Annotated in this window: 51 protein-coding genes and 2 pseudogenes (1 of these 53 running past the window's edge); 23 read left to right on the forward strand and 30 right to left on the reverse strand. The window is 72.3% G+C overall.

The features are described from left to right. Positions 1-58: 58 nt before the first annotated feature. The 8 genes from AB0I15_RS36375 to AB0I15_RS36410 form a co-directional block, all read right to left on the reverse strand. Complete coding sequence (locus AB0I15_RS36375) at positions 59-322, reverse strand: hypothetical protein (protein ID WP_358105870.1); 264 nt, start codon at positions 320-322, stop codon at positions 59-61. A 76-nt stretch (positions 323-398) separates the two neighbouring features. Beyond that, positions 399-2,978, reverse strand: a complete 2,580-nt coding sequence (acnA, locus tag AB0I15_RS36380) for an aconitate hydratase AcnA (RefSeq protein WP_358105874.1) — start codon at positions 2,976-2,978, stop codon at positions 399-401. A 61-nt stretch (positions 2,979-3,039) separates the two neighbouring features. Then, positions 3,040-4,095, reverse strand: coding sequence for an Ldh family oxidoreductase (locus AB0I15_RS36385; protein WP_358105877.1), 1,056 nt, complete (start codon positions 4,093-4,095; stop codon positions 3,040-3,042). A gap of 70 nt (positions 4,096-4,165) precedes the next feature. Beyond that, positions 4,166-4,813, reverse strand: coding sequence for an aspartate/glutamate racemase family protein (locus AB0I15_RS36390; protein ID WP_358105880.1), 648 nt, complete (start codon positions 4,811-4,813; stop codon positions 4,166-4,168). Further along, positions 4,810-5,859: an isocitrate/isopropylmalate family dehydrogenase gene (locus AB0I15_RS36395; protein WP_358105883.1), complete on the reverse strand. Its 1,050-nt coding sequence runs from the start codon at positions 5,857-5,859 to the stop codon at positions 4,810-4,812. Before AB0I15_RS36395 ends, AB0I15_RS36390 begins: the two co-directional genes overlap by 4 nt. Positions 5,860-5,891: 32 nt before the next feature. Beyond that, positions 5,892-7,001: an ABC transporter ATP-binding protein gene (locus tag AB0I15_RS36400; RefSeq protein WP_358105886.1), complete on the reverse strand. Its 1,110-nt coding sequence runs from the start codon at positions 6,999-7,001 to the stop codon at positions 5,892-5,894. Further along, positions 6,994-8,760, reverse strand: coding sequence for an iron ABC transporter permease (locus AB0I15_RS36405; RefSeq protein WP_358105889.1), 1,767 nt, complete (start codon positions 8,758-8,760; stop codon positions 6,994-6,996). Before AB0I15_RS36405 ends, AB0I15_RS36400 begins: the two co-directional genes overlap by 8 nt. A 10-nt stretch (positions 8,761-8,770) precedes the next feature. After that, positions 8,771-9,922, reverse strand: a complete 1,152-nt coding sequence (locus AB0I15_RS36410; protein ID WP_358105892.1) for an extracellular solute-binding protein — start codon at positions 9,920-9,922, stop codon at positions 8,771-8,773. A 239-nt stretch (positions 9,923-10,161) separates the two neighbouring features. On the opposite strand from AB0I15_RS36410, the gene AB0I15_RS36415 reads away from it, so the two are divergent. Further along, positions 10,162-10,869, forward strand: coding sequence for a GntR family transcriptional regulator (locus AB0I15_RS36415; RefSeq protein WP_358105895.1), 708 nt, complete (start codon positions 10,162-10,164; stop codon positions 10,867-10,869). A gap of 50 nt (positions 10,870-10,919) precedes the next feature. Then, positions 10,920-11,063 carry a hypothetical protein gene (locus AB0I15_RS36420; RefSeq protein WP_358105898.1) on the forward strand — a complete coding sequence of 48 codons (144 nt, stop codon included), beginning with the start codon at positions 10,920-10,922 and terminating at the stop codon, positions 11,061-11,063. A gap of 27 nt (positions 11,064-11,090) precedes the next feature. Here the strand turns inward: AB0I15_RS36420 and AB0I15_RS36425 are convergent, their stop codons facing one another. From AB0I15_RS36425 to AB0I15_RS36455, 7 genes are all read right to left on the reverse strand, one after another. Beyond that, positions 11,091-12,218 carry an enolase C-terminal domain-like protein gene (locus AB0I15_RS36425; RefSeq protein WP_358105901.1) on the reverse strand — a complete coding sequence of 376 codons (1,128 nt, stop codon included), beginning with the start codon at positions 12,216-12,218 and terminating at the stop codon, positions 11,091-11,093. Between the two features lie 54 nt (positions 12,219-12,272). Further along, positions 12,273-13,241, reverse strand: coding sequence for a D-2-hydroxyacid dehydrogenase (locus AB0I15_RS36430; RefSeq protein ID WP_358105904.1), 969 nt, complete (start codon positions 13,239-13,241; stop codon positions 12,273-12,275). Beyond that, positions 13,238-14,224 (reverse strand): hydroxyacid dehydrogenase, encoded by a 987-nt coding sequence (locus AB0I15_RS36435; protein WP_358105907.1) that lies wholly within the window; start codon positions 14,222-14,224, stop codon positions 13,238-13,240. Before AB0I15_RS36435 ends, AB0I15_RS36430 begins: the two co-directional genes overlap by 4 nt. Next, entirely contained in the window at positions 14,218-15,402 is a 1,185-nt protein-coding gene (locus AB0I15_RS36440; protein ID WP_358105910.1) for a hypothetical protein, read from the reverse strand. The genes AB0I15_RS36435 and AB0I15_RS36440 overlap by 7 nt, the downstream gene beginning before the upstream one ends. 82 nt (positions 15,403-15,484) lie before the next feature. Further along, positions 15,485-16,339, reverse strand: a complete 855-nt coding sequence (locus AB0I15_RS36445; protein ID WP_358105913.1) for a carbohydrate ABC transporter permease — start codon at positions 16,337-16,339, stop codon at positions 15,485-15,487. Beyond that, on the reverse strand, positions 16,339-17,349 hold the full coding sequence (locus tag AB0I15_RS36450) for a sugar ABC transporter permease (protein ID WP_358105916.1): 1,011 nt from the start codon (positions 17,347-17,349) through the stop codon (positions 16,339-16,341). Before AB0I15_RS36450 ends, AB0I15_RS36445 begins: the two co-directional genes overlap by 1 nt. An 18-nt stretch (positions 17,350-17,367) precedes the next feature. Next, a complete protein-coding gene (locus AB0I15_RS36455; protein WP_358105919.1) occupies positions 17,368-18,798 on the reverse strand; it encodes an extracellular solute-binding protein in 1,431 nt (476 codons plus the stop codon). 309 nt (positions 18,799-19,107) lie between these two features. On the opposite strand from AB0I15_RS36455, the gene AB0I15_RS36460 reads away from it, so the two are divergent. The 3 genes and pseudogenes from AB0I15_RS36460 to AB0I15_RS36470 all read left to right on the forward strand — a co-directional run. Continuing rightward, on the forward strand, positions 19,108-19,884 hold the full coding sequence (locus AB0I15_RS36460; protein ID WP_358105922.1) for a sugar phosphate isomerase/epimerase: 777 nt from the start codon (positions 19,108-19,110) through the stop codon (positions 19,882-19,884). A 30-nt stretch (positions 19,885-19,914) separates the two neighbouring features. Beyond that, complete coding sequence (locus AB0I15_RS36465) at positions 19,915-20,928, forward strand: LacI family DNA-binding transcriptional regulator (RefSeq protein WP_358105924.1); 1,014 nt, start codon at positions 19,915-19,917, stop codon at positions 20,926-20,928. Between the two features lie 75 nt (positions 20,929-21,003). Continuing rightward, positions 21,004-22,716 (forward strand): annotated as a pseudogene (locus AB0I15_RS36470) (DUF2264 domain-containing protein); the annotation flags it as partial. Positions 22,717-22,772: 56 nt separating this feature from the next. Here the strand turns inward: AB0I15_RS36470 and AB0I15_RS36475 are convergent. Continuing rightward, positions 22,773-22,940: pseudogene (locus AB0I15_RS36475) on the reverse strand (hypothetical protein); the annotation flags it as partial. 101 nt (positions 22,941-23,041) lie between these two features. Between AB0I15_RS36475 and AB0I15_RS36480 the strand changes: the two are divergent. From AB0I15_RS36480 to AB0I15_RS36505, 6 genes are all read left to right on the forward strand, one after another. Beyond that, complete coding sequence (locus AB0I15_RS36480) at positions 23,042-24,433, forward strand: MFS transporter (protein ID WP_358105926.1); 1,392 nt, start codon at positions 23,042-23,044, stop codon at positions 24,431-24,433. Then, positions 24,430-25,260, forward strand: coding sequence for a ChbG/HpnK family deacetylase (locus AB0I15_RS36485; protein ID WP_358105928.1), 831 nt, complete (start codon positions 24,430-24,432; stop codon positions 25,258-25,260). The genes AB0I15_RS36480 and AB0I15_RS36485 overlap by 4 nt, the downstream gene beginning before the upstream one ends. A gap of 212 nt (positions 25,261-25,472) precedes the next feature. Next, entirely contained in the window at positions 25,473-25,619 is a 147-nt protein-coding gene (locus AB0I15_RS36490) for a hypothetical protein (RefSeq protein WP_358105931.1), read from the forward strand. Between the two features lie 247 nt (positions 25,620-25,866). Beyond that, positions 25,867-26,340, forward strand: coding sequence for a hypothetical protein (locus AB0I15_RS36495; RefSeq protein WP_358105934.1), 474 nt, complete (start codon positions 25,867-25,869; stop codon positions 26,338-26,340). Next, a complete protein-coding gene (locus AB0I15_RS36500; RefSeq protein ID WP_358105937.1) occupies positions 26,337-27,386 on the forward strand; it encodes a membrane dipeptidase in 1,050 nt (349 codons plus the stop codon). The genes AB0I15_RS36495 and AB0I15_RS36500 overlap by 4 nt, the downstream gene beginning before the upstream one ends. 41 nt (positions 27,387-27,427) lie before the next feature. Further along, entirely contained in the window at positions 27,428-30,175 is a 2,748-nt protein-coding gene (locus AB0I15_RS36505) for a LuxR C-terminal-related transcriptional regulator (RefSeq protein ID WP_358105940.1), read from the forward strand. A gap of 68 nt (positions 30,176-30,243) precedes the next feature. Here AB0I15_RS36505 and AB0I15_RS36510 read toward each other — a convergent pair whose 3' ends face one another. Beyond that, entirely contained in the window at positions 30,244-30,936 is a 693-nt protein-coding gene (locus AB0I15_RS36510; protein ID WP_358105943.1) for a hypothetical protein, read from the reverse strand. 201 nt (positions 30,937-31,137) lie between these two features. Then, entirely contained in the window at positions 31,138-32,490 is a 1,353-nt protein-coding gene (locus AB0I15_RS36515; protein WP_358105946.1) for an FAD/NAD(P)-binding protein, read from the reverse strand. Between the two features lie 180 nt (positions 32,491-32,670). Between AB0I15_RS36515 and AB0I15_RS36520 the strand changes: the two genes are divergently transcribed. Further along, complete coding sequence (locus AB0I15_RS36520; protein WP_358105949.1) at positions 32,671-33,852, forward strand: molybdopterin-binding protein; 1,182 nt, start codon at positions 32,671-32,673, stop codon at positions 33,850-33,852. Between the two features lie 76 nt (positions 33,853-33,928). On the opposite strand, the gene AB0I15_RS36525 is transcribed toward AB0I15_RS36520, so the two are convergent. The 4 genes from AB0I15_RS36525 to AB0I15_RS36540 form a co-directional block, all read right to left on the reverse strand. After that, complete coding sequence (locus AB0I15_RS36525; protein ID WP_358105952.1) at positions 33,929-34,840, reverse strand: M56 family metallopeptidase; 912 nt, start codon at positions 34,838-34,840, stop codon at positions 33,929-33,931. After that, positions 34,837-35,202 (reverse strand): BlaI/MecI/CopY family transcriptional regulator, encoded by a 366-nt coding sequence (locus tag AB0I15_RS36530; protein WP_358105955.1) that lies wholly within the window; start codon positions 35,200-35,202, stop codon positions 34,837-34,839. Before AB0I15_RS36530 ends, AB0I15_RS36525 begins: the two co-directional genes overlap by 4 nt. Continuing rightward, positions 35,199-36,380: an MFS transporter gene (locus AB0I15_RS36535; protein ID WP_358105958.1), complete on the reverse strand. Its 1,182-nt coding sequence runs from the start codon at positions 36,378-36,380 to the stop codon at positions 35,199-35,201. The genes AB0I15_RS36530 and AB0I15_RS36535 overlap by 4 nt, the downstream gene beginning before the upstream one ends. Before the next feature lie 116 nt (positions 36,381-36,496). Then, positions 36,497-37,213, reverse strand: a complete 717-nt coding sequence (locus tag AB0I15_RS36540; RefSeq protein ID WP_358105961.1) for a helix-turn-helix domain-containing protein — start codon at positions 37,211-37,213, stop codon at positions 36,497-36,499. Positions 37,214-37,458: 245 nt separating this feature from the next. On the opposite strand from AB0I15_RS36540, the gene AB0I15_RS36545 reads away from it, so the two are divergent. The 7 genes from AB0I15_RS36545 to AB0I15_RS36575 all read left to right on the forward strand — a co-directional run bounded on the left by AB0I15_RS36545 (position 37,459) and on the right by AB0I15_RS36575 (position 46,755). Beyond that, a complete protein-coding gene (locus AB0I15_RS36545) occupies positions 37,459-38,634 on the forward strand; it encodes a serine hydrolase domain-containing protein (protein ID WP_358105964.1) in 1,176 nt (391 codons plus the stop codon). Between the two features lie 240 nt (positions 38,635-38,874). After that, positions 38,875-38,964 (forward strand): K(+)-transporting ATPase subunit F, encoded by a 90-nt coding sequence (gene kdpF, locus AB0I15_RS36550; RefSeq protein ID WP_185108026.1) that lies wholly within the window; start codon positions 38,875-38,877, stop codon positions 38,962-38,964. Next, positions 38,964-40,625: a potassium-transporting ATPase subunit KdpA gene (gene kdpA / locus AB0I15_RS36555; protein WP_358105967.1), complete on the forward strand. Its 1,662-nt coding sequence runs from the start codon at positions 38,964-38,966 to the stop codon at positions 40,623-40,625. The genes kdpF and kdpA overlap by 1 nt, the downstream gene beginning before the upstream one ends. A gap of 1 nt (position 40,626) precedes the next feature. After that, on the forward strand, positions 40,627-42,705 hold the full coding sequence (gene kdpB / locus AB0I15_RS36560; protein ID WP_358105969.1) for a potassium-transporting ATPase subunit KdpB: 2,079 nt from the start codon (positions 40,627-40,629) through the stop codon (positions 42,703-42,705). Further along, complete coding sequence (locus AB0I15_RS36565; RefSeq protein ID WP_358105971.1) at positions 42,705-43,553, forward strand: potassium-transporting ATPase subunit C; 849 nt, start codon at positions 42,705-42,707, stop codon at positions 43,551-43,553. Before kdpB ends, AB0I15_RS36565 begins: the two co-directional genes overlap by 1 nt. Next, positions 43,550-46,090 (forward strand): DUF4118 domain-containing protein, encoded by a 2,541-nt coding sequence (locus AB0I15_RS36570; protein WP_358105974.1) that lies wholly within the window; start codon positions 43,550-43,552, stop codon positions 46,088-46,090. Before AB0I15_RS36565 ends, AB0I15_RS36570 begins: the two co-directional genes overlap by 4 nt. Continuing rightward, complete coding sequence (locus tag AB0I15_RS36575) at positions 46,087-46,755, forward strand: response regulator (RefSeq protein WP_358105977.1); 669 nt, start codon at positions 46,087-46,089, stop codon at positions 46,753-46,755. The genes AB0I15_RS36570 and AB0I15_RS36575 overlap by 4 nt, the downstream gene beginning before the upstream one ends. A 12-nt stretch (positions 46,756-46,767) precedes the next feature. On the opposite strand, the gene AB0I15_RS36580 is transcribed toward AB0I15_RS36575, so the two are convergent. Then, positions 46,768-47,220, reverse strand: coding sequence for a Clp protease N-terminal domain-containing protein (locus AB0I15_RS36580; RefSeq protein WP_358105980.1), 453 nt, complete (start codon positions 47,218-47,220; stop codon positions 46,768-46,770). A 110-nt stretch (positions 47,221-47,330) separates the two neighbouring features. Between AB0I15_RS36580 and AB0I15_RS36585 the strand changes: the two genes are divergently transcribed. Continuing rightward, on the forward strand, positions 47,331-48,638 hold the full coding sequence (locus tag AB0I15_RS36585) for an alpha/beta fold hydrolase (protein WP_358105983.1): 1,308 nt from the start codon (positions 47,331-47,333) through the stop codon (positions 48,636-48,638). A 14-nt stretch (positions 48,639-48,652) separates the two neighbouring features. On the opposite strand, the gene AB0I15_RS36590 is transcribed toward AB0I15_RS36585, so the two are convergent. Continuing rightward, positions 48,653-48,925: a hypothetical protein gene (locus tag AB0I15_RS36590; protein ID WP_358105986.1), complete on the reverse strand. Its 273-nt coding sequence runs from the start codon at positions 48,923-48,925 to the stop codon at positions 48,653-48,655. A gap of 87 nt (positions 48,926-49,012) precedes the next feature. Between AB0I15_RS36590 and AB0I15_RS36595 the strand changes: the two genes are divergently transcribed. The 3 genes from AB0I15_RS36595 to AB0I15_RS36605 all read left to right on the forward strand — a co-directional run bounded on the left by AB0I15_RS36595 (position 49,013) and on the right by AB0I15_RS36605 (position 51,650). Next, positions 49,013-49,462, forward strand: a complete 450-nt coding sequence (locus tag AB0I15_RS36595) for a hypothetical protein (protein WP_358105989.1) — start codon at positions 49,013-49,015, stop codon at positions 49,460-49,462. A 92-nt stretch (positions 49,463-49,554) separates the two neighbouring features. Further along, positions 49,555-50,733: a cytochrome P450 gene (locus AB0I15_RS36600; protein WP_358105992.1), complete on the forward strand. Its 1,179-nt coding sequence runs from the start codon at positions 49,555-49,557 to the stop codon at positions 50,731-50,733. 128 nt (positions 50,734-50,861) lie between these two features. Then, positions 50,862-51,650 (forward strand): sporulation protein, encoded by a 789-nt coding sequence (locus tag AB0I15_RS36605; RefSeq protein WP_358105995.1) that lies wholly within the window; start codon positions 50,862-50,864, stop codon positions 51,648-51,650. A gap of 132 nt (positions 51,651-51,782) precedes the next feature. Here the strand turns inward: AB0I15_RS36605 and AB0I15_RS36610 are convergent, their stop codons facing one another. The 6 genes from AB0I15_RS36610 to AB0I15_RS36635 all read right to left on the reverse strand — a co-directional run. Then, a complete protein-coding gene (locus AB0I15_RS36610; RefSeq protein WP_358105998.1) occupies positions 51,783-52,145 on the reverse strand; it encodes a hypothetical protein in 363 nt (120 codons plus the stop codon). 108 nt (positions 52,146-52,253) lie between these two features. Then, positions 52,254-52,934, reverse strand: coding sequence for an HD domain-containing protein (locus tag AB0I15_RS36615; protein WP_358106001.1), 681 nt, complete (start codon positions 52,932-52,934; stop codon positions 52,254-52,256). 70 nt (positions 52,935-53,004) lie between these two features. Continuing rightward, a complete protein-coding gene (locus tag AB0I15_RS36620) occupies positions 53,005-53,766 on the reverse strand; it encodes a hypothetical protein (RefSeq protein WP_358106003.1) in 762 nt (253 codons plus the stop codon). A 24-nt stretch (positions 53,767-53,790) separates the two neighbouring features. Continuing rightward, positions 53,791-54,744 (reverse strand): DJ-1/PfpI family protein, encoded by a 954-nt coding sequence (locus AB0I15_RS36625; RefSeq protein WP_358106006.1) that lies wholly within the window; start codon positions 54,742-54,744, stop codon positions 53,791-53,793. A gap of 96 nt (positions 54,745-54,840) precedes the next feature. Continuing rightward, the gene (locus tag AB0I15_RS36630; protein WP_358106009.1) at positions 54,841-55,791 is read right to left on the reverse strand and encodes a GNAT family N-acetyltransferase; all 951 of its coding nucleotides are present in this window, start codon (positions 55,789-55,791) and stop codon (positions 54,841-54,843) included. Positions 55,792-56,004: 213 nt separating this feature from the next. After that, positions 56,005-57,308: the 3' portion of an amino acid transporter gene (locus AB0I15_RS36635; protein ID WP_358106011.1), read on the reverse strand. 625 nt of this gene lie beyond the right edge of the window; only the last 1,304 of its 1,929 coding nucleotides appear in the window; its start codon lies off the right edge, out of view — the gene reads right to left on this strand; it ends in the stop codon at positions 56,005-56,007.

Genomic DNA, 57,308 nt, shown 5'->3' on the forward strand with positions numbered 1-57,308 from the left:
GACCGGCCGACCAGCACCTGGTGGCCGGCGCTGGTGGTGATGGTCGCGCTCATCGCGATCACGCTGATAGCACGTCGGCGCCGTCGCCGACGCACGCCGAGTCGTGCCCGACGGCCGCCGCGGGGATCTGCTCACCCTCCAGGTACCTCAGCCCGGCGACGCCCGCGCCGTCGAGCCCGACGCCCGCGTCATGGAAGATCGCCGCCCGGACGCCGAGCCACGCGGCGAGCTCGGCCGGGTAGAGCCCGCCGTGCGAACCGGTCACGACCACCTCGCCCGCCGCCTCGCCGCCGAGCGACGTCACGCTGTCCGCCACGAGCACGGCGACTCCCTCTTGTATCGGATCGCGGAACCTGGTCCCAGAATCACGCGCGACGGGGAGGATTGTCCAGAGGGCCTCAGCGGGCGAGCAGGTGGCGCAGGACGTAGGGCATGATGCCGCCGTGCCGGTAGTAGGCGGCCTCGCGCGCGGTGTCGAGGCGGAGGCGGGCGTGGAAGGTGCGGTCGCCGGCCGTCACGGTCAGCGTCGGCGGCAGGTCCGGCCCGTCGAGCGCGGTGAGCCCGGCGATGGTGACGGCCTCGCGGCCGGTGAGGCCGAGTTCGTCGGGGCCCTGGCCGGGGAGGAACTGCAGCGGCAGGACGCCCATGCCGACGAGGTTCGAGCGGTGGATGCGTTCGAACGACCGGGCGATGACGGCCTTCACGCCGAGCAGCGCCGGGCCCTTGGCGGCCCAGTCGCGGGAGGAGCCCGCGCCGTAGCCCTCGCCGGCCAGGACCACGGCGGGCACCGAGGCGGCCTGGTAGGCGCGGGCGGCCTCGTACACGCTGGTGAGGCGCTCGCCGTCCAGGAAGTTCGGGGTGAGGCCGCCCTCGGTGCCGGGGGCGAGCAGGTTGCGCAGGCGGACGTTGGCGAACGCGCCGCGCATCATGACCTCGTGGTTGCCCCGCCGGGAGGCGTAGGTGTTGAGCTGGTGACGGGGCACGCCGAGCTCGGACAGATAGCGCCCGGCCGGGCTGGACGGGAGGATGGCGCCGGCCGGTGAGATGTGGTCGGTGGTGATGAAGTCGCCCAGCCTGACCAGGACGCGGGCCCCGGTGATGTCGGCGACGGGCGGTGGCTCGGGTGCCATGCCGTCGAGGTAGGGGGCGCGGCGCACGTAGGTGGAGGCGGGGTCCCAGGGATAGGTGGCCGAGCCCGCGACGTCCAGGCGCTGCCATCGTTCGTCGCCGTCGAAGACGCCGGCGTAGGCGCGGGTGAACATCTCCGGCCGGATCACCTCGTCGATGACGGCGCGCACCTCGCCCGGGGTGGGCCAGAGGTCGCGCAGGTAGACGGGCCGCCCGCCGGGGTCGGTCCCGAGGGGCTCGGTGGTGAGGTCGAGGTCCATGGTGCCGGCGAGGGCGTAGGCGACGACGAGCGGCGGGGAGGCGAGGTAGTTGGAGCGGACCTCGGGCTGGATCCGGCCGTCGAAGTTGCGGTTGCCGGACAGGACGGCGGCGACGTCCAGATCGTGCTCGGCCACGGCCTCGGACACCTCGTCGATGAGCGGGCCGGAGGCGCCGATGCAGGTCATGCAGCCGAACCCGGCCAGGGTGAAGCCGAGGAGCTCCAGCGAGGAGGTCAGGCCGGCCGCGGCGTAGTAGTCCATGACGACGCGGGAGCCGGGCGACAGGGTCGTCTTCACCCAGGGCCTGGCGCGCAGGCCCAGGCCGGCGGCCTTCTTGGCGAGCAGCCCGGCGGCGACCATGACGGAGGGGTTGGAGGTGTTGGTGCAGGAGGTGATGGCGGCGATGGCGACGGCGCCGTGCCCGATCTCCTGACCGCTGCCGGCCAGCCGCGCCCGCGCGGGCGGACGGGCCTGCGCGCGGAAGGCGGCCTTGGCCGCGTCGAGGGGGACGCGGTCCTGCGGCCTGCGGGGGCCGGCGATGGACGGGACGACGGTGGCCAGGTCGAGGTCGAGGTCGGCGGTGTAGGAGGGCGGCGCGCCGGGGTCGTGCCACAGGCCCTGGGCCTTGGCGTAGGCCTCGACCAGGCCGGCGTGCTCGTCGGAGCGGCCGGTGAAGCGCAGATAGCGGACGGTCTCGGCGTCGATGGGGAACAGGGCGGCTGTGGAGCCGAACTCGGGGCTCATGTTGGACAACGTCACCCGGTCGGTGACGGGCAGCGCGGTGACGCCCGGCCCGTGGAACTCGACGATCTTGCCGACCACGCCGTGGGCGCGCAGCAGCTCGGTGAGGGTCAGCACGAGGTCGGTCGCGGTGGTGGCGACGGGGAGCTCGCCGTGCAGGCGCACCCCCACCACGTCGGGGACCAGGATGGACACCGACTGCCCGAGCATGGCAGCCTCCGCCTCGATGCCGCCGATGCCCCACCCGAGCGTGCCGAGCCCGTTGACCATGGTGGTGTGCGAGTCGGTGCCCAGGCACAGGTCCGGGTACGCCTCCCCGTCGCGGCACATGACCACGCGGGCCAGGTGCTCCACGTTGATCTGGTGCATGATGCCCTTGCCCGGCGGCACCACGGTGAAGTCGCGCAGCGACGCCTGGCCCCAGCGCAGGAAGCGGTAGCGCTCGGCGTTGCGCTCGTACTCCAGCTCGGCGTTGCGCGCCAGGGCGTCGGGACGGCCGAAGAAGTCGGCGATGATGGAGTGGTCGACGACCAGCTCGGCCGGGATGGCCGGGTTGACCCGCTCGGGGTCGCCGCCGAGCGCGGCCATGGCGTCGCGCATGGCGGCCAGGTCGGCGAGCGCGGGCACGCCGTTGGTGTCGTGCAGGAACACGCGGGCGGGGCGCAGGTCCACGGCCGCGGTGCGGCCGGCGCGCGGCCGCCATCCCGTGAGCGCCCGCACCTGCTCGGCGGGCGCGCGGTGGCGCAGCAGGTTCTCCAGCATGATGCGCAGGCTGTACGGCAGCCTCCGCGGAGCGTCCACCGGGTGGAAGCGATAACGGCGGGTTCCCACCGTGAGGTGATCGGTCACGAGTCCTGACCTTGCAGCGAGACGGGGTGACAGAAGGTGTTGCGGCACACGAGGCGGACGATCACGACGCCCATGTGGTCATCCATCCGGGCCGCGGGAGCCCGCACGCCTGAGCGAGCCGTTCGAGGCCGTGCACGGTCCTGTCCGGCAGGCGCACGCCGGTGAGGGCGGTTTCGGCGGCGTTGCGGTCCTCGATCTCGCCGGGGTAGTAGATCTCGTCGAAGCCGGGCGCGAGCGGGACGGCCTTGGTGCGGTCGATGAGGTCGTCGAGCCGCCGGGCGTACTCGGCCGGGTCGGCCACGGCGTCCAGGCGCAGCGCGAGCAGCAGGTGACCGCAGCCGCTGCGGCGGTCGGGGACGTACGGGCCGGCCACGTCGGTGGCGTAGGAGCCGCCGGTCAGCACGCCGGACAGCACGTCCATCATGAACGAGATGCCGTACCCCTTGTGGCCGGCCATGGGCAGGATGAGTCCGTCGATGGCCTGCCGGGGGTCGGTGGTGGGGCTGCCGTCCGGCGCCTGGGCCCAGCCCTCCGGGATGGGCCGCCCGCGCTCCAGGGCGGCGTAGACCTTGCCGCGCGCGACCGTCGTGTTCGCGATGTCGAGCACGACCGGGCCGCGCCGCCCGCCGGGCACCGCGACCGACCAGGGGTTGGCGCCCACGCTCTTCTCCCTGCCGCCCCAGGGGGCCATGGCGGGGCTGCCGTTGGTGGTGAGCAGGGCGACGCAGCCCTCGGCGGCGATCATGCGGGTGAAGTAGGCGGCGGTGCCGAAATGGTTGCCGTTGCGGACGGCCACCATGCCGACGCCGTGCTCGCCCGCCCGGCGTACGGCGTCGCGGGCCGCGTACGCGGTGACGACCTGGCCCACGCCGTCGCGGCCGTCGAGCACGGCGACCGCGCCGCCGTCGATCACCGTGGCCACGTCGGTCACCGCCCGCATGACGCCGGAGCGCAGCCGGGCGGCGTACCACTCCAGGCGGAGCATGCCGTGCGAAGGGTGCCCCTGCATGTCGGCCGTGACCAGGCTGTCGGCCACCAGCCGGGCGTCCGGCTCGGGCACGCCGAGCGAGGTCAGGACCGCGGCGCCGAAGGAGACCAGCTCGGAGGGTGGGATCACGACAGGCTCCTGACCTGGTCGGCGGCGGGCGGCCGGGCAAAGCGGTCGCGCGACGCCGTGCGCGGCGGGCTCATGTCAGGACCTCGCGCAGCGCCGTGGCCGCCGCGAGGGGCGGGCTCAGCACCGGGACGCCGAGCCGATCGCCCAGCTCGGCGCGTACCGGGCTGATCGAGTACTGGCCGAGCAGGACCAGGTCGGCGGTGCCGAGGGCGGGGCCGGCGGCCCGCGCGAGCGCGTCTGTCAGGGCCGGCCAGTCCTGCGCGGCGGCCGCGGCGGCGGCTCCCGGGGCCGATGCCGCGCGTACCTCGACGCCGTCCGCCACCGCCCTGAGCCGCCGCGCCGAGTCGGCCGCCGCCGAGTCGAGTGAGCCGAGCAGCAGGACCGTGCCGGGCCGGCGCCGGCCGACCTCGGCGAACATCGCCTCGTCCGAGCCCGTCACCGGCACGTCGTGCAACCGCCGCGCCAGCGCGGCGGCGGGGCCGTACATGGAGCAGGACAGGAGCACGGCGTCGGCGCCACCGCGGACCGCGTAGTCGACGAGGGTGAGCATGCGGCGCATCAGCGCGGGCGTCATGCCGCCGGCCGCGTCCGCGTCGGTGACGAGCCGGTCGTCCAGGAGGTGCCACGCGGTGGCCTCCGGGAACCCTTCGCCGAGCCCGTCGCCGGCGGGCCGCATGGAGGCGAGGGTGGCGTTGACGACCGCGACCGTCGCGCTCATCGCCTCACGCCGGTGGCGACGGCCTCGGCGAAGGCGCGCGTGCCCGCCGTGCCGCCCATGTCCCTGGTACGCTTCCCGCCCCGGACGGCGCCGGCCACCGCCGACTCGATCAGCGCGGCGGCCCGGGCCAGGGCGGGGTCCTGGCGACGGGCGCCGAGCCAGTCGAGCAGCATGGCGCTGGACAGGATCATCGCGATGGGGTTGGCGAGGTCGCGCCCGGCGATGTCGGGGGCGGAGCCGTGGGCGGCCTGGGCCATGGCGCGCTCGTGGGAGGCGTTGATGGACGGCGCGATGCCGAGCGACCCGGCGATCTCGCCGGTCAGGTCGGACAGGATGTCGCCGAACATGTTCTCGGTGACGATGACGTCGAACTCGTCCGCCCGCCGCAGCAGGTGCACGGTCATCGCGTCGATGTGGAAGTCGTCCACGCTCACCTGCGGGTAGCGGGCGGCCACCTCGCGGCAGACGTCGCGGAACAGGCCGGTGGTGAGCCTGAGCACGTTCGCCTTGTGCACGATGGTGACCCTGCCGCGTCGGCGGGCGGCCAGCTCGAACGCCTCCACGGCGATCCGCTCCACGGCGGGCCGGGTGATGATGCCCATGGCGATGGCCACGTCGGGGGTCGGCATGAACTCGCCGGTCCCCTTGTAGGTGCTGCGGTCGGCGTAGAAGCCCTGCGTGTTCTCCCGGACGATGACCAGGTCGGTCCCGGGGACGACGGCGGCGGCGCCCTCGAAGGACCTGGCCGGCCGGATGTTGGCGAACAGGTCGAAGTGCTTGCGGATGGTGCCGCTGGGGTTGAGCTTGGAGCGGTGCGGCTCGGGGTAGGCGGCGCTGTCGTGCGGGCCGAGCAGCCAGGCGTCCAGCCCTTCCAGAGCGGCCAGCGTCGATTCCGGTACGGCGTCGCCGTGCGTGTCGATGGCCGAGGCGCCCAGGGGCAGGTCGACCCAGTCGGCAGGCGGCGCGCCGGCCGCGGCGAGCGCGGCGTCCACGACCAGGACGGCCGCGGGGACGACCTCGGGGCCGATGCCGTCGCCTTCGAGCACGCCAAGACGGTAACCAGGGGTCACGGGATTCCTCACTGTGCGATGGTGGTGAGCGCTTCGGCGTCCTGGGGCAGGGCGCCGGTGGCCGGGTAGAGCAGGCAGGCGGCGGGTTCGACGACGAGCGTGACCTCACCGGTCAGCCCGGGACGGGTGGTCTCGGCCTGGATGACGTGGTCGCCCAGGCGCAGGCCGTACTCGTGGCGGGAACCGACGTAGGAGTTGGTGAGCACCTGGGTGATGAGCACGTTGACGTCGGCGGGCGCGGTGCGGCCGGCCGGGAGAGGCTCCAGCCGCTCGGGGCGGATCGCCACGGTGACGTGTGCGCCGGCGGGGGCGGCTCCGGCGGGGACGGTGATGGTCTGCCCGGTGCAGTCCAGCCGCACCTCGCGAGGGCCGGTCACCGTGCCGGTGAGGAAGTTGCACCGGCCGACGAAGGCGGCCACCTCGGCGGTCGCGGGCGTCTCGTAGATCTCTTCGGGGGTGCCGATCTGCACCATGTCCCCCTGGGACATCACCGCGACGCGGTCGCTGAGGGCCAGCGCCTCCTCCTGGTCGTGGGTGACGTACACGGTGGTGATGCCGAGCTCCTCCTGCAGCCGCTTGAGCCAGGCGCGGGCCTGCTCGCGCAGTTGGGCGTCCAGGTTGGACAGCGGCTCGTCGAGCAGGAGCACGCTGGGGGAGTAGACCAGGGCGCGGGCGAGGGCGACGCGCTGCTGCTGGCCGCCGGAAAGCTGGTGCGGGTAGCGGTCCGTCAGCTCGGCCAGGCCCACCTTGGCCAGCGCCTCGGCGATGAGCGTGTGCTGCTCGCGGCGATCCACCTTGCGGATCTTGAGCGGCATGGCGAGGTTCTGGGCGACGGTCATGTGCGGCCACAGCGCGTACGACTGGAACACCATGCCGAGGTTGCGGCCCTCGGGCGGCACGAACGTGCCCGCGCCGACGAACGTGGCGGCCCCGACCGTGATGCCGCCGCTGGTCGGCCGCTCCAGGCCGGCGATGCAGGCCAGCGTGGTGGACTTGCCGCAGCCGCTCGGGCCGAGCAGGGTGAAGAACTCGCCGTCGGCGATGGTGAAGGTGATGTCGCGCAGCACGGCGTTGTCCCCGAACCGCTTGGACAGGTTGGCGACCTTGACCTCAGGCATCGTTGTTGCGTCCCTTGAGAAGTAGTCCGGCGAGCCCGACGAAGGCCGCCGTGATGGCGATCTGCAGGCCGGCCAGCGCGGCCACGGAACCGGTGTTGCCCTGCACCCACAGTTCGAGCATGGTCGTGCCGATGACGTTGGAGTCGGCCGAGGCCAGGAAGACCGCGGGCGAATACTCCTTGAGCAGCGTCACGAACGTCAGGATCAGCGCCCCGGCGAAGGCCGGCCGCAGCAGCGCGGCCAGGATGCGGGTGAACGTGCGCAGCCAGTCGGCGCCGGACACCCGGGCGGCGTCGTCGAGCTCCCGCCCGATCTGCATGACCGACGGTGAGATGGAGCCGAACCCGCTCGGCAGCGCGCGCAGCCCGAAGCCGATGATCAGCGCCCACAGCGTGCCCTGGATGAGGCTCCCGAGGCCGGCGAAGGCCAGCGCCCAGAACAGGCCGATGCCGACGATGATGCCGGGCATGGCCTGCGGGGCGAGCGCCAGATATTCCACCGCGCGGGCGAAGCGGAAGGTCGAGCGCCGGGCCACCATCACCGCCAGCAGCGACAGCACGCTCACCAGGACGGCGCCGATCGCGGCGACCAGCAGGCTGTTGACGATGGACTGCACGTACACCGGATAGGTGAAGACGCGCTCGTAGTTGTCGCCGGTGAGGGTCCTGAACGGCGACTGCAGCGGCGTGAACACCTGGGTGAAGGAGCGGAACACCAGCCCGCCGATCGGGATCAGGGCCCCCATCACCACGTAGAAGGCGAGGGCGGCCACGCTCACCCACCTCAGCCATCCCAGGTCCAGCGGACGCGGCCGGGTGGCCTTGCCGCGCACCGACACGAACCGCTGGGCGTTCTTCAGCAGCCTGGCCTGCAGCGCGACCAGGCTGACGGTCACCACCAGGATGATCGCCGAGGCCGCGCCGAGCACGCCGTAGTCGGGATTGATGGACTGCAGGCCGTTGCGGTACAGGAACGTGGAGAAGACGTTGATGCCGACCGGCTGGCCGAACAGCAGCGGCACGCTCAGCGTCTCCACCGACATGCTGATCACCAGGATCGAGCTGTAGACGACGGGCGGGCGCAGCAGCGGCAGGACCACCGAGCGCAGGATGCGCAGCGGGCCGGCCCCGCACACCTGGGCGGCGGCCTCCAGCGAGGCGTCGCTCTGGCGCAGCGCGTTCGCGCAGAAGGTGTAGACGATCGGGGCCAGCGCCACGGCCTCGGTGAGGGCCATGCCGGGGATGGAGTACAGGTTCCACGGCAGGAAGCCGAGGGCCTGGCGTACCTCGACGCTGACGAAGCCGGCGGGGCCGTACATGGTGATCCAGCCGAAGCCGAGGATGAGCGAGGAGATGAAGAACGGCCACTGCATGGCGGCGGCGAAGACGCGGCCGCCGGGCAGCCTCGTGCGCACCACGACCACCGCCATCGGCACCGCGATGAGCAGGCTGAGCACGGTGGTCAGCCCCGCGAACAGCGCCGTGTTGAGCACGACCTGGCCGAATCCCGCCTCGGTGAACAGCCGCACGTAGTTGCCGGCGCCGAGGACGCCGCCCGCCTCGTACAGGGGGCGGTCGAGGAACGACTGGTACAGCGTCGGCACGACCGGCGCCAGCACCAGGACGGCCAGCAGGAGCAGGACGCCGTACTGCAGCCAGCCCTCCCGGGCCAGCCCCAGCGGCCGGCGGTAGCGCGGTGACGGATGCGGTGGATGCTGGGGCGGACGCGCCGGTGGACGCGGTGGGGACAGGGTGGTCATCGCGTTCCTCTCAGCGGCCGAGCAGGCCGTTCCACTTGTCGGTGAAGGACTTGACCTCGGCGTCGGGGACCTTCGTGTACGCGGCGAGGATCACGTTGGCCTGGCCGACCGCCGTCACCAGCTCCTGATAGGTGTGCAGGCCGTCGCCGGACGGGATGCCGTCGCGGTAGGAGGTGAGCCCGCCCTCGGCCACCGCCCGCTGTCCCTCCTGCGACAGGACGAAGTCCACGAACAGCTTCGAGGTGGCGGGGTGCGGCGCCTTGGCGGTCACGCCGATGCCGCGCGGCAGCGCCACGGTGCCGTCGTCGAGGAAGGAGATCTCCAGCAGGCCGCCGCTCTTGGCCACGACCGGGTAGGCGGGGGCGGCGCTGACGAAGAAGCCGGCCACGTACTCGCCCGAGACGATCTTCTCGAGCTGGGTGCCGGACGAGGTCTCCGGCCTGGCCAGGGGCAGCACCGACTGCAAGGAGGCCCAGGAGTCCGGGCGGGCGTCGGCGAAGGCGTGGGAGACGGTGAAGCCGAACGCGCCGCTCACGTCCCGGGTGGTGATCTTGCTCTTGTACCGGGCGGGGTCCTTGGCCAGGATCGCGGCCAGGCTCTTCAGCCCGGTCGGCTTCTCGGGCAGCAGCGAGGTGTTGTACGCGATCGAGAGCGGGTCGATCGACATCGCGTGCACGTTGGGCAGCAGTTCGCCGAAGTCCGGCAGCTTGTCCTGCTCCGGTGAGGCGTACTCCAGCAGTGTGCCCGGCCGGGCGGCGAAGTCGGCCCACGCCTGGGCGGCGTTCGACACGACCAGGTCGGCCGGTGAGGTGCCGGTGGCCTGCTCGCTGAGCACGCGCTGGAACACCTCGTCGCTGTCGAGGTTGTTGGCCGCGATCTTCGTCACCCAGGGGTACTTCTTCTGGAAGTCACGGAAGATCGGCGCCCAGTTCTCCTGGTCGGTGTTGGAGTAGATGGCGAGGGTGCCGCCCTCCTTCCTGGACGCGTCCATGAGCCGGGCGTACTCGGCCGGGTAGTACGACGGGGCCTGACCCGTCACGATCTGGTTCGGCGGCGGCACCGGCGCCCCGCCGCCGGTGCCGCCACCGCCGCACGCCGTGAGCAGGGCGAACGCGAGCACGGCGGCGCCGAGGGCGCGGAAAGGGGGGTGGAAGGTGGTCATGTGCTTCCTCCTAGGCCAGGCGAGGCCGGCCAGCCGCCGCCTGTGATGCCGCACACTCTGCGTCGTTATAACCTATGACGTCAACCCCCTGTTGTCGGAACGTAACGCGACAAGCCCCGTTGATGTCTTATAGCTGCCCTATGACGAACGGGGAGTAAGGGCGTATCCGGGCCGGACACTTGCCGACGGGTCGGGACGACGCGGTAGGTTATAACGGTCACCGACGAGACAGGACAGCGATGAGCGAATCAGCGGCTGAGCTCTACACCACCAAGGCGGACTTCGCTTATCTCCGCGTCAAGGAGCTGATCCTGTCCGGGACGCTGCTCCCCGGCTCCGTCATCGCGCAGGCCCAGCTCGCCCGTGACATCGGCATCAGCACCACGCCGCTGCGCGAGGCGCTGCGCCGGCTCAAGAGCGAGGGGCTGGTCGAGCTCGACGCCCACCGCGACGCCCGGGTGGCGCCGCTGGCCGCGGAGGAGGCCCGCGACCTGCTGGAGCTGCGCCGCAGCCTCGACCCGCTGGCGGTCGCGCTGGCCGCCGAACGGCGCACCAAGGGCGACATCGCCGCGATGCGCGCCGCCCACGAGGGCCTCAAGCCGCTGCCCGGCAACCCCGCCTACGAGCAGCTCGTCGCGCACCGCAAGTTCCACACGGCCCTCTACTCCGCCTCGCACAACGACCTGCTCATCCAGACCCTCGACGGCCTGTGGGACAAGGCCGACCGCTACCGCCGCCTCGCCCTGGAGGTCGAGCGCGGCCAGGCGGCCCGCGACCGCAAGGCCACCGAGCACGAGGCGCTCCTGGAGTACGTGATCGCGGGCGACGCCGACTCGGCCGCGGCCGTCATGCGCGAGCACATCGACACCAGCCTCGGCGCCCAGGCCGCCTGGCGCCTGCGCAAGCACCCCACCGGATCGGATCAGGCCGACGAAACCGACGCCTGACCCCCGGCCCCCGGGCCTGGGGTCACGCTTCTCGGGTAGGGGCACCCGCCATGGACGCGCTCACCATCCTCGCCCTCATCGCGCTTCTCGCCGGCATCCTGATCGCGATCACGCAGAAGGCGTGGCCCGTCGCGCTCCTGTGCTTCAGCCTCTACTTCTCCGTCCTGGCCGACGCCGGGCTCATCAAGGGTTAGACCCGCGGGCGGGCCAGGGGACGCCGGTCAACGGGAGAGTTCGCGGACGACCTCCTCGTTCACGCCGATCCCCAGGCCGGGGCCGGTGGGCACATGGGCGACCCCGTCGGTGACCGTGATGACCGGATCCGTGGCGTAGGGGCTGGTGATGAACTGCCGGCCGTTGAGGTCGACCGGCGTGTCCACGCCGAACGCGGCGAACAGGTGGAGCGAGGCGGCCAGCCCGATGTCGGACTCGGTGAGGCCGGAGCCCATGATCTCCAGGCCGCAGTCCTCGGCGAGCTGGCACTGGCGCAGGGCCAGGGTCAGCCCGCCGCAGCGCTGCACCTTGGCGACGGCGACGTCGATGGCGTCCAGCCGGACGAAGGTGGCCAGGTCGCTCGGGTGGCGCAGGCTCTCGTCCACGGCGACGGGGACGGGGCTGGCGTCACGCAGGCGGCGCAGGCCGGCGATGTCGTTGGACGGCAGCGGCTGCTCGAAGACGGCGATGTCCAGGTCGGCCATGCGCCTGGCCACCCGGAGCGCGGCGGCGGCCGTGTAGCCCTGGTTGGCGTCCACCCAGAGCACGGCGTCGGGGGCGGCGGCGCGTACGGCGGCCACGATGGCCACGTCCTCGTCCTCGTCGTGCAGGCCGACCTTGACCTTGACGTGGCGGTAGCCGTGCGCGCGGCCCTCGGCCACCGAGTCGGCCGCCGCGCCCGCCGACTCGGTGGCCACGATCCAGGCCAGCTCGATGGTGTCGCGCCTGCGCCGGCCCCACAGCTCGCCGAGGGACAGACCCAGGCTGCGGGCGAAGGCGTCGTGGCAGGCCACGTCGACCGCCGCGCGCGCCAGCGGCATGCCGATCGAGAAGCCCTTGCTGATGGTGCGGTCGAAGGTGCGGCAGAGCCCGTCGAGATCCCACAGCGGGCGCCCGACGGCCGCCGGGGCCAGGTAGCCCTCGATGGTGGAGACGATGGACTCGGTGGTCTCGTACGTCCAGGAGGGGATCGGGGTGGCCTCGCCCCACCCGGTCGCGCCGTCGTCGGCCGTGACCTTCACCAGCACCCGCACGGCCGGCCGGCCGCCGCGGACGACGGAGCCGCCCGCCACGGCGAAGTCGCGCAGCGAGGGCAGGGCCACGGTGAAGGTCTCGACCCGTGCTATCCGGTTCACGTGGCAGGCACCCCGGGGACGGAGGCCACGAAGCCGTTCAGTTGTTTCCACATGTCAGTACCATTCGGATTTGTCGACCAGATTGATCAGTTCCTGCCCGGCCACGAAGCGCTGGGCGTTCTCCAGCAGCACGGCGAAGCGCCGCTCCTCGGCATGTGGCCCCACACCGGCCACGTGCGGGGTGATGAGCACGTCCGGACGCCGCCAGAGCGGATGGCCGGCGGGCAGCGGCTCGGCCTCGAAGACGTCCAGCGCCGCCCCGGCCAGGCGCCCCGCGGACAGGGCGGCGGCCAGGTCGTCGAGCCGGACGGTGGGACCGCGGCCGATGTTGACGAGGTAGGCCCCCGGTTTGACCAGCGCCAGCCGCCGCGCGTCCAGCAGGCCCTCCGTGGCGGGGGTGTGCGGAACCGTCAGGATGATCAGGTCCGCGCCGGGAAGCTGCCGGTCGAGGGCGGCGGCCGGCAGCACCTCGGCGAAGCCGGGCACGGGGCCGTCACGCCGGGCGTCCACGCCCACGACCCTCGTGCCGAACGCCGCCAGCAGCCTGCCGACCTCGGCCCCGATCGCGCCCACCCCCACCACCAGGGCGGTGGCCTCGCCCAGGGGCAGCACGGCACCGGGGTCCCAGTCGGGCGCCCAGTCCGCGCGGGCCTGCGCGCGGACGTACCGGGGCAGTTCCCTGGCCAGTGCGAGCACCAGCGCCAGCGTGTGCGCGGCCACGTGGTCGGTGTACGTGTCACGCATGTTCGTGACCCGTACGGGGTGCGCGACCAGGGCCGGATGGTAGAACCCCGGAGGCGGCCCGGCCTGCGGGGCCTGCAGCCAGCGCAGCCGCCCGGCGTGCGCCAGCAGGTCCGCGGGCAGCGTGCCGTAGGCGGCGTCGGCGTCCGCCAGCGCCAGCGTCACCTCCTCCCGGGTGTGCGGTTCGAGCACGACGAGCCCCGGCACCGCCCGCTCCAGCCGTTCCCGCCAGCCCGCGGTGGCCGGTTCGTGCGGTGGCAGCAGGACCAGGGTGGTGCTCATGCCCTTCTCGCGAGGGCGGACTCGGTGATCTCGTACAGCAGCGGCTCGCCGGCGACGTAGCGGGCCAGCTCCTCGGCCATCGCCTGCCCGTGGCGGCGCCGCTCGTGGCCCAGGCTGCCCGCCACGTGCGGGGTGACGACGATGTTGTGCATCGTGAACAGCGGCGACCCCGCGACGGCCGGTTCCGGGTCGGTGACGTCGAGGACGGCGAACAGGTCGGTCCGGCGGCTCAGCACGTCCACGAGCGCGGCCTCGTCCACGAGGGCGCCGCGTGCCGTGTTGATCAGGGTGGCGTCGGGCTTCATGGACTCCAGCAGCCGGGCGCCGACCAGGCCGCCCGTCTCAGGGGTCAGCGGCGCGTGCAGGCTCACCACGTCGGAGGTGGCGAACAACTCCTCCAGCTCCACCAGGCGCACCCCGTGCCGCTCGGCCTGGGCCGGGTCGGCGTACGGGTCGTAGGCCTGCACCACGAGGTCGTGGTGGGCGAGCAGCCGCGCGGTGGCCAGGCCCGTGGCGCCGAGCGAGACCAGCCCCACCACGCCGCCGTACGCACCGAGCTCGCTCCCGCGTACGGCGGGGCCGGCGGCGGCGCGCGCGGCCAGCACGTAGCGCCAGCCGTGCTTGAGCGCGTACAGGATCTGCGAGAGGGCGAACTCGGCGACCGGGGTGGCGTTGACGGTGGCCGCCGAGGTGACCCGCACGCCTCTCGCCCACATCTCCGGGGTGACCAGCGGGCGGATGGAGCCCGCGCCGTACAGCACCAGCGAGAGCTTGGGCGCGGCGGCGAGCAGCTCGGCGTCCAGCCGGGGAGCCCCCCACCCGGTCACCAGCACGTCGAGGCCTGCCAGCACCTCGGGGGTGAGCCGGCCGGCGGTGAGCGGGGGTGAGGTGATGGCCAGATGCCGCTCTATCGCGGCCCGGGCCTGCGGGCCGTAGACGTCGTCGAAGCGGTTCGGATCCATCACGTACAGGCCGTTCAGCATTGCCTCTCCTTCACTTGCCTCTCCATCGTTCGCCCGTTGACGCGGGCCGCCGCCCGCACACTGGCCAGGCGGGCGGGCGAGCCGAGCCCGGCGTGGTAGTAACGCAGTTGCCGCGCGCCCGCGGCGACGAGGTCGCCGGCCAGGGCCGGGACCCGCGCGTGGCCGTCCTCCAGGACGGTGACGTTGGCGACGAGCGGCACCCCGGTACGGCTCGCCGCGGCCTTCACCTGCGCCAGGGCCGCCTCCTCCTGGCCCCAGCACTTGAGCACGTACGCGTCGGCGGGCGCGTCGAAGGAGGCCAGGTCGATCCCCACGTCGGGACCGGTGACCTGCGGGTCGTCGGTGGCCATGAGCAGCAACTCGCGGCCGCCGGCCAGCGCCGCGACGGCACGGACCAGGCCGGCGATGATCCGGCCGCGGTGATCGTACAGGGCCTGGGCGCGCTCGTGGCCGAGCGCGTCGTCCAGGGTCGCCCCCGCCGGGACGCCGCGCTGGAGCTCCCCGTCCACCGCGGCGCGCACGTCGCGCGCCAGCTCCTCGACGTCCAGGCCGTCCCCGGCCAGCCGGGTGCGGCAGGCCGGGCACAGGCACAGCGACAGCAGCGCTCGGCCGCAGGCGGACAGGTGGGCGCCGGAGGTCTTCTCGTGGTGGCCGCCGTGCTCCAGGCCCAGCCAGCCGCACGCCTCCAGCATCAGCGCCGGCACGTCGTACTGCTCGCAGACCTCGCGGACGAGGGTGAGCGCGTAGTCGTGGACGGCGGAGTGGGCCGGGCAGAGCGCGTAGGGATAGGACTCGCCGTAGGCGTTCCTGACCGTCAGGTCGGGCGCCTCGCGGCCCAGCACCGACGAGTGCGTGAGCACCAGCCAGGCCTCGGTCCGCAGCCCGGCCTCCGTCAGCGCGGCCAGCGCCGCGCCGAACCTGTCCGCGTCGGGCACTCCCCAGCTCGGCGGGTACGGCCGCAGCCGCCCGCGCCAGCGCTCGGGGCGCAGCCGGAAGTAGGCCGCCGCGTGCTCGGCCTGCACGATGCGGTGGTGCGGATGCCACGGGGTGGTGGCCCGGACGGAGTGGTACGCGGCCTGCAGGGTCACCGTGCTCACCCCGAGGCCGGCGATGCGCTCGGCCGCCGCCGGGTCGCCCACGACGTCCCAGGTGTAGGCGAACGTGCCGTGTCTCACCATCGAGGCGTCACCGGGTGCCGCCCGGGGGCGGCGGGAGGGCCCATGGTCACCGGTGTGATCACGGTGATCTTCAAGCGGTACGTCACCCCTTCGTGGCGCCGGCCAGGCCGCGCGTGAAGTAGTTCTGGAAGAACAGGAAGATCATCAGCATCGGCAGGAACGAGATCGTCATGCCGGCGGCGAATCCGGTCCAGTCGGTGGCGTGCTCGCCCTGGAAGGACAGCATGCCGACGGCGAGGTTCTGCAGGTCGGGCTGGCCGAGCGTGAACACCAGCGGGATGTTGAACTCGTTCCAGCTACTGATGAACTGGAAGATGACCACCACCGCGATGACCGGTTTGGCCAGGGGCAGGATGAGGCGGAAGGTCTTGAGGAAGCCGGCCCCGTCGAGCTTGGCCGCCTCGAACAGGTCGGCCGGGACGCTGGAGAAGAACCCGACGAACAGCAGGACGTAGAGCGCGCCCGCGCCGCCGGACATCGCCAGGATGACCCCGGCCCGCGTGTTCAGCAGGCCGAGCTGCTCGATCAGCACGAACTGCGGGACGATGATCGAGGCGACCGGGATGAACAGCGTCCCCACGATCATCCGGTAGAGCAGGGTGCGGCCGGGGAACTCGTACCGGGCCAGCACATAGCCGCACAGGGCCGCCTTGACCAGCTCGATGAGGGTCGAGGCGGCCGAGTAGAGCACGGTGTTGAAGAAGTAGCCGGAGAAGCCGGCGTTGACCCACGCCCGGGTGAAGTTGTCGAAGTCGAGCTGGTCGGGCATGAGGCTCGCGCCGCTGGTGAACATCCCGCCCTGGGTCTTGAACGCGGCCGAGATCGTCCACAGGAACGGATAGACCCACACGAGCCCGATGACCAGGAGGATCGGCACGGCGATGAGGTTGGCCCGCACGGAGTGGCTGCGCCGGGGGCGCTGGGTGATCGTCGCCATCAGACCCCGTACTCCTTCCTGAGCCGCTGCGCCCGGCGCACCGCGACGCCCTGGGCGGAGACCAGCACGAAGGCGATGACGGAGAACAGCAGCGCGGCGGCCGAGGCGTAGCCGTAGGCGAACGGCACCGAGCCGAAGGCGTTCTGGTAGATGTAGTAGGACATCATGTACGTGCTGGTGCCGGGCCCGCCCGCGGTGAGCGTGACGACCAGGCCGAAGACGTGCATGGCGTTCACGAGGCCGAGCAGGGTGATGATCACGGCGACCGGCCTGATCATCGGCAGCGTGATGCGGGTGAGCTTCTTCCACTCGCCCGCGCCGTCGATGGCGGCCGCCTCGTAGACCTCCTCCGGCACGTTCTGCAGCGCCGCGATCCAATAGATCATGTACTGGCCGAAGATCTGCCAGATGGAGACGAGCACGAGCACGAGCAGCGCGCTCCACCGGTTGGCGAACACGTCGAACCCCTGGTCGACCAGGCCGAGGTCACGCAGGATCGCGTTCAGCGCGCCGTTGGACGGGTTGAGCAGGTAGGTGAAGACCAGGCCCGCCATGGCGACGGGGATGATCAGCGGCGCGAAGAACATGGTCCGGAAGAACCGCTTGCCGCGCAGCCACTTGCGGGTGAGCACGATCGCCGCCACCAGCGAGATCGGGAGCTTGATGATGGTCGTCAGCAGGGCGAAGATCAGCGTGTTGACCACCGACACCCAGAACAGCGGGTCGGCCAGGATCGTGCCGTAGTTGCCCGCCCCGACGAAGTCCTCGATCGGGCCGAGGCTGGACCAGTCGAAGAAGGAATAGTAGATCGTCGCGGCCAGCGGCCAGAGGGTGAAACCGAGATAGAGCAGGAGGAACGGGGCCAGGAAGACGATCAGCCAGATCCTGTCGAGGCCGCGGACGCGCTCGCGGGAGTGATCGGCGCGTTCGGGCGCACGCGCGGCCGCTGACCGGGTCCTGTCCGTCACCTTCTCCCCGCCGGGGGCGGGGATGGTGCCGGTGGTTGTCATGGAGGTCCTCACGTCCGGTCAGTTGTCGTACATGTCCGAGGTGTAGTCCTTGGTGTACTCCCAGTCGGGGAAGGTGTAGCAGTCCATCGACACCTTCAGTCCGGCGGCCGCCTCCTTCTTGAGCTCTTCTTCCAGGGCGGCCTGCCGCTGTTCGACGATGGCGGCGCCCGTGGACGCCAGTGGCCGGCCGCTGACCAGCGCCTCGCTCATCGCCTCCCACTCGCCTTCCGGGTTGCGCGCCATGGCGTTGACGTACGCCTTGGACTTGGCGATGTCGGGGCACTTGAGCAGCGGCACGGGAAGCTGGACCCGGTAGCCAGGCTGGCCGCCGATCTTCATGATCTGCTTGAGCGCCGGGTCGCTGACCATCTTCTGGTTGTCGACGTAGGACAGCGTGCCGAAGGCGTTCTTGTAGTACTGCTGGACGAAGTAGCCGTCAGGGTCGGTCATCCACTGGATGAACGTCCAGGCGGCGTCGGGGTTCTTGGTCTGCGAGCCGACCCAGTACTTGTTGTCGTCGTACCCGCGGCCGGCCGCGCCGGTCTGGCCCTCGTCCGGGTTGACGCGGGGCGCCACCACGTACTTGTCGCTGCTGAAGCCCTGGCTGGCCCACACGCTCGGCATCCAGGTGCCGTCGAAGAAGATGCCGGCCTGGTTCGCGGCGAACTGCTGGCGGGAGAAGTTCTTGTCGTTGGTGCCCGGCGCCAGGTAGCCGGCCTTGTTCAGCTCCTGGATGAAGCCGAAGGTCTTGACCTGCCCGGGCTCGGTCAGGTCGAATTTGCCGGTCTTGTAGTCGAAGAACTCGTCCGTCGAGACGCTGCTGACCAGCCCGAACCAGATCCGCTGCATGTCCACGCCCTTGGTGGGGGCGGCGATGCACTCGGCCTTGGTCTTGGCCTTGATCTGCGCGCAGGCGTTCCTGAGGTCGGTCCAGGTCCTGGGCGGGCTGTTGACGTCCAGCCCGGCCTGCTGGAAGACCTGCTTGTTGAGGAACATGTAGCCGGAGCCCCAGTACAGGTTCTCCGAGAACGGGAAACCGTAGGTCTTCCCGTCCTTCATGTTGATGCCCTCCAGGAAGGACCCGTCCGGCCAGCGCTTGGTGAAGTCGGCGGGGACGGTGCCGTCCGGGCTGAGCGGGCGGATCCACTTCTGGTCCAGCAACTGGGACAGCCCGGTCGCGTTCCAGTAGAACATGTCCGGCGCCTGGTTGCTCTGGAAGGCCAGGGGCAGGGTCTTCATGTAGTCGGCCTGGGTGATCGAACGCCACTCGATCTTGATGGTGGGATGTTCCTTGGTGAACTGCGCGGCGATGTCCTTGTGGAACTTCACCTGTTCGGCGGAGAAGTCCCAGATCTGCAGCGTGGTCTGAGAGCCGCTGCTGCCGCTCCCGCCGTCGCTCGATGTGCCGCACGCCGCCATGAGCAGTGCCGCCAGGACGGTGATGATCATGGCGGGGGTGTTACGCCGATGAGGATTCATTGGGGGGTCCTCCCGAAGGGGCGGAGGGTGCTCGGGTGGTTGGTAAGCGCTTGCCCGAGAGTGGGTCGAGAGTAACCCGGCTCATAGTCCGATTCAAGGCTTGTGAGAAAGCGCTTTCAGATTCATGCTGAGTAGTGAGGACCGGCCCGCCGGTGCCCCTTACGGGCAGTCGATGCTGGTTGAACTGGAGCTTTGCCTGTTGGGAAGACCTTGGAGGGCTGCGGTGGCCGGCGCTTTGGGTCGACTTCGACAAGCGCTTTCTGAAACCTAGGAGTGTGTGTGCGCCTGCTCGCCTTCACCAAGCCCTTCGGTCCCATCGACGCCGCCCGGCTGGCCGAGGCGGTGGCCTCGGTGGGCGCCGACGGGGCGGACCTCCTGGTGCGCGAGGGGCAGACGGTCGGCCCCGGCGACCCCGGCGACATCGCCCTCGTCGCCGCGGAGCTCCAGCGCCGCGGGCTCACCCTCGACGTCGTCACCACCGACCTGCTCGACACCGGCCCGGACGCCGAACGGATCGTCGCGGCCTGCGCCGAGGCCGGCGCCCCCCTCATGCGGGTGGGCTTCTACCGCTACGATCCCGCCGTCGGGTACCGCCGCCAGGTGGAGGAGTGCCGGGCCGCGCTGGCCCGCCTGACCCGGCTGGCCGCCCGACACGGCGTCCGGCTAGCGCTCCAACTGCATCACGGTACGATCCATCCATCCGCCTCACTCGCCCTCGCTCTCGCCGGAGACCTGGACGACGTGCGTTTCTACGCCGACCCCGGCAACCAGGCCAAGGAGGGCAGCGAGGCATGGGCGCTCAACGCCGACCTGCTCGGCGATCGGATGGCCTGCATGGGAGTGAAGAACGCCGTCTGGCGATCCACCGCCGACGGCTGGGTGTGCGAGTGGGGGCCGTTCGCGGACGGGGGAGTGGTCCCCTGGCCGGAGATCCTCCCCGGATTGCGCGCCCGCGGCTACACCGGCCCGCTGTCCCTGCACGTCCACTACCCGGCGGCCGACCCGGTGGCGGCGGTGCGAAGAGATCTCGGCCATCTGCGCCGGCTGATCGGCTGACGGGCGCTCCACGCGGGGGAGGAGGAGCGGGTGCGTAATCTGCGGCAGGGACGCCCGGCCCGGGTCACGATCAGCGACGTCGGAGCGGCGGCGGGAGTGTCGGCCTCGACGGTCTCCCGCGTGCTCAACGGCACGGCCAAGGTCGATCCCGCGCTGGCGGCGCGCGTCCACGACGCGGTCAGGCAACTGGGCTACCGGCCCAACGCCGCGGCGCAGGGGCTCGCCCGCGGGGAGTGGGGCACCATCGGCGTGCTGGTCCCCAACCTGGCCAACCCCTACTTCCCCGACGTGCTCAAGGCCGTCTCGGCCGTCGCCCGCTCCCACGGGCGCCGTGTGATGGTCATGGAGTCCAACGACGACCCGTCGATCGAACACGACCTGGTCGAGGACCTGATGCGCAGTTGTGACGGGGTGCTGCTCTGCTCCTCCCGCATGGAGCGCTCGGAGCTGGCCCTCCTCACCGCCCGCGATCACCCGCTCGTCCTGCTCGACCGGATCGTCTCCGGCATCGCCGCGCCCGCCGTCTCCGCCGACTTCTTCGGGGGCATGATGCTGATCTGCGGCCACCTGGCGCAGCTCGGCCATCGCCGGGTCGCCTACCTGAGCGGGCCCGAGGTGTCGTGGGCCAACTCCGAGCGGATCAGGGCTCTGGAGGCGGCCAGGGCGTTCGGCATCGCCGTCACGATCCTGCCGTGCGGGTCCACCAGCCGCAGCGGATACGACGCCGCCGCCGAGGTGACCGGCACCGGCGCGACCGCGCTCACCACGTACAACGACCTGGTCGCCCTGGGGGCGGTGACCCGGCTGCGCGAGCTCGGGGTGAAGGTGCCCGAGGAGCTGTCGGTCGTCGGGTTCGACGACATCGCGCTGGATCACGTGGCGCACACGAGCCTGACCACGGTCTCGGTGCCCCGGGGGCGGCTCGGCAGGCTGGCGACCGAGATGCTGGAGACCCTCATGACCGAGGGGCACAGCGCGGAGCCGACGTACCTGTCGATGGAGCTGCACGTCCGCGACAGCACCGCACCGCCCGCGACCGGGTGATCGTACGGCCGCATCTCGGCGGCGACGACCTCCGACTTTCTGGAAAGCGCTTCCCCGACGAACGAGAGAGGGCCCGTGAACATCGACGACCACACAGGACGGCCGGGCGGCGACGATCGAGAAGACCTGGGACGACGGGTACGCGACCTGGTCGCGCCACTGACCTCCCGGTTCAGCCCGGGCGGGGGGCGGCTGCGGCTGGGCTTCGACACGGCGCACTACGACCAGGCCGCCGCCGAACTGGAGGCGTACGCGCGCCCGCTGTGGGGGCTGGCGCCGCTGGCGGCCGGCGGCGGGACGTTCGACCACTGGGAGCTCTGGCGCGCCGGGCTCGCCGCCGGGACCGACCCCGGGCACCCCGACTACTGGGGCGCGGCCTTCGACCGGAACCAGCGGCTGGTCGAGACCGCCGCCATCGGCCTGGCGCTCGCCCTGGCCCCCGACCAGATGTGGGACCCGCTGACCGGCCGGGAGCGCGACACGGTGGCCGCCTGGCTGCGGCACGCGGTCACCGTGGAGCCGAACAACAACAACTGGCTGTTCTTCCCGGTCATGGTGGGGCTGGGGCTCGACCGCGTCGGCGTCTCCCACGACCACGACGCGAACGTGGCCAGGCTCGACCGGCTGGAGGCGTTCGACCTCGGGCGCGGGTGGTACTCCGACGGGCCCACGTGGCAGCGCGACTACTACATCCCGTTCGCCATGCACTACTACGGCCTCATCTACGCGGCGCTCGGGGCCGACCAGCCCAGGGCCGGGCGCTTCCGCGAGCGGGCCGCCATGTTCGCCCACGACTTCCAGCACTGGTTCACCAGCGAAGGGGTCGCCGTCCCGTTCGGCAGAAGCCTGACCTACCGCTTCGCGCAGTCGGCGTTCTGGGGGGCGCTGGCCTTCGCCGGGGTCGAGGCGCTGCCCTGGGAGGTCACCAAGGGCCATCTGCTGCGGAACCTGCGCTGGTGGGACCGCCGGCCGATCCGCGACACCGCCGGGCTGCTCACCATCGGCTACGGCTACCCCCAGCCGCACATGGCCGAGCAGTACAACGCGCCCGGCTCACCGTACTGGGCCATGAAGGCGTTCCTGCCGCTCGCCCTGCCCGCGGAGCACCCGTTCTGGGCCGCCAAGGAGGCCGAGGCGCCCCCGCTGCCCGAGGTCAGCACCCAGCCGGAGGCGGGCGTGGCGCTGCTGCGCTGCGAGGAGGGGCGGCACGTGGTGCTGCTCAGCGCGGGACAGCGCAACCAGTGGGCGCGGCACGGCGCGGCCAAGTACGCCAAGTTCGCCTACTCCACGCGCTTCGGCTTCAGCGTGCCCGCCGGGACGCTGGGCCTCGAACAGGGCGCCTTCGACAGCACGCTGGCGCTGAGCGAGGACGGCCTGCACTGGCGGCCGTGCGAGCTGCCGCACGACACCTCGGCCTCCGGCGACGGCGTCCTGTACGCGCGCTGGACGCCCTGGGACGACGTGGAGATCGAGACCTGGCTGGTGGCGCTGCCCCCGTGGCACGTCCGGGTGCACCGGATCAGCACCGGCCGGGCGCTGACCACGGCCGAGGGCGCCTTCGCGGTCGACCGGGACCGGCCGCCCACCCGCGTCGACACCGGGCCGGGGCGGGCCAGGCTCGACTCGCCGAACGGCCTGTGCACGATCGAGGACCTGTCCGGGCGGCGGGAGGGAGCCCTCGTCGTGGCCCTGCCCGGTACCAACGTGCTGGCCCCGCGTACCACGATCCCGACGCTGAAGGGCGACCTGCCGCCCGGCGAGCACCTGCTGGCCTGCGCGGTCATCGGCCTGGAGGCCGCGGCCCCGACTGCGGCCCCGACCGCGGCCCCCACTGCGGCCCCGACTGCGGCCCCGACTGCGGGCCCGCCTGTGGACCCCACCGCGGCCCCGATCGCGGACCCGGCCGGGTGGCCGGTGCCTCCCGCGTGGGAGGCCGTCGAGCCGCTGCTCGGCCGGGCGCACAGGGCGTGAGACCGGACGGGAGGGTGACGCGGCGGAACGACCGGCGGCACAATGAAGCACCCGCCCGGCGCGCCCCCGCTTCACCCGCCGTTCGCCTTGGAGTGCGAAGGTAACGCCGCGCAGGGACGGCATCGGCAAGGAGGGTGATCGCGTGTCCCAGCCCGGTACGGCCGCCGACCCGGGGCGGACTCCCGCGTGGCGCTACGCCATCGGGATGTTCGGCACCTCCATCCCGATCAACATGATCAAGGGATCGATGATCCTGTTCTACGTCGACATCCTCGGACTCGACGTTCGCGCCTACGGCGTGGTCATGGTGATCTACGCGATCATCGACGCGATCGACAACCCGGTGCTCGGCCACCTCTCCGACCGCACCAGGACCCGGTTCGGCCGGCGCCGGCCGTGGCTGCTCGTCGGCGCGCCGATGCTCGCGGCCTGCATGATCGCCTTCTTCTCCGCGCCGGCCTCTCTGCGGGGCATGGGCCTCGTGCTCTGGTTCGCGGTGTTCGCGATCCTGTGCGAAGCTTTCGACTCGATGCTCAACGCCAACTACGGCGCGCTGCTCCCCGAGCTCTACCCGCGAGAGCGCGACCGCGCCGTGGCCAACGGCCTGCGCCAGGGCTTCCAGCTCGTGGCGCTGGTGATCTCGCTCGCGGTCACCCCGCTGCTCACGACGCAGGTGTTCGGCACCGAGGACTCCACCCAGGGTTTCCAGATCACGGCGATCATCTACGGCGCGATCGCGCTCGTCGTGATCGTGTTCATGGCGCTCGGCGCGCGCGAGCGTCCCCGCTACTCCACGCGCGAGCGGCCGCTGCTGCTGCCGAGCGTGTGGTCGATCGTGCGCAACCCGATGTTCTGGACGGTCGGGCTCACCGGCGCCTGCTACGGGATCGCCATGGCGCTCGTCCTGTCGGGCATCCAGCTCTACGTCCGCTACTCGCTCGGGCTCCCGGTCGGGAACGCGCTCTACCTCCAGGGCATCGTCATCCTCGTCTCGGCGGGCGGCCTCGTGGTGTGGACGCGCGTCGTCGCCCGGCGCGGCGCCCTGTGGACCTGGCGGCTGGCGTTCGCGATCCTCGCGATCAGCTTCGCCGGCCTGTTCCTCGCCACCGACCTCGTCACCGCGATCGCCGCGGGCGTGCTCGTCGGGGCCGGGTGGTCGGGGATGCTCGCGACGAACGACCTCATCGTGGCGCGGGTGCTGGACGCCGACGCGGCACGCAACGGGGAGCACCGCGAAGGGCTCTTCCTGTCCGCGTTCGGCTTCTTCGGCCGGCTCAACGGGATCGTGACCGGGCTCGCGCTCACCTCGCTGGGCGTCTTCTTCGGCTACAACTCGGGCGACGACCCCGGCGCCGACCCCGGGCTGGCGTTCCGGGTGTACCTGTGCGCGTACCCGTTCGTGCTGACGGCGATCGGCGCGGTCGCGGCGCGGCTCATCTCGGTCCCGATCGAGACGCCGCCCGAGGCGGCCGAGCCGGTCGAGCCGCCGCCCCCCGGGCCGGCGGACGAGCCCGCCGTGGAGCGGCCTCGATGAGCCGCCGCGTCGTGATCACGGCCGACGACCTCGGCCGGGAACCCGGGTCGACGGAGGTCATCGTCGCCCTGCTCGCCGAGGGACATGTCACCGCGACGACGCTCATCTGCCTCTCGCCGGTCGCGGAGCAGGCTGCGAGCCAGGTCGCGGAGCTCGGCGTGCTGCCGCGGCTGCACGTGACGCTCACGAGCGAGCGCGGGGTCCCGCGCTGGCGGCCCCTCGACGGCGCGGCGAGCCTGGCCGATCCGGACGGAACGCTCAGCGACGACCCGAGGGCCCTCGGAGCCCGCGGCGAGGCCCAGGACGTCATCCGGGAGGCGGACGCCCAGCTCCGCTGGATGCGCGAGCGGGGCCTCGGGCCCGAGGCGGCCGACTCCCACGCCGGCACCCTCTACGGCCTGCACGGCAGATCGTGGCTCGCCGAGGCGCTCGAATGGTGCGCGCGCCACGGCCTGGCCTTCCGGCTGCCCCGTGACCCGGCCCCGTACTTCGGCGGGCCGCTCCCGCCGCCGCTCGCGGCCGCGCACGAGCGCGCCGTCGCCCTCGCCGACGCGCTCGGCGTGTCCATCCCGCAGACGATCGCGACCAACCGGCGCACGGCGCACGACCTCGGCGCCTACGAGCACCTGCGGGACGACTACCTCCGCCGGCTCGCCGCCCTCCCCGAGGGCACGAGCGAGCTGTTCCTGCACCCGTCCCGCGAGGACGCGGTCACGGGCCCGGACGGCGTCGTCCGCACCTGGGAGACGCGGCTCCTGCGCGACCCGGCCTGGCACAAGGCCCTCGAGAGCGAGGGCGTCGAGGCCGTCGGAGGCTGGTGGACCTGACCTGGTCAGGAGCTCACGTCGGCCGTGACGACCGGTTCGTCCTCGCCGCCGCTGCCGTCCACCGCCACGCGCACGGCGTCGATCAGGACGAAGGCGTCCGCTTCGGGGATGTCCCCAGGTTGCCCGCCGTGCGGATCTCCCGGGGAATTCCCTGAAGCGGGCCGGGGGCCGGCCGTGCACGATGAGAGCACCCCCCACAGAGAGAAGGCGTCATGTCGACCAGCGACGTCAGGCTCTTCGGCCTCGCCGACACCCACGTGCACTTCGCCGCCCACGAGGGATTCGGCGGGTACGGCGTCTTCGGCGACCCCCTGGGCCCCTCCCGCACTGCACGGCCGGGCACGGGCCGGCCGGCCTGATGCCCACCCTGGAGGGCTGGCGGCACAGGGTGGGCGGCCATCCGGAGTTCGACGGCTGGCCCCGGCACACGACCCTGGCCCACCAGCAGGCGTCCCTGGCCGCGATCAGAAGGGCGCTGGACGGCGGCCTGCGGCTGGCCGTGTGCCTGGTCAACAACAACGAGCTGGTCGCCAGGCGCTGGAGCGCGCTGTTCGGCCGGCGGCAGCCCGGCGACGACACCTCCGTCATCGGACGTCAGCTCGCCGCATGCGCGCCCTCGCCGACGCGGTGGACTGGATCGACATCGCGCAGACGCCGGGCGAGGCCAGGGAGATCGTCGCCGTCGGCCACCTCGCGCTCGTCCCCGGCCTGGAAGTGGACGCCCCCGGCGGCTGGCACACCGAGGAGGAGCTGCGCCTCGCCGCGGAGAAGGCGGGTGTGCCGCCGGCCACGCTGATCGCCAGGCTCGTCGCCGACCTGTACGCCAAGGGCATACGCCACATGTTCATCACCCACGGCCCGAACGGCTGGGCCGGTGGCAGCGCCATGTTCGTGCGCACCTACGACGCCTCCAACCACCTCGCGTCCGGCCGCAGTTTCGCGGTCGAGTCCGCGCCCCCGAGCTCGGCGTCGCCTACCGCCTCGACCACGACCGCTTCGACGGCGGCCCCGTCGCCGAACGGCTGGCCTACCACGGCCTGCCGGGACTGCTGCGCCGCGGTGGCCCGCCGCACCCGGTGAACTGGGCCGGCACGCCGGGAGGGCACATCAACGCGCGGGGCCTGACCGAGTACGGCGCGATCCTCGTCAAGGAGCTGATCTCCCGGGGCGTGGTCATCGACGCGGACCACGCGGGGGAGAAGACCTTCGACGCCGTCCTGACGATCTGCGAGCGGCACGACTACCCCGTGGTCGCGGGACACACCAGCCTGCGCGAGCTGCGGCACGGGTGGGCGGCCGCCCGCCGCGGCGAGTCCCGGACCCCGATGGAGAGCCCCGAGCTGTACGGCACGGCCAACGGCCGGGAGCTGGCCGGCGAGGCCGACAAGTCGCCCCAGCAGCTCGAACGCATCCGGCGGCTGGGCGGCATGGTCAGCCTGTTCGCCTTCCAGCGCGACCTCCCCGGCGGTGCCGCCGCGGTGCCGGACGACGCCGCCGGCTCGGCCAAGAGCACGGGCCGGGCACTGATCCGTCTCAGCGAGCTGATGGGCGGGACGGGCTACGGTCTCGGCACCGACATCAACGGCTTCGGCCGGCTCCCCGGCCCCGGTTCGGCCCCTCGGGCTCGGCCGCCCTGGCCGACGAGCTCGACCAGCGGGTACGCCGGGCCACCGGCCGGCCGTCACGCAGGGACCAGGTGTTCGCGCAGCGGGACGGCGTCGCGTACACCACCGCCCCGGCCGACTACCGGGCCCACCGGTTCGCCGACGATGGGCCGGGCGCGCCGTTCACCGCGCTGGAACGGCTGGCGTGGGAGGCCATCGCCATCTGGCGCTCGGGAACGTCTCCCGCGCGCGCGGAGCAGCCCGGGCCCGGCCCTTCCGCCGTGGTTGCTCAAACGTCTCGGCCCGCTCGGGTCCGGCCTCTACGACAGCGCCGGGCTGCTGTCCCGGGCCACGGCCGGGCGCCGGGATTTCGACCTCAACATGGACGGCATGGCCCACTACGGCCTGCTGCCGGACTTCCTGCACGACCTGCGGAACGTCGGCGTGCCGGCCGCCGTGGTCGACGAACTCTACTATTCCGCCGAGTCCTATATCCGCGTTTGGGAGAGATGCGGGAGATAAATTGGCTGCGTGTCCTCCGCCGCGCGGCTTACCGTGCAGGCATGCTCTGGGGACGGAGCGCGGAGACCGGCACGATCGACGCACTGCTGCGAGGGGCAAGGCAGCGGCGCAGTTCCGTACTCGTGCTCAGGGGCGAGGCGGGGATCGGCAAGACTTCGCTGCTCGAATACGCACGGAACACGGCGGGCGGCCTGCGGACGGCCATGGTGCGCGGCTCCGAGCCGGAACTCCGGCTCGCCTTCGCGGGGCTCGCGCAGGTGGTGACCCCTGCCCAGAACCTGCTGGCGACGTTGCCCGGCGTACAGGCCAGGGCGCTGCGTGGCGCGGTGGCGCTCGGGCCACCCGATCCGACCGACCGCTTCGCCGTCTACGCCGCCACCCTCGGCCTGCTGGCGCAGCTCGCCGAGGACACTCCGCTGCTGCTCACCCTCGACGACGCGCACGTGCTCGACGGCCCTTCCGTCGAGGCGTTCGCCTTCACGGCCCGCCGGCTGGTCGCGGAGGGCATCGTCATCCTCGTCGCCACCCGCGCGGGCCAGCCCGACCGTGGTCCGTGGGGAGACCTGCCGTCGCTGACCGTCATGGGGCTGGACGAGGAGTCCGTGGCCGAGCTGATCGCGAAGGAGAGCGGCGTGCATCCGGCGCGCCCGGTGGTCAAGGAGCTGACCAGGAGCACGCTGGGCAATCCGATGGCGCTGCGCGAGATCGTGGAGAAGCTGTCGGCCGCGCAGCTCGCCGGCCGCCGGCCGCTCCCGGAGAGCTGCGCGGCCGAGAGCACGGCGAGCGTGCTGTTCGCCCGGCGCGTGGCGGAGCTGTCGGACCCGGCGCTCACCGCGCTGTTCCTGCTGGCGATCAGCCCGTCCGGAGGGCTGGCCGAGGTGCTGGAGGCGGCGGAGATCCTCCAGGTGCCCGAGCCGGCCTTCGAGGAGATCGAGGTCGCCGGCTTCGCCGTACTGGCCGACTCGGGTTTCCAGCTCGCGCACCCCCTGGTGGCCGCGGCCGCGGTGGCGGCCGTGCCGCCCTCGCGGCGCAGGAGCGTGCACCGCGTGCTCGCCGCCGTGCTCACCGAGCCGAGCCAGGCCGACGAGCGGGCCTGGCACCTGGCGGAGGCCACGCTCGGCACCGACGAGAAGGTCGCCGCCGCACTCGAGCAGATGGCCGCCACGGCCAGGAGCCGCAGCGGGTACACCGCCGCCGCCACCGCGCTGGAACGGGCCGCCGCCCTGAGCACGACCGACACGACCCGCGCACACCGCCTCTACGCCGCCGCCTCGGACGCGCACATGGCCGGGCAGAGCTCGCGGGCCCGCGAACTGCTCGTGGCGGCCGACAACCTGGCCGCCGACGACGAACGCCTGCGTGTGGCGCTGGCGGCGGGCCGCAGCAGGGTCGAGACGTTCACCGGCCACCCCAGGCTCGCCCGGCAGATCCTGCAAGAGACCGCCGAACGCAATCCGCACCTCGACGCCGTCACCCGGGCCGAACTCCTGACGGACGCGGCGATGGCGGCGCTGCTGTCGGGGGAGCCGGAGCACGCCCTGGCGACGGCGGCCGAGGCGGCGACGCTCGCGCCCGAGCCGGTGGGGAAGGTCGCGCTGGTCACCATGCTCGTCCGCGGGATCACCCTGCTGCACCTGGGCGACTACGTGGCGGGCGCCCGGCTCATCCGGCAGTGCGTGGAGATCGCCACGCTGCCCGAGGAGTCGAGGCCCGCGGTGGAGTACGTCATCCTCTCCGCGGGCGCCCTGAACTGGGTGGAGGAGCCGGCCGCGGCGCTGGAGACCGTGACGCCCGTGCTCACCGGGCTGCGCGCGGCCGGAGCGCTGGGCCTGCTGCCGTTCGCGCTCTATGTCGCCTCGATGGCCGAGACGCAGACCGGCCGCATCTCGGCCGGTCACGCCGCCGCCACCGAGGCCGTGGACCTGGCCGTGCTGACCGGGGACGAGCTCTGGCAGTACCTGGCCCGCAGCGCGCTAGCCTTCGTCGAGGCCGTCCGCGGGAACGCCGAGTCCTGCCGGACGCAGGCCGCCCGCGCGATCGACCTGTGCGAGGGGACCAAGGACTATCCGCGCGACGCCGCCGAGGCGCTGGCCCTGCTGGAGCTGGGCCTGGGCCGCTACGAGGAGGCCATCGGCCATCTGCTCGACGGGGCCAGGCGCACGCCCGTGAGCGACCAGGAGGCCCTGGTGGAGAGCCATCCGTACTTCCTGGAGGCCCGGATCCGGAGCGGCCGGGGCCTGACCCGGCGGATGGCGGTCCTGGTCGAGGACATGGCGGCGGAGGTGCAGTTCCCCCTGCGGGCCGCCGTCGCCAGCCGCCTGCGCGGGCTCGACTCCGAGCACGACGCCTTCGAACACTTCGAGACGGCACTCGACCTGCACAAGCGGGCGATGTGCCCGTTCGAGCTGGCCCGCACCCTGCTCGCGTACGGCGAACGGCTGCGGCGGGCGCGCCGGCGCATCCAGGCCAGGCAGCGGCTGCGAGCCGCGCTGGAGATCTTCCAGCGGCTCGACGCCCAGCCGTGGGCCGACCGTGCCCGCAGGGAGATCACGGCCACAGGGGAGTCGGTCCGTGACCGGGCGGCGGTCTCGGTGCTGCACGAGCTCACCCCGCAGGAGCACCAGGTCGCCCGGGCGGTCGTCCGCGGCGCCACGAACAGGGAGGCCGCGACCCAGTTGTTCCTCAGCGCCAAGACGGTGGAGTTCCACCTCGGCAGCGTCTATCGCAAGCTCGGCGTCCGGACCCGTACGGAGCTCGCGCACCGCCACCCCGAGCTGGCCGACGGCTGATCCCCGCCGCCGCGCGGGGACGACCCGCCGGGCGGGCGTCTGGCGGGTCGTCGTTCCTTCGCGCCGGTCTAGGGCTGGGCGTAGACGCCGCAGTGGTTGAACCCGATGGGCAGGAACCAGCAGTGCCACGCTTGCAGGAAACGGGCCACGGGCACCTGCGGCGCCCAGGGGCAGTTGGCGAGGTGGACCGTGTCGTTCTCGATCCGGTAGGCGACGGCCCAGTGGGCCGTGAAGTAGGAGCCGCCGAACACGCCCAGGTCGACGCAGACCGGCACCGGCCGGCCGAGCGCCACGTAGGCCTGCAGCGTCCGCCACTGGTCCTGCCAGCCGCCGCTGAACGCACCCGACCAGCCGACCCCCGCCGACAGGCCGTTGGCGAGCAGGGCGTCGCGGATCAGGCCACCCGTGGAGCCGAGCCCGAAGACCACGTCGGGACGGTAGCCCGCGTTCTGGAGCGCGTCGATGATCTCGCCGTCGTCCCAGTGCTGCTTGCCGTCGACGCCCAACCGCGGACGGGGCAGCCCGAACGGGTCACGTCCGTGGAAGTCGAGGACGGTCGCGATGGCGGCCTGCCCGCAGGTGTTCCAGTCCTGGGGACGGTTGTTGCGGTAGGCGTGCAGGACGGTGAGTTGCATGCCGGCCACGGCCGCCTGGCCGGCGGCGTCGCCCGGCGGGCCGACCCGGCCGGCCCAGGCCGAGAACTCCTGCGAGTCCACGTCGATGGCCCGGGTCGTGGGCAGAACCTGGGTGGTGTCGCTCATGATGATTCTCCCGATCTCGAGTCGGTCGCGGGAGTGCCCGCCTCGGGGCGGCCATATCCGCTTCCTTCAACCGGTCCATCGTCAGCGGACGGGCGTCGGGACGGCTTCGGGGAATTCCCCGGGGAGTCGCCGCCTCCGCGTGACCGGGCATCCTTGATCGAAAGCGGGCCGCGGCGGTCGCCCCCCGAATGCGGGTGGCGGTCAGGCCACCCGGGTGGCGACGGAGGCGGCCGCCTCCACCAGGCGCGGGGCGAGGGCCGCCGCCTGGGCGCGGATCTCGGGCACGGCCGTCGTCTCGTACAGGGTGCCCCGCAGCAGCGGGCCGACGGCGAAGAGGCGCTCGCTCGGTCGTCCGGCCGCGTCCAGCACCGCGCCGTCGGGGCCGGTGTCGAGGCCGAGCCGCAGCGGGTCGGGCCGTGCGGTCCCGGCCGCGACGAGACCCGCGAGGAAGGGGTCGGAGGTGATGTCGGCGCCGGGGCCGGTGGCGTTGACGAGCCAGCCGACGTGGAGGTCGGTCGCGACGCCGTCGAGCTCGGCGCGGACGGACAGGCCCTCGGCGGTGGGCGTGGCCCCGATCAGGCTGCCGCGCAGCAGCCGTAGCCGGCCGGAGGCCCGCAGGCCGGCGATGGCCGCCACGGAGGCGGGCGGGATGCGATGCCGGTGGATCTCCCAGTAGCGCGCCACCCGCCGCAGGAACAGCCGCCGCTCGTCCGGGCCGAGCCGCCGCCACAGCGTCTGCGCGTGCGGGCGCAGCCCCTCCATGACGCCGTGCCAGTCGCCGCCGTTCTCCCGTACGGCGCGACGCGTGGCGGCCAGCAGGTCGGCGACCCGCAACGGCCCGCCCGGCAGGGCCACGGGGACGGGCGTGGCCGGGCGCGGCAGGTGCGGGCGGGGGAGCAGGGCGTGCCTCGACAGCGCGTACACCACCGTGCCCGGATGCGCCCGCGTCACGGTGAGGGCCACGTCCACCATGGTCAGCCCGGTGCCGAGCACCAGCACGGGGGCGCCGTCGTCGATCTGGGACAGTGCGCCGCCCGCCCACGGGTCGGCGACGTGGCGCGGGTGCGCGGCCACACCCGGCACGGGGGCGGGGCTGCGGTTGCCGAGGGCGAGCACGACCGCGTCGGACTCGATGCGGTGGCCGTCGGCCAGGCGAACGGTGTGCTCGCCTTCCAGGGTGACGGCCGCGGCGGTGACGCGGTGGAGCGGGCGGAAGGGCGGATTCTCGGCGGCGGCCAGCACGTCGCGCAGGTAGCGGCCGTAGACGGCCCGCGGCAGGTAGCCGGCCTCGTCCACGGGCATGCCCTCGGCGCGCGCCCAGGTCAGCAGGTGCTCCGGATCGTCGTCGAGGGCGCTCATCCGGTCCGCCCTGGTGTTGAGCAGGTGGTGCGGGTCGGTGGTGGCGTACGCCTGGCCGAGCGCGTGCCGGCCGCCCTGGTCGAGCAGCGTGACGGCCACCGTCGTACCGGAGGCACGGGCGAGCCGCAGCAGGTGGATCGCGGTGAGCGCGCCGCTCGCGCCGCCGCCGACGATGGTGACCGCAGGTGAAGCCATAAACCTACTATACCTGTAGGATATATAGGTTCTATGGTGCGGAACGGTCGTGTCGGCCCACCACGGACGTGGCGTGACCACGTTATCCTCACCACGTCGTCCTGCTCACTGTCATGGGTGCGAGATGTGATCCTGGCGACCCGAGATCGAAATCTGTGGATGGGACCGTGACGCATGGTCATGACAGCCGATCGGGAGACACGCCGTGACGTCGCCTGGGCGACGGCGAGGGAGTACGCGCACGCGGCGGCCGAGCCGACGCCACCCGTGCGCGTGGCGCTCGGCCAGGCCGCGGGCCTGGTGCTGGCCGCGGATCTCCTCGCGGCGACGCCGCTGCCGGCCTTCGACACGTCCGCGATGGACGGGTTCGCCGTGGCGGGTCCCGGTCCGTGGACGATCGCCGGCAGCGTCCGGCCCGGACGGCCATGGACGGGTGGGCGGCTGGAGGACGGTCGCGCCGTGGAGATCTCGACCGGCGCCGTGGTTCCTCCCGGGACGCGGGCGGTGCTGCCGATCGAGTCGGCCGCTTGCGGCGACGGCGACGTGACCGGTCCCGAGCTGCCGAGCGGAAAGCACATCCGGTACGCGGGAGAGGACGCGCCCGCCGGTGCGAGCCTGGCCCCCGCGGGCACCCGGGTGGGCCCGGCGCTGCTCGGCCTGGCCGCCTCCTGCGGATATGACGAGCTGCTGGTGCGCCGCATGCCGGTCGTGCGCGCGATCGTGACCGGGGACGAGCTGGTCCATCGCGGACGGCCCGACTCAGGCCGGGTCCGCGATGCCCTGGGCCCGCTGCTGCCGTCGCTGGTCGCGGATCTCGGCGGACGTCTCGACGGCCTCGTCCACGTCCCCGACCGGCCCGACACCGCGCTGAGCGGCGCGCTGGAGGAGGCCGCCGGCGCCGACGTCATCGTGGTCACCGGATCGACCTCGGTCGGCGTCACCGACGGGCTGCGCCGCCTGCTCGCCGACCGCGACGCCCGCTGGATCGTCGACGCGGTCGCGTGCCGGCCGGGCCACCCGCAGCTCCTCGCCCGGCCGCGCGGCGGACCTTACGTCATCGGCCTTCCCGGCAACCCGTTCGCCGCGCTGGCCGCCGCGCACACGCTGCTCGGCCCGCTCCTCGCCGGGCTGTCCGGCCACGCCCTCGGCCGCCTGCCGCGGGCTCCGCTGACCACGCCGGTCCCGGTGGCCGCCGGCCGTACCCGCCTGGTCCCGGTCGTCTGGGACGACGCCGGCGTACGCGCCCTCGGCGGCGACCGTCCGGCCTTCCTCAACGGCGCGGCCCTCGGGGACGCCCTGGCCGCGGTCCCGCACGGCGCCGAACCCGGCCACCCGGTGCCGCTGCTCCTGCTGCGCAACTGAGACGAGCCCACGCCCGGGGCACCGGAAGCATCTCCCTACCAGCGGTGGCAGGCCCGGGGGACGGGCGGGCCGGTGGTCACGACGGGAGCAGGAACAGGCTGAGCGGCGTGCTGACCACGGTCAGGGCGATCAGCAGGAGCAGGGTGCGCGCCGCTCGCGAGGGGCGAGGCGGAGCGGTCAGGCGGGTGATGCGGGCGTCGAGGTCGTGACCGGCCCCGCCGAGGGTGCCGGGCGGGGCGGCGAGGCGGTCGCACGTCCGGAAGCGGTGCAAGGCCGTGGCCAGGGTGTCGCGGTCGCACTCGCGGGCGGCGCGGTCGTCGGCACGCATCTCGACCAGCAGCGCGACCGCCTCCAGCATCGCCCTGACGGAGCGGCTGGCGGGGAGGGCGCGGTGCAGGGCGGCGAACGGGAGGATGACCAGGTGGTGGCGCTCGCGGGCGTGCGCGCGCTCGTGGGCCAGCACGGCGCGCAGCTCCTGGCCGGTGAGGAGGCGCAGGCTGCCGGTGCTGATCACGATCGCGGCCCGGCGCCCCGGAACGCAGTACGCGGCCACCGCCGGATGCTCCACCACCAGCGCCTCCCGCAGATCGGGATGCGGACGGGCGATCAGGCTGAGCAGCAGGCGCTGCCGGCGCCGCAGGACGGCCACGGCCCGGGCGCTGCGGGCGAGGGCGACCGCGATCCAGGCGGTCGCGGCCAGGCCACAGGCGGTGAGCAGGAGATGGAACGGGGTGATCCCGGCCGGGAGCTCGCCGCGGGCCAGGTCGCGTTCGAGGCCGACGAGGGCGGGGACGACGCCGAGCCGGTAGGGGGCCAGGCCGATCGCGAACGCGGTGCCGGCCACGGACAGGACCAGGGTCAGGCCGATCGCCTGCCAGATCAGCAGCGAGGTGCGCGGCGCCCGCCAGGCCAGCCGCGAGTGCGGCATGGCGATCATGGCCGTCAGCGCCGCCAGGAGCGTGAGGACGTGGTGGACGGCATAGGTCACGATGGCTCCCGACCGGGTGGCAGCGCCTCGCGCAGGGCTTCGGCTTCTTCCACGCTGACGGAGCGGGCGAAGTGCCCGAGGGCCGCGAGCCGGTCGCCGGTCTCGCTCAGCGCCGAGAGCATCAGCTCGGCGACGTACGCCTCCCGCCCCGCCGCGGGCCGGTAGCGCCAGGTACGGCCGTCGTCATCGCGTTCGCGGCGGATGAGGTCCTTGCGGACGAGCCGGTTCATCACCGTCATGACGGTGGTGTAGGCGTTGTTGCGGTCGCTGAGCCGGTTGACCACCTCGCGCACGGTCAGCCAGGCCTCGGTGCTCCACAGCACCTCCATGATCGAGCGTTCCAGCTCGCCGAGGCTGTTCACGCCCCCTCCTCACGTCCCGCCGGCTCCGGCTCCTGCTCCGGCTTCGGCGCGGGCACGGCCAGCACGGCCACGGCTGCCAGCGCCGCCGAAGCCGCCCCGGCCAGGTACGGTAACGCCGTCCCGACGTCGAACAGTAGCCCAGCGGCGGCCGGGCCGGCGATCCGCGCCGCGGCCCCCGCCGACTGCCCGCTCCCCAGGCGCGCCCCACGGCGCTCGGGCGGGCCCGCGGCGGCCAGCAGGCCGGCCACGGTCGGGGTGAGCAGGCCGTGCCCGGCCGCCAGCAGACATACGGCGGCCAGGCACTGCCACCAGGTCGCCGACATCGGGACCGCCGCCATGCAGCCGGCCATCGTCACCGCGCCGGCCGCCGCCACGCGCGCGTCCCCCCAGCGGCGGGCCAGCCGCGCCACCAGCCCGGCCTGGACGGCGGCCATCGCCAGCCCGGCCGCCGCCAGGGCCAGCCCGATCGCGGTGGCGTCCCAGCCGTAGCGGTCGCGGGTGAGGAAGGCCAGCGTGGTCTCCATGCCGACGAACGCCGCCATCCCGAGAAAGGTGGTCGCGGCCAGCAGCGTGACGGGCGCGCGTCCGGGCTTGTCCGCGCCGGGCCCCGGCCGCCGGCCCGACGCCCGGTGGCGGGACGGCTCGGGCAGCCAGGCGAAGGCGGCGGCCAGGTTCGCGGCCGCCAGGGCCGCCGCCGCGTACGCGCACGCGCCGAACCCCAAGGGCGCCAGCACCCCGCCGAGCGCCGGCCCGATCACGAACGCCATCCCGATCGCGGCCCCCATCCGCGCCATCGCCCCGGTACGCCGCTCGGCGGGCTCCGCGTCGGCCAGGTACGCCTGCGCCACCGAGATGCTCCCGCCGAACGCCCCCGCCAGCACCCGGCCGGCCAGCAAGGCGGTCAGCGACGAGGAGGACCCGGTGAAGGCCATGGACAGCGCCGACCCCGCCAGGGCCAGCAGCACCAGGGGCCGCCGCCCGTAGCGGTCGGACAGCCGGCCCAGCACCGGGGCGGCGACGAGCTGCGCCACCGAGTACGCGCTCATCAGCGCCCCGAACCACAGCCCCGTGGCCCCCAGTTCGGTGGCGTAGAACGGCAGCGCGGGCAGGATCAGGGTGAAGCCGAGCAGGTCCACGAACACCGTGGCCGAGATGACCACCTGCGCCGAGCGTCGCATCACGTCCCCTTCTCTCCGGTGGGGCCGGATGGGCCACCTCTACTACAGCGCGTAATGCTACAAGCTGTAGTAGATGGCCCTCCGCGCGGGTGCCGGCGCGCCCGGACGCCGCGCCCCTAACGGTCCGGTGCGGCGAGGATCTGCCGCCAGTGCTCGGCGGCCTGGATCATGTCCTGGCTGGTGTGGTCGAGGAAGCGGGCGACGCTCTTGAGCCGGGCGCCGACCGGGGTGTCCGCGCCGTAGACCTCGATGCCCGCCTGCGCGGCCTCGGCCAGCATGAGGTTCCTCCGTACGCTCGCCATGAACGCCCGATACCAGACGTCGTCGTCGATGGCGTACCGCTCGCGCCGCCCCCGGGGATCCCGCTCGCGCTTGATCAGCTCCTGCTCCTCGAGGTAGGCGATGGCGGTGGAGACCGAGGCCGGGCTCACCTGGAGGCGCTGGGCCAGCTCCCTGGCGGTGACCGAGCCGGCGTCCGTGCCGTAGAGGCAGGTCAGGACCCTGGCCATCATCCGGGGCAGGCCGGTCTGGACCAGCACGTCGACATAGCGCTCCTCGAACTCGCGCACCGCGCCGGGGTCGCGCCCGTACGCCGTCGTGGTCGCCTGCGGCCGGGCTGGCGGCGTGCGCGTACGGCGGCGCGCCCGCCGCGCCGCCGCCTGGTGGGCCCGGTCGGCCAGGTAGCCGTCCGGGCCGCCGTTGCGGATGACCTCCCTGCTGACGGTGGAGGTGGGCCGCCCCAGGCGCCGGGCGATCTCGGCGTAACCGAGTCCTTCCGACAGGCCCACCGCGATCTGCCTGCGCTCCTGCTGCGTCAGCCTGCCTCCCGGCATCGGCCCTCGCCTCCTGTTCGCTCGGGAACCGTTTCCCCGACAGTATTGCGTTCGCCGCCAGTCCATTGCAATTGCCGGTGTTGATTCATTGCGTTAAGCGGCAACCCCTTGCAATCTTATATGGCCGTTGAACTGCATAAATAAGCCGATTACACGGAATTGAAGATTGACGCATCGGCGAAAGCAACGTAGCTTTCTGCACGAGCTGAACACGTAGTATCGCGACCTGAAAGGGCGTTCGCACCATGAAGACCAGAACCCTCCAAGCCGCCGCCTGTCTGCTCGCCGCCGCACTGGCGGCGACCGTGGGCGGGCCGGCGGCGGTGGCCGACGGCCACGCCGACGACCACGCCGAGGTCCGGCGCGTGCTCGACCAGGCCGTGGCAGGTGACGGCGTCCCCGGCATCCTCGCCGACGTCCGTGACGCCCGGGGGGCGTGGTTCGGCACGGCGGGGGTGGCCGACACCGAGACCGGACGCAAGCGCCGGCAGCAGGATCGCTTCCGCGTCGGCAGCATCACCAAGGCGTTCACCTCGACCGTGGTGCTGAAGCTCGTGGCCGAGGGCCGGCTGAGCCTCGACGACACCGTGGAGAAGTGGCTCCCCGGCGTGGTGCGCGGCCACGGCCACGACGGCAGCAAGATCACCATCAGGCGGCTGCTCAACCAGACCAGCGGCGTCTTCAACTACGCCACGGACAAGGACCTGCTGGCCCAGTACGTCGGGCCGGCCTTCCTCGAGCACCGCTTCGACCGCATCCCTCCCCGGGAACTGGTGAAGATCGCCATGGCCAACCCGCCCGCCTTCGCCCCCGGTACGGGCTGGGGCTACTCCAACACCAACTTCGTGCTCGCCGGGATGATCATCGAGAAGATCACGGGCAGGTCGTACGCCGAGGAGGTCGCACGCAGGATCACCCGGCCGCTCGGCATGACCGCGACGTACGTGCCGGGCAACGAGGCGAAGCTGCGCGGACCGCACTCCCGGCACTACTCGAAGCTCATGCTGGCCGAGCCCGACGCCCAGGCCTACGACGTGACCGAGCTGAACACCTCCACGGCCTGGGCGGCCGGCGGCATCGTCTCGACCGCCGCGGACCTGCACACGTTCTACCGGGCGCTGCTGTCCGGCCGGTTGCTGCCGGCCGCGCAGCAGAAGGAGATGTTCACCGGCGTCTCCACCGAGGGCGGGCAGTGGATCCCGAACACCACGTACGGTCTCGGCGTCTTCGGCCAGCGGCTGTCCTGCGGGGTGACGGCCTGGGGCGGAGGCGGCGCCATCCACGGCTCCTGGACGTACGCGATGGGCGGCCGCGACGGCAAGCGCATGGTCGTGAGCAACGTCAACGGCGACTGGGGCAACCTGGTCGGCACCTTCACCAAGGTGCTGGAGGCGGAGCTGTGCCCGCGGGACGCCAAGTGACATAGCTCCAGGCCGGGCCGCGTACGGATCGCGTCAATGTTCGCCCCCCACTCGTATGGAAGCCGTCAAGAACGGCAAAAGGGGTCGATTTCGGAGTTTTGCTAGGTCATGAACCGCTCACTCCGAGCGGTAGGCAATGTTCTGAAATTGAGGAGTGGGGATGGCAGACGTCATCTTCGTGGCCCTGACGATCGCGATCTTCGTGGTCTTCGGGCTCGTGGTGAAGGCGGTGGAGCGCCTGTGAGCGCGGTCAACGCCACCGGTCTCGTGGTGGTCGTGGCTCTGGTGATCTTCATGGTCGCGGCCCTGCTGTTCCCGGAGCGTTTCTGATGAGCACGAGCGCCGCAGGGATGATCTTCATCGCCTCCCTGGTCGTCGTGCTGGCCCTGGTGCACAAGCCGCTCGGCGACTACATGTACCGGGTCTACACGACGACCAGGCACCACGCCGCCGAGCGCGGCATCTACCGGCTGCTCGGGGTGCGGGCCGACGCGGAGCAGAGCTGGGCGGTCTACGCGCGCAGCCTGCTCGCCTTCTCGGTGGTCTCCATCCTCGTCGTGTACGCCGTCCAGCGGCTGCAGGACAAACTGCCGCTGAGCGTGGGCATGGCGCCGGTGACCGACCACATCGCCTGGAACACCGCGATCAGCTTCGTCACCAACACCAACTGGCAGGCCTACTCGGGCGAGTCCACGATGGGCTATTTGACCCAGATGGCGGCGCTGGCGGTGCAGAACTTCGTCTCGGCCGCGGTGGGCATGGCGGTGGCGGTCGCGCTGGTGCGCGGGTTCGCCCGCAGCGCGTCCGGGACGATCGGCAACTTCTGGGTGGACCTGGTCCGCGGCTGCGTACGGATCCTGCTGCCGATCGCGTTCGTCGGCGCGCTGGTGCTGGTGGCCGGTGGGCTGATCCAGAACTTCTCCGGCCTGCACGAGGTGACCACGCTGACCGGCGGCACCCAGTCGATCACCGGCGGGCCGGTCGCCTCCCAGGAGGTCATCAAGGAGCTGGGCACGAACGGCGGCGGCTTCTACAACGCCAACTCCGCCCACCCCTTCGAGAACGCGACGAGCTGGACGAACTGGTTCGAGATCTTCCTCATCCTGGTGATCCCGTTCGCGCTGCCGCGCACGTTCGGCCGGATGGTCGGCCAGGTCCGGCAGGGGTACGCGATCCTCGTCGTGATGGGCGTCATCGCGCTGGCCAGTGTGCTGCTCACCAACGTGTTCGAGCTGAGCGGGAACGCGACCGTGCCGCAGGCGGTGGGCGCGGCGATGGAGGGCAAGGAGTTGCGCTTCGGCGTCTCCAACTCCGCCACCTTCGCCGCCTCGACCACGCTCACCAGCACCGGCGCGGTGAACTCCTTCCACGACTCCTACACGCCGTTCGGCGGCATGATGACGCTGTTCAACATGATGCTGGGCGAGGTCGCGCCCGGCGGGGTCGGCGCCGGGCTGTACGGCATGCTGATCCTGGCCGTCATCACCGTGTTCGTGGCCGGGCTGATGGTCGGCCGCACCCCCGAATACCTGGGCAAGAAGATCGGCGCCCGCGAGATCAAGCTCGCCTCGCTGTACTTCCTCATCACCCCGATGCTGGTGCTGATCGGCACGGCGTTCGCGATGGGCTCGGCGGAGCAGCGCGCGAGCATGCTGAACGGCGGCCCGCACGGCTTCTCCGAAGTGCTCTACGCCTTCACCAGCGCCTCCAACAACAACGGCTCGGCGTTCGCCGGGATCACGGTCAACACCCCGTGGTACGACGTGGTGCTCGGCCTGTGCATGGTGTTCGGCCGGTTCCTGCCGATCGTGCTGGTGCTGGCGCTGGCGGGCTCGCTGGCGGCGCAGACCCCGGTTCCCGAAGGGGCGGGCACGCTGCCGACGCATCGGCCGCAGTTCGTCGGCATGGTCGTCGGCGTGACGATCATCCTGGTCGCCCTCACCTTCCTCCCGGCCCTGGCGCTCGGCCCCATCGCAGAAGGACTTTCCTGACATGACAACCCCCGCGCTGAAGCGCGACGGCCGTGTGGGCGGCGGTCTGCTGGATCCCCAGCAGTTGATCGTGTCGCTGCCGGACGCCCTGAAGAAGCTCAACCCGGCCACGCTGTGGCGCAACCCGGTGATGCTGATCGTGGAGATCGGCGCGGTGTTCACCACCGTGCTGGCGATCCTGCGGCCGTCGTTCTTCGCCTGGGCCATCGTCGTGTGGCTCTGGCTGACCGTCGTCTTCGCCAACCTGGCCGAGGCCGTGGCCGAGGGCCGTGGCAAGGCCCAGGCGGCGACGCTGCGCAAGGCCAAGACCGACACCATGGCCCGCCGGCTGAAGGGCTCCGCCGAGGAGGTCGTGCCCGCGCCCGAGCTCAGGCAGGGAGACCTGGTCGTCGTCGAGGCCGGCGAGACCATCCCCGGCGATGGCGACGTGGTGGACGGCATCGCGTCGGTGGACGAGTCGGCGATCACCGGCGAGTCCGCCCCGGTGATCCGCGAGTCCGGCGGCGACCGGTCCGCGGTGACCGGCGGCACGAAGGTGCTGTCGGACCGGATCGTCGTGCAGATCACCCAGAAGCCCGGCGAGAGCTTCATCGACCGCATGATCGCCCTGGTCGAGGGCGCGAACCGGCAGAAGACGCCGAACGAGATCGCGCTCAACATCCTGCTGGCCGCCCTGACGGTCATCTTCCTGGTCGCCACCGCGACCATGCAGCCGCTGGCGATCTACGCCAAGTCGATCAACCCGGGCGTGCCGGACTCGCTCGCGCTCGACGCCGACGGCGTCACCGGCGTGGTGCTGGTCTCGCTGCTGGTGTGCCTGATCCCGACCACTATCGGCGCGCTGCTGTCGGCGATCGGCATCGCCGGCATGGACCGCCTGGTGCAGCGCAACGTGCTGGCGATGTCCGGCCGCGCGGTCGAGGCGGCCGGGGACGTGTCCACGCTGCTGCTGGACAAGACCGGCACGATCACGCTGGGCAACCGGCAGGCGGCCGAGTTCGTCCCGGTGGACGGCGTCACCGAGCGGGAGCTGGCCGAGGCGGCGCAACTGTCCAGCCTTGCCGACGCCACCCCCGAGGGCCGCTCGATCGTGGTGTTCGCCAAGGAGCGTTACGGCCTGCGCGAGCGGGAGATCCACGGCGCCGAGTGGGTGCAGTTCACCGCACAGACCCGCATGTCCGGCGTCAACCTGGAGGGCCGCGAGGTCCGCAAGGGCGCGGCCACCGCCGTGATGAAGTGGGTGCGCGACCACGGCGGCCACCCGACCGAGGGGATCGGCCACATCGTGGACGGCATCTCCGCCTCCGGCGGCACCCCGCTGGTGGTGGCCGAGAAGGGCCGCGTGCTCGGCGTCATCCACCTCAAGGACGTCGTCAAGCAGGGCATGCGCGAACGGTTCGACGAGATGCGCCGGATGGGCATCCGCACCGTCATGATCACCGGTGACAACCCGCTGACGGCCAAGGCCATCGCGGACGAGGCCGGGGTGGACGACTTCCTGGCCGAGGCCACCCCCGAGGACAAGCTCGCGCTGATCAAGAAGGAGCAGGCGGGCGGCCGGCTGGTCGCGATGACCGGCGACGGCACCAACGACGCCCCCGCCCTGGCCCAGTCGGACGTCGGCGTGGCCATGAACACCGGCACCTCGGCCGCCAAGGAGGCCGGGAACATGGTGGACCTCGACTCCAACCCGACCAAGCTCATCGAGATCGTCGAGATCGGCAAGCAGCTCCTCATCACCCGGGGCGCGCTGACCACGTTCTCCATCGCGAACGACATCGCGAAATACTTCGCGATCATCCCGGCCATGTTCGCGGCCGTCTACCCGGGCCTGGACGCCCTCAACATCATGCGCCTGGCCAGCCCGCAGTCCGCCATCCTGGCCGCGGTCGTCTTCAACGCGATCATCATCATCGCGCTGATCCCGCTCGCGCTGCGCGGGGTGCGTTACCGGCCGAGCAGCGCCTCCAAGCTGCTGTCGCGCAACCTGTACGTCTACGGCCTGGGCGGCATCATCGCGCCGTTCATCGGCATCAAGCTCATCGACCTGCTCATCCAGTTCCTTCCGGGGATGTCGTAATGGAACGCCTGCCAAGCTGGCTCCGCCAGCACCTCGCCGCCCTCAGGGCGGTCGCCGTACTCACCGTGCTGCTCGGCCTGGTCTACCCCCTGGCCGCCACCGGCGTCGCCCAGGCACTGTTCGATCACCAGGCCAACGGCTCCCTGGTCGAGGGCGACCGTGGCAGCTCGTTGATCGGCCAGTCCTTCACCGACGCCGACGGCAACCCCGTCAAGAAGTACTTCCAGTCCCGCCCGTCGGCGGCCGGCGACGGCTACGACCCCACCTCCACCTCGGCCAGCAACCTCGGCCCCGAGGACATCGTGGACACGTTGCCGGTGCTGGGCGCCAAGGACGATGAGGGCGATCCTGACGAGGGCAGGCAGTCACTGCTCACCCAGGTGTGCGCCCGCTCCAAGGCGGCCGGCGAACTGGAGGGCGTCAGCGGCGCCCGCCCCTTCTGCACCCCGGACGGGGTCGGCGCGGTGCTGAAGGTCTTCCCCGGCCGCGCCGTGAGCGTCAACCAGGCCTGCCCCGCCACCCCGTTCATCCCCTCCTACCAGGGGCTGCCGGTGGAGTGCGGCAAGCCGGGGGAGGACTACGCGGCCGGCCGCACCGTCCCCGTACGCGGCGACGCCACGGCGGTGGTCCCCGCCGACGCGGTCACCGCCAGCGGTTCCGGCCTCGACCCGCACATCTCGCTCGCCTACGCCGAGCTGCAGGCACCCCGCGTGGCCAAGGAGCGCGCAATCGCCCTCGATCAGGTCAAAGCACTGATCAGGGAGCACACCAGCGGGCGGGCGCTCGGCTTCATGGGTGAGCCGGCGGTGAACGTGCTCGAACTCAACCTGGCCCTCGACCGGTCATGACCCGGGGCCGCCTGCGGGTCTACCTCGGGGCGGCCCCCGGGGTGGGCAAGACGTACGCGATGCTCGGCGAAGGCCGGCGCGGGCTGGAGCGGGGCCGGGACGTGGTCGTGGGGTTCGTCGAGACCCATGGCCGCGCTCGTACCGCCGCCCTGCTGGAGGGCATGGAGGTGATCCCGCGCAGGACGATCGTCTACCGGGGCGCCACCTTCACCGAGCTGGACGTGGACGCCGTCATCGACCGGGCGCCCAAGGTCGCGCTGATCGACGAGCTGGCCCACACCAACGTGCCCGGCTCGGCGAACGTCAAGCGCTGGCAGGACATCGACGCGATCCTCGACGCCGGCATCGACGTCGTCTCCACGGTCAACATCCAGCACCTGGAGTCGGTCAACGACGTCGTCCAGGAGATCACCGGCGTACCGCAGCGCGAGACCGTCCCCGACGAGGTGGTACGCCGGGCCGACCAGGTCGAACTGGTCGACATGTCACCCGAGGCGCTGCGCCGCCGCATGGCCCACGGCAACGTCTACGCCCCGGTGAAGGTGGACGCGGCGCTGTCGAACTACTTCCGCGTCGGCAACCTGACCGCGCTGCGCGAGCTGGCGCTGCTGTGGGTCGCCGGCAAGGTCGACGACCAGCTCGACCGCTACCGCGCCGACCACGGCATCGCCACCACGTGGGAGGCGCGCGAGCGCGTGGTGGTCGCCCTGACCGGCGGCCCCGAGGGCGACACCCTGGTACGCCGGGCCGCCCGCATCGCCGCCCGCACCAAGGGCGCCGACATGCTCGCGGTCCACGTGACCAGCGCCGACGGGCTGGCCGGCGCCGACCCGGCCAGCCTGGCCCGCCAGCGCACCCTGGCCGAGGATCTGGGCGGCACCTACCACCAGGTCGTCGGCGACGACATCCCGCGCGCGCTGCTCGACTTCGCCCGCGGCGTCAACGCCACCCAGCTCGTCCTCGGCGCCTCCCGCAGAGGCAGGTTCGCCCAGATCTTCTCGCGCGGCGTCGGGGTCGAGACCACCGCCCGCTCCGGGTCCATCGACGTCCACATGATCACCCACGACGAGGCCAGGAAGGGGCGGCGCCGGCCGGCCCGTTCGCGGGCCGCGCTCACGCGTACGCGGCGGCTGGCCGGCTGGGTGCTGGCGGTGGCCGGGATGCCGCTGCTGACGCTGGCGCTGTCGCCGTTCCGGGACATGCTGTCGCTGCCCAGCGAGATCCTGTTCTTCCTTACGCTGACCGTCGGGGTCGCGCTGGCCGGTGGCATGTGGCCGGCCATCACCGCCGCCGTCGGCGGGTCGTTGCTGCTCAACTGGTACTTCACGCCGCCGGTCGGCGAGTTCACGATCAGCGATCCGGAGAACCTGTTCGCGCTGGTCGTGTTCGTGCTGGTGGCGGCGGCGGTGAGCACGATCGTGGACATCGCCGCCCGCCACACCCGTGAGGCGGCCCGCGCCAGCGCCGACGCCGAGCTGCTGTCCACGCTGGCCGGGCACGTGCTGCGCGGCGAGGCCGCGGTGTCGTCGCTGCTGGTCAGGATGCGCGAGACGTTCGGGCTGGCCTCGGTCACGCTGCTGGAACGACGGCCCGAGGCCGCCCGGACGCCCGACGACCGGTCCGACCCCGACGTCTGGCGGATCGCGGCCACCTCCGGCGGAGCGCCCGCCACCTGCCCCGGGCAGTCCGACACCGACGTGGTCCTCGGCGACGACCTGATCCTGGCGGCCAAGGGTGGTCCGCTGGAGGCCGCCGACCGTACGGTGCTGGAGGCGTTCGCCGCCGAGGCCGCCGTCGCGCTGCGGCAGGAGCGCCTGCAGGAGGCGGCCGAGCGGGCCCGGCCGCTGGCCGAGGCCGACAGGATGCGCACCGCGCTGCTCGCCGCCGTCAGCCACGACCTGCGCACCCCGCTCGCCTCGGCCAAGGCCGCCGTCGAGAGCCTGACCGGCACCGACATCACCTGGTCGCCCGAGGACCGTGCCGAACTGCTGGCCACGGCGGCCGAATCCCTCGACAAGCTCGACCGCCTCGTGGCGAACCTGCTCGACATGAGCCGCCTGCAGGCCGGGGTGCTCGGCGCCACCCCGCAGCCGCTCGCCCTGGAAGAGGTCATCCCCCGCGCCATCGACGACCTCGGGCCGCTCCGCGACCGCGTCGAGGGCGACATCTCCGTGGAACTGCCCGAGGTCCTCGCCGACCCGGCGCTGCTGGAGCGCGTCCTGGTCAACCTCATGTCCAACGCCGTCCGCTACAGCCCGCCGGGCCGGACGGTGCTGATCACCGCGAGCTGGTACGGCCGGCACGTCGAGATCCGCGTCATGGACCGCGGCCCCGGTATCCCGCCCGAGGCGCACGACCGTGTCTTCCAGCCGTTCCAGCGGCTCGGCGACCGCGACAACCACTCCGGCGTCGGCCTCGGGCTGGCCCTGTCACGCGGGCTGGCCGAGGCGATGGGCGGCAGCCTCGTACCCGAAGAGACACCAGGAGGTGGCCTCACCATGATCCTCACACTGCCCATCTCGAGCGGGACGTCGTGACGCGCATCCTCGTCGTCGACGACGAACCCCAGATCCTGCGCGCGCTGCGCATCAACCTGGTCGCCCGCCACTATGACGTCACCGTCGCCCCGGACGGCGCCGCCGCCCTGCGCACGGCCGTCGACGCCCCTCCCGACCTGGTCATCCTCGACCTCGGGTTGCCCGACATCGACGGAGTGGACGTCATCCACGGCCTGCGCGGCTGGACCAGCATCCCGATCATCGTGCTGTCCGGCCGGGCCGGCAACCAGGACAAGATCCAGGCCCTGGACGCCGGCGCCGACGACTACGTCACCAAGCCCTTCGGCATCGACGAACTGCTCGCCCGCGTGCGCGCGGTCGCCCGGCGCACCACCATCCAGGAGGCAGAACTGGCTCGCATCCAGGTCGGTGACCACCTCATCGACCTGACCGACAAGACCGTCTCCGGCGACGTGCGGCTCACCCCGACCGAGTGGCACATCCTGGAGCTGCTGCTGCGCCACCCGGGCAAGCTGATCAGCCAGCGCCACATTCTCACCGAGGTGTGGGGCGCCCGCTTCGTCAAGGAGACGCACTACCTGCGGCAGTACATGGCCCAGATCCGCCGCAAGCTCGAACGTGACCCGGCCCACCCCGCCCACCTGATCACGGAGCCGGGCATGGGTTACCGCTTCAAACCATGACGGGTGCCACCGTCACAGCTCGTTCCGTACGCGCTCGATCAGCTCGGCCCTGTCGATGCCCGCCAGGGCGAGCGCGCGTGGCACCGTGCCCACCTCCGCCCGCAACACCCCCAGCAGCAGCAGGTGCCCGACCCGCACGTCCTTCCTGGGCGGGATCGACATCCGCTCCATGGCGAGCTTGAAGGTGGCGCCCAGGGGCGGATGGCGCTTCGGGTCCCGGGTCGCCGGCGGCAGGCCGAGGTCGCCGGGTGACACCCCCGCCGCGCCCAGGCTGTGCTCGAACTCCTTGCGCAGCGCGTCCTTGACCGCCTGGTAGTCGAGGCCGGCGCCGGCCAGCGGGTTGTCGGGGCCGTCGGCGAGCGCCAGCAGCAGGTGCCGCGCCTCGACCGTCGCCGAGCCCTCCTCCCGCGCCTCGGCCTCGGCCCGGTCGAAAACCGACCGGAGGAACCTGTCGAACTCACCCATCCGCGTCTCCTCGCACAGCCGCCTGCCTGATAAGCAACCGTAGTTGACTAGATCGACATTAGTCAACTACGGTTGCTCGCGCTGAAGGGCCCCTGATGTGAGGACGATGTATGAAACGGACAACCGCCGTGCTGGCCGCGCTCGCGATCGGAGCCGGGACGCTGACCGGGACCGCCGAGGCCACCGGCCTCGGCCGCTACTACAAGCAGGACGTCCGGTGGACCGCCTGCGGCGACGCCGCCCTGGACCAGGCGGGCGCCCAGTGCGCCGAGGTCACCGTGCCGCTGGACTACGCGGAGCCTCGGGGCCGTACGACCGAGGTCGCGATCTCCCGCTTACGGGCCACGGACACCGAGCACCGGCGCGGGATCATGCTGTCCAACCCCGGCGGTCCCGGCGGCGAAGGGCTGCACTTCCTGCTCTACGTCAGGGGCGGGATGACCCCCGAGGTCGCCTCCCGCTACGACCTGATCGGCATGGACCCGCGGGGCGTCGGGCGCAGCGCGGCGATCGACTGCGACTGGCCCATCGGCGCCATGCTCTGGTCGCCGGGGCTGGACCGGGCGGGTTACCGCGACGCCGTACGCACGCAGGCCGATCTCGCCCGGCGGTGCGCCAGGAAGGAGGGCGGCAGGATCGCGCACATCACCACCCGCAACGCCGCGCGGGACATGGACGTCATCCGCGCCGCCCTGGGCGAGACGAAGCTCTCCTACCTGGGCATGTCGTACGGCGCCTACCTCGGCGCGGTCTTCACCCAGATGTTCCCGCACCGCGGCGACCGGATCGTGCTGGACAGCGCTCTCGACCCGGCCGCGTACATGATCGGGTCGATCAGGAACCAGGGGCCCGTCAACGAGGCCGCGCTCGACGAATGGGCGAGCTGGACCGCGGACCGCGACGCGGAATACCACCTCGGCGTGACCGGGCCGCAGGTCCGGGCCCGGGTCGAGGGCCTGATCAGGCAGGCGGCCGGCACCCCGATCCGCATCGGCGACCACCTGCTCGACGAGCGTTTCCTGCCGATGCACCTGTTCACGCTGCTGGTGGACGCCCGCTACAACGGCCACCTCGCCGCCCGGGTACGGCTGATCGCCGACGCGGCCGAGGGCAGACCGGTCGAGCCGGCCAAGGACTTCGACGACGAACTGCGCTACCTGCTGACGGGCCGGCCCCGCGACCTGTCCGGCCAGGCGGCCGTGATCTGCGGCGACGCCGCCGTGCCGCGCGACCCGGAATGGTACTGGCGCAACATCCAGCGCAGCAGGGCCGCCCAGCCGGTGTTCGGGCCGTACGCGAACAACATCACGGCCTGCGCCTTCTGGGCGCCGCCCCGCGAACCCAGGACCGTCGTGCGCAACGACGTGCCCGCGCTGATCGTGCAGGCCACCGGCGACACCCGCCCCGTCCACCGGTGACGGGGTCAGGGCGCTTACCAGGTCGGTGGCCGCCGCCAGCACCCGATCGAGTTCGTCACGCCGCCACGGCTGGCGGGCAGCCGTCCCGGGATCTCCTCGAAGATCAGCGCGCCCCAGTCGCCGCCGAGCAGGCGCTCGATCCCCGCCGTCACCTGTTCGGGCAGCGCCGCCCAGGCGATCCTCCTGCCGCCCGTAGCGCACGTGGAAATCGGCGACCCGGCGGAATTCGCGGCCTGAAGGGCCGGGCGGGTTCTAAGGTCGACGACGTGACCTTCGCCGCTGATCATGACGACCCTCGCCCCACGCTGGTCTCGAGCCCTGTTCACCAGGGCCGCACCGCCCCTCGTCCGGCCTGGTCCGTCGACATCCGGCTCATGGACACGCAGCCCGTCGCCGTCGCCGCTCCTGCACCAAGGGCGGTCCGCACGGTCTATGTGCTTCGGCGGCACCGGCGGCAGTTGGTGGTGGGCGTCCTGCTCGACCACACCACCCACCCCCTGGCCAATCGCCAGGCCAGAGCCTGGGCCACCCGCCAGGCCGCCGCCGGCGCGACCTCGCTGCTGCCCTGGAGGCTCATCGACGAGGCCGACCCGGAGAGCGGCTGGCATACGACCAGCGGCCTGCTGGTGGAGCAGTACGTCCTCTACCGCCACCCCGGCGGCTGGCATCTGCTCGGCGCGGTCACCCGGGCCTCCCGGCCGCGGACCATCACCGACGCCGACGCCCAGGCCTGGGCGTCGGACGTCCTCACGCCTCTCCCCGCGCTGGACTGGGAGCACGGTCCGGTCATCCCGGGCGCCACCCTCTGGTACGCCACACCCTGACTGTCGCGCACGATGTAACCAAATTGCGCACGCCGTTCCTCATGCGTACACTGTTCACATCAAGTGCACACTGTGCGACGAGAGGAGTCGACATGACCGAGCCCTTGGCCGCCCTTCCCCGCACCCGTCCGGCGGGCCGCCCCTACGACCCGCCCGCCGAGCTGGCCCGGCTCCGCGCCGAGCAGCCGCTGCGACGCCTGGTCTTCCCCGACGGCCACCACGGCTGGCTGGCCCTCGGCCACGGCCTGGTCCGCGCCCTGCTCGCCGACCCCCGCTTCAGCTCCCGCTACGAACTGCAGCACTACCCCCTTGCCGACGCCGGGCCGATGCCGTCCGCGCCGACCGGCGACCTGACCGGGATCGACGCCCCGGAGCACACCCGCTACCGCAAGCTGCTCGCCGGCAAGTTCACCGTGCGGCGGATGAACCTGCTCACCGAACGGGCCGAGGCCATCACCGCTGCGCACCTGGACACGATGGAGGCCAAGGGGCCCGGCGCCGACCTGGTCGAGGCGTTCGCCCGGCCCGTGCCCGCCGTGATGATCTGCGAGCTGCTCGGCGTGCCGTACGCCGAGCGCGACCGGTTCCAGAGCCTGGCCGCCACGGTGAGCGAGGGCGCGACGGCGGAGGAGCAGTTCGCCGCCTACACGGAGGTCGGCCGCTACATCGGCGACCTCGTCACCGCCAAGCGCGCCCATCCCACCGACGACCTGCTCAGCGACCTGACCACCACAGATCTGTCGGACGAGGAGCTGAGCGGCATCGGCGGCTTCCTGCTGGGCGCCGGGCTCGACACCACCACCAACATGATCGCGCTGGGCACGTTCGCGCTGCTGGAGCACCCCGGCCAGTTCGCCCTGCTGCGCGCGGACCCGGCCCTCGCCGGGAAGGCGGTGGAGGAGCTGATGCGGTTCCTGACCATCACCCACACCGGCGCCAGGGCCGCGCTGGAGGACGTCGAGCTGGACGGTCAGGTGATCAGGGCGGGGGAGACCGTCGCGCTGGCGCTGCAGGCCGCCAACCGCGACCCCCGGCGCTACCCGGACCCCGACGTGCTCGACCTGACCCGCGACGCCACCGGCCACCTGTCCTTCGGCCACGGCGTCCACCAGTGCCTCGGCCAGCAACTGGCCCGCGTCGAGATGCGCGCCGCCCTGCCCGCGCTGGCCGCCCGCTTTCCGTCGCTCCGGCTGGCGGTGGCGCCGGAGGAGGTGCCGATGCGCGACGGCATGGACATCTACGGCGTCCACCGCCTCCCGGTGACCTGGTGACCACGCCAGGTCGCGCCGGCGGGTTCCCGGATGAAAAAGACAGGATGTCATGACCGCCGGAACCCGGCTCGCCCCTCGCTCGTTCAAGCGGCAAGTGACGCGAACCCTTCGAGGCGGGGAGATCGACCGTGGCCTTCAAACGGATGTGCGATGCCTTCGGCGCGGGTGCGCCTTCGGCGGCCACCTCCCTGGTCGTCTCGCGGACGCAGCCTGGTGGCACGCTGTCCGGCGAAATCCGGCTGAAGGGCGGTGAGGTCGACGCCGAGATCGACCACATCGGTCTCTGCCTGGTCGCCCCGCTCTGGCCGGCGCGGGGCGTGGGTGATCCGGGCGGAGGCGAGGAGTTCTCGCGGACCCGGATCTCCGGGCCGGTCCCGCTGTGTCAGGGAGACGAACGGGCGATCCAGTTCCAGGTCGCCGTCCCGTGGGAGACGCCGATCAGCGAGATCGGCGGCCGGCACCTGACCGGCATGGCGCTGGGCGTGCGTACCGAGGTGGCGACCGCCACGGCCGTCGACAAGGGCGACCTGCACCAGGTCGCGGTCAGGCCGGTGCCTTCGCAACTCCTCGTCCTGCGGGCCTTCGCGCGACTCGGGTTCCCCTTCAAATGCGCGGTTCTGCACGCGGGCCGCCTGAACGGCGGGCATCAGGAGCTGCCGTTCCACCAGAAGATCGAGTTCTATCCGTCCAGCCGGCACACGGGCGCCGTGCACGAGGTGGGGCTGGCGTTCGTCTCCAGCTCCTCCGGCCTGGAAGTGACGCTGGAGGTCGGCAGGCCCGGCGGCCGGCGATTCCCGGACGAACGGTTCGAGATGAGTCACGAGGAAGCGCTGCACACCGACTGGCCCAGCGTGATCGACCGCTGGCTGGCCGGCCTGCTCCACCATGGCGGCCGCGGTGAGCGTGACCGCGGGTGACGATGGGCCGGCGCTCGCCTGACCGCGACGGTGCCGTCAGCGGTGCCGTCGGCGGTGCCGTGGCCGGGCGGACGGAGGGCCGCCCTGATCACCGCCCTGGCAAACACGGCCGGACCGAGCGGCACCCGCAGGTTAACCGAACGCGAGCGTGACCATCCAGCACAGCAGCGCGCCGAACGCGGTGACCAACCCCACCCGGATCCAGTGCGTGGCCAGCAGCAGGCGCAGCAGCCGGTGGTCGTTTCGACGGCTGAGGCGGAACTGGAGCGGCGCCCAGTACGCCGCGGTCGCGGCCAGCATGACCGCCTCGATGGTGAGCGCGAGCCAGACGGCCCAGCCCGGCATATAGGCAGGCCGCAGGAGGATGAGCGACAGGGCGCCCAGCATGGCCAGTCCGTGCGGGACGAACGCCGTACCCGGCAGGCGCCGCTTGGGGGCCTCGTGGTACGCGCTCCATTCTGAGGCGCCGACCAGCGCCCAGACGGGATGGACCACGACCTGTGTGAGCCAGATGACCCCACGTTGAACATCGCCACGGCCAACGTCCCCATCAGCACGATTTCGCTTGTGCCCACCTGTGTCTCCGATGCTCGCGAACCGCGTTCAGGACGTGGCGGCCGGTTGGTAGCCGTCGTAGTCGTGCCAGGTGGGGTCCAGGGTCATGAGCTGCTCCCAGGTCGGCCAGGTCTCCTGGGTCCGCTGGCGCAGGAGCTCACCGGGCATGGTGAACGGCGGCGCCTTGTGCGGCTTGCCGAGCGCCTGACCGACGATCGCGTCCTTGAGCACGGCCGCGGCGTGCAGGCGCGGGAACACGGCATGGACGCGGTCGGCGTAGCCGGCGGGAAGGGTGTGCGGCCCGCTGGGGCCGAGGTCGAAACCCGCTCCGGCCGTCACCAGTGCGATCTCGGGCCGCTTGCGCCCGGCGATCGCGGAGTACAGGTGCAGGGCGATGGCGTCCCAGACGATCTCCGCCTTCTCCGGTGCCAGCCCGTGCTCGATGAGGAAGCGGGTGGCCAGGTCGGCGCCGTCGAGCTCGAAGGTCTGATCGCCGTTGCCGTGGTCGCTGAGCCCGGCATCGTGCAGGACGCAGCCCAGGAAGAGCAGCTCGTCGTCGTAGTCGTGGCCGGGGCGCAGACCTTCCTGCTCGCCGAGGAAGCGTGCGTAGAGATAGGTCCGCATGCTGTGGTTGAAGATCGCCCGGTCCTCGATGTCGCGGGCGAAACGCATGGCGGCCAGGGCCAGCTCGGTGCGGGGGAACGGCAGATCACCGAAGGTGTCGTTCACGTGGTCTCCTTGGGGAGGGCGGTCAGGGCCGGGGATGGTCGCCACGGTGCGAGCCGGGGCACGCTCGTCATCAGTCGTCCCAGCCGCCGGCGTCGAGGATGCTCTCCCAGGTGACGTAGGGGAGCTCGGGGTGCCGCTGGTGCAGGACCTCGCCGGGCAGCGTCATCGGCGGCGCCTTGCGCGGGTCGGCGAGGCCCTGGGCGACGATGGCGCCGGTCAGCGCGCGGGCGCCCCCGTGGCGGGGATAGGCCGCGTGTACGCGGTCGGCGTAGCCGGCGGGCAGGGCGTCGGGGCCGCCGGTCAGGTCGATGCCGATGCCGTCCTGGGCGATCGTGATCTCCGGCGGACGGCGGCGGGTGAACACCGGCGAGCGGTGCAGGCCGTACGAGGTGTGCAGGGCGATGCCGTCCCACACGGTGTCGACGCGGCGGTCGGTGATGCCGCGCTCCTCCAGGAACCGGGCGGCGAAGTCGGCGCCGTCGAGTTCGAACCGCTGGCCGGTGTCGGCACGGGTGGTCAGTCCCATGTCGTGCAGGACGCAGATGAGGAACATGACCTCGGCGTCGTAGTCCCGGCCGGGCCGGCGGCCGGCCTGTGCGGCGGCGGCCCGGCCGAACAGGAAGCTGCGCAGGCTGTGGTTGCGCAGGTAGGGCTCCTGCGCGTCGCCGACCAGCCGGTGGGCCTCCCGGGCGATAGGCGTGGCGGGAAAGGACAGGTCACCGGACGCGGTGGTCTCGCCGGTCTCGCCGGACGCGGGGGGCGGCGCGGCTGTCAGGGCGGCCGCGCCGGCGAGCCCGGCCAGTAAGGTACGGCGGGGCAGGGACGGGTTCATGCGATCTCCTTCGCGACGGTCACATCAGGGGCCGGTGTGGGAGGTGGCGCGGAATCGCCGGCGGTAGGCGGTCGGGGTCGTGCCCAGGACCTGCAAGAACGCCCGGCGCATCGTCTCGTCGGAGCCGAAGCCGCAATCGCGGGCGATCGAGTCCACCCCGGCCGCGCTGGTCTCCAGGAGGGTCTGCGCGGCTTCGACCCGGATCCGCTCGACGTACTGGCCGGGGGTGAGGCCGAGCTCGCTGCGGAACAGCCGGGTCAGGTGACGTTCGCTCACCGCGGCGCGGCCGGCCATCGCGGCGAGGGTGTGGCCGGCCGCCGGTTCGGCCGCGATCGCGTCCAGGAGCCGGCGCAGCGCGGGGTGGCGCGGCGTGGCGACGGCCGCTCGGACGCTGAACTGCGACTGGCCGCCAGGGCGTTGCAGGAACACCACCATGTGCTTGGCCACCGCCCGGGCGATGTCCGGGCCGTGGTCCTCCTCGACCAGGGCGAGCGCCAGGTCGATTCCGGCGGTGACGCCGGCCGAGGTCACCACGGGCCCGTCCCGTACGTAGATGGCGTCGGGTTCCACGGTTACCCGCGGAAATCCGGAGGCCAGGTCGGCGCAGGCGGCCCAGTGCGTGGTGGCCCGCCGCCCGTCCAGCAGCCCCGCCTCGGCCAGCAGCAACGCCCCCGTGCACACCGAGGCCACCCGGCGCGCCCGCCGGGCGAGCTCGGGCAGCCGGCTCAGGAACGGCTCGGCCGGGCGGTCACCGTCGGGGTGGGGGTAACCCGGCACCAGCAAGGTGCCGACCGGGCCCTCGACCTCGTCCAGCGCCAGGTCCACACCCAAGGGCGCACCGATGTCCGTGCGTACCGGCTGCCCGTCGACCGAGGCGAGCCGGATCCGGTAGCCGCCGGACCCGTGCAGCACCTGCACGGGACCGGCGACGTCCAGCAGGACCACACCGTCGTAGACGGCCACGACCACATCTCCCACGCCATCAGCCTCGCGGGTTGCGGGAGATGTCCACAAGGACCACTGGCCCACAGATCCGGACATCGCGCAGGAGTCGGGGCGAGCCCGCGGCCCGGCTCAGTTCCAGGTCATGTTGATCGTGCGCTCGAAATTGACGTATCCGACGCGCTGGAAGGCGTTCGCCATGGGGACGTTGCCGAGGTCCGTGGCCGCCCGGATGCGCGGCACGTTCTGCGCGGCCAGGATGCGGGTGCCTTCGGCGAGGATGTCGTCGATGTAGCCGTTGCCCCGGTGCGCGGGCAGCACGGCGAGGTAGCCGATGATGGGGTTGTAGTCGTTGCGGGCCGGGGTGACGAACCCCACCGGCTCGCCGTCCGGCAGCGACGCGACCCGCCACCAGTCGCGCGGGCTGCGGTAGTGGGCGAGTTCGTCCTCGTAGTGCCGGACGGCCGCCGCGCGGGCGGGCATGCGGGCCAGGTCGTCACGGCTGTGCGCGTCGAGCGTCCCGTCGAGGACCAGCGTCATCAGGGAGAGGATCTCCTCGGTGTCGCGGACCGGCCGGAACGCCAGGCGCCCGCTCGGCTCGGGGATCGGCGTGCCGGGACGCCACTCCAGACGCAGTCGTTCGACCAACAGGTGGGCGCCGGTCCGTTCGAGCACGGCGATTCGGTCCTCGACGACGCGCCTGGCCGCCCCGGCCGCGCGCCAATCGGGTGGGACGAAGCGGAGGTACTCGGGTGGGCGGGCGCCTGCCGGGACGATCGCGGCCATGGCGGCCCGCACCAGCCGCACGCCGACGTCCACGCGGTCGTGATCCGCGCCGCCGTCGTCGAGGTCGAGGATGTCCATGAGGAACGGCGTGTCGTCGCCGGCCCGGCCCCACCAGGCGGCCCTGGCCAGCAGGCGGTCGCCGCGCAGGGCGACCCACATCCATTGCGGGTGGCGGCGCCCGGCGGCGAGGTCGTCCGCCAGCTCCTCGTTGAGGGCATAGGGCAGCCGGGAGAAGAGGTCGAGGTCGTCGCGCCCGGTGATCGGGCGTATGGTCAGGTCGTTCTGTTCCACGGTCAAGGCACGCTCCGGTGAAGGCGCCCGTCCGCTCGGGGGTCAGACGCGGTCCGCGCCCCGGGAGGACACAAGCGCGGTGATCAGGGGGATCATGGGCTTATCCCTCCTTCCGGTGTCGTGGCCCCTTGCTCCTGCCGGCAGGGGTCGGGCCAAAGATCTATCCAAGTCGGCGGTCTCCGCGCAAACCCTTTTCGCGATCGTCGTCCTCGGTGGCCGTCAGCCGACGTGGACGACGGGGCGGCGGTCCGGGTCGGGTTCGGCCTGGCGGAGGACTTCCCGGGTCAGCGGCGGGACGTCGCCGCCGCCGAAGACCAGGTAGCGCAGCAGGGCTCCGATGGGATTGCCTTCGGCGGCCCAGTGGAAGTACACGTGCGGGGTCTTGCCGGTCCGGTCGCGCAGGTGCAGGAGGAGGGCGGCGATCGAGTTGGCGACGGTGGTGCTCTGCATGCGCAGGACGCGGAAGCCGTGGCGTTCCTCGCCGGTCACGCGGAGCTCGCCGGCGAACTCGGAGGCGTCGGGGATGGTGACCTCGAGGAAGATCAGACCTTCGCTCGTGCGGAGACGGTGCAGCTCGAACGCCTCGCGGGCCTTGTCGACGTACTCCTTGGCGTCGCGGCCGTGGGGTTCGTTGGCGATGAGGTAGATCTCGCCGGCCTCGTTGATGAAGCGGCGGGCGTGGTCGTCCAGGCTGATGTGGGTGACGCGCAGTTCGGTCGAGCGGGTGGCGCGGGAGATGAGCGAGATGACCACGATGGCCAGCACGAACAGCAGGGCGATCACCAGGCCGTCGGGCCGTTCGATGATGTTGGCCACGGTGGCGTAGGCGAAGATCAGCGTGACGAGCCCGAAGAACGCGGCCGCCTTGACACGGCCCATGGTCCAGGCGGACAGGGTGACCGCGACGGCGGCCGACAGGATCAGGGCCAGCACGCCGGTCGCGTAGGCGCCGCCCTGGGCCTCGACCTCGGCGTCGAAGACCAGGGTGATGAGGAAGGCGATGACGGTGAAGACCAGCACCATGGGACGGATGGCGCGGGTCCAGTCCGGCGCCATGCCGTAGCGGGGCAGGTAGCGCGGCACGATGTTGAGCAGCCCGGCCAGCGCCGAGGCGCCGGCGAACCACAGGATGGCGATGGTGGACAGGTCGTACGCGGTGCCGAACCAGTCGCCCAGGTACAGGTGGGCGAGGTAGGCCAGGGCGCGGCCGTTGGCCGAGCCGCCCTCGGCGAACTCCTCGGCGGGGATGAGCACGGTGGTGGCGAAGCTGGAGGTGACCAGGAAGACGCTCATGATGAGGGCGGCGGTGGTCAGCAGCTTGCGCGCGCCCTTGATCCGCTCGGCCAGCTCGCCCCTGATCAGCGGCATGACGGCCACGCCGGTTTCGAAGCCGGACAGGCCGAGGGCGAGTTTCGGCATCACGTACAGGGCGACGGCCACCATCGCGATCGGGCTGGAGTAGTCGGAGGCCAGGACGTTCTGCCAGCCGGTCACCTGCTCGGGATGGGCGAGCACCCGCTGCA

Source organism: Nonomuraea sp. NPDC050643, from assembly GCF_040654715.1.
In the GTDB taxonomy this organism is placed as follows: domain Bacteria; phylum Actinomycetota; class Actinomycetes; order Streptosporangiales; family Streptosporangiaceae; genus Nonomuraea.

Coding starts and splice junctions, on each gene's coding strand:
- AB0I15_RS36390 (WP_358105880.1), bottom strand. CDS start 4,813: ATGAGCGCGACGGTCGCGGTCGTCAACGCCACCCTCGCCTCCATGCGG.
- AB0I15_RS36400 (WP_358105886.1), bottom strand. CDS start 7,001: ATGCCTGAGGTCAAGGTCGCCAACCTGTCCAAGCGGTTCGGGGACAAC.
- AB0I15_RS36405 (WP_358105889.1), bottom strand. CDS start 8,760: ATGACCACCCTGTCCCCACCGCGTCCACCGGCGCGTCCGCCCCAGCAT.
- AB0I15_RS36410 (WP_358105892.1), bottom strand. CDS start 9,922: ATGACCACCTTCCACCCCCCTTTCCGCGCCCTCGGCGCCGCCGTGCTC.
- AB0I15_RS36415 (WP_358105895.1), top strand. CDS start 10,162: ATGAGCGAATCAGCGGCTGAGCTCTACACCACCAAGGCGGACTTCGCT.
- AB0I15_RS36420 (WP_358105898.1), top strand. CDS start 10,920: ATGGACGCGCTCACCATCCTCGCCCTCATCGCGCTTCTCGCCGGCATC.
- AB0I15_RS36430 (WP_358105904.1), bottom strand. CDS start 13,241: ATGAGCACCACCCTGGTCCTGCTGCCACCGCACGAACCGGCCACCGCG.
- AB0I15_RS36435 (WP_358105907.1), bottom strand. CDS start 14,224: ATGCTGAACGGCCTGTACGTGATGGATCCGAACCGCTTCGACGACGTC.
- AB0I15_RS36440 (WP_358105910.1), bottom strand. CDS start 15,402: ATGGTGAGACACGGCACGTTCGCCTACACCTGGGACGTCGTGGGCGAC.
- AB0I15_RS36445 (WP_358105913.1), bottom strand. CDS start 16,339: ATGGCGACGATCACCCAGCGCCCCCGGCGCAGCCACTCCGTGCGGGCC.
- AB0I15_RS36450 (WP_358105916.1), bottom strand. CDS start 17,349: ATGACAACCACCGGCACCATCCCCGCCCCCGGCGGGGAGAAGGTGACG.
- AB0I15_RS36455 (WP_358105919.1), bottom strand. CDS start 18,798: ATGATCATCACCGTCCTGGCGGCACTGCTCATGGCGGCGTGCGGCACA.
- AB0I15_RS36485 (WP_358105928.1), top strand. CDS start 24,430: ATGAGCCGCCGCGTCGTGATCACGGCCGACGACCTCGGCCGGGAACCC.
- AB0I15_RS36490 (WP_358105931.1), top strand. CDS start 25,473: ATGTCGACCAGCGACGTCAGGCTCTTCGGCCTCGCCGACACCCACGTG.
- AB0I15_RS36495 (WP_358105934.1), top strand. CDS start 25,867: ATGCGCGCCCTCGCCGACGCGGTGGACTGGATCGACATCGCGCAGACG.
- AB0I15_RS36505 (WP_358105940.1), top strand. CDS start 27,428: ATGCTCTGGGGACGGAGCGCGGAGACCGGCACGATCGACGCACTGCTG.
- AB0I15_RS36510 (WP_358105943.1), bottom strand. CDS start 30,936: ATGAGCGACACCACCCAGGTTCTGCCCACGACCCGGGCCATCGACGTG.
- AB0I15_RS36515 (WP_358105946.1), bottom strand. CDS start 32,490: ATGGCTTCACCTGCGGTCACCATCGTCGGCGGCGGCGCGAGCGGCGCG.
- AB0I15_RS36520 (WP_358105949.1), top strand. CDS start 32,671: ATGACAGCCGATCGGGAGACACGCCGTGACGTCGCCTGGGCGACGGCG.
- AB0I15_RS36535 (WP_358105958.1), bottom strand. CDS start 36,380: ATGCGACGCTCGGCGCAGGTGGTCATCTCGGCCACGGTGTTCGTGGAC.
- AB0I15_RS36540 (WP_358105961.1), bottom strand. CDS start 37,213: ATGCCGGGAGGCAGGCTGACGCAGCAGGAGCGCAGGCAGATCGCGGTG.
- AB0I15_RS36545 (WP_358105964.1), top strand. CDS start 37,459: ATGAAGACCAGAACCCTCCAAGCCGCCGCCTGTCTGCTCGCCGCCGCA.
- kdpA (WP_358105967.1), top strand. CDS start 38,964: ATGAGCACGAGCGCCGCAGGGATGATCTTCATCGCCTCCCTGGTCGTC.
- kdpB (WP_358105969.1), top strand. CDS start 40,627: ATGACAACCCCCGCGCTGAAGCGCGACGGCCGTGTGGGCGGCGGTCTG.
- AB0I15_RS36565 (WP_358105971.1), top strand. CDS start 42,705: ATGGAACGCCTGCCAAGCTGGCTCCGCCAGCACCTCGCCGCCCTCAGG.
- AB0I15_RS36570 (WP_358105974.1), top strand. CDS start 43,550: ATGACCCGGGGCCGCCTGCGGGTCTACCTCGGGGCGGCCCCCGGGGTG.
- AB0I15_RS36580 (WP_358105980.1), bottom strand. CDS start 47,220: ATGGGTGAGTTCGACAGGTTCCTCCGGTCGGTTTTCGACCGGGCCGAG.
- AB0I15_RS36585 (WP_358105983.1), top strand. CDS start 47,331: ATGAAACGGACAACCGCCGTGCTGGCCGCGCTCGCGATCGGAGCCGGG.
- AB0I15_RS36590 (WP_358105986.1), bottom strand. CDS start 48,925: ATGATCAGCGGCGAAGGTCACGTCGTCGACCTTAGAACCCGCCCGGCC.
- AB0I15_RS36595 (WP_358105989.1), top strand. CDS start 49,013: ATGGACACGCAGCCCGTCGCCGTCGCCGCTCCTGCACCAAGGGCGGTC.
- AB0I15_RS36600 (WP_358105992.1), top strand. CDS start 49,555: ATGACCGAGCCCTTGGCCGCCCTTCCCCGCACCCGTCCGGCGGGCCGC.
- AB0I15_RS36620 (WP_358106003.1), bottom strand. CDS start 53,766: ATGAACCCGTCCCTGCCCCGCCGTACCTTACTGGCCGGGCTCGCCGGC.